This is a genomic window from Clostridium malenominatum, assembly GCF_039521365.1.
Lineage (GTDB): Bacteria > Bacillota > Clostridia > Clostridiales > Clostridiaceae > Clostridium_AW > Clostridium_AW malenominatum.
In genome coordinates, this window is record NZ_BAAACF010000001.1 from 865071 (window position 1) to 922741 (window position 57671).

Genomic DNA, 57671 nt, shown 5'->3' on the forward strand with positions numbered 1-57671 from the left:
GGATGATGAAGATGTTATCGAATAAGGAATTAATAAAAAAGTGGGATGAAATTCCATTTTATGGTGGTGGCTATAAGCGAATAGATAATACTCATCCAATTGAATGGTATATTGGTTATGAAGATATGAATCAAAAGACAATTCTTTTATTAACTAATAATGACCCAGGAAATATTTCTTCCTCTAAATCAATAATTGCTTCAACAGGTCAAAGAAAGGATGGTAGATGGGCAATTTCCTTTCGATTAATCAAGAAGGGGAATGAGGATGTATTTATTCATTTGTGTTGGGACATTATAGAATCTTCTCGTGATAAATCGTTAGGATGTGATACAGTTGACTACATTGTTGAAAGATATAATAAATGGCTAAAGTTAATGGAGCATCAGCGGCCAGAACTTATGGATGATACACACATAAAAGGGCTTATAGGAGAAATGTTATTCTTAGAAGAGAATATAAAAAATGGTATGGAACTACAAGTAGCTGTAGATGGATGGATTGGACCAGATGGTGCAGATCAAGATTTTGTATATGTTAATGGATGGACAGAAATTAAGTGTATAGGAATATCAACAAATAGCATATCAATATCTTCTATAGAGCAATTAGATGCAGAATTACCAGGTTGGATTTGTGTATATTTTTTAGATAAGACAGCACCGGAAAATACAAAAGGATTTACGTTAGTGGAAAAAATTGAGGAATTAAGAAGTGTATTTGCAAATAACGTAAGAGCTAGAGAAGTATTTGAAAATAAACTTTTTAAATATGGCTATAGTGATAGGAAAGAGTATAATGAACAGAGATATAAATTTGGTGGTAAAAAGAAGTATAAGGTTGATGATGACTTTCCAAGGCTTATTAAGTCAAATATTCCATTTGAAATAATATCAGCTAAATACAACATTAGTTTAGCAGGAATCGAAGGTTGGAGATTAAAATAGGAGTGAATGAATATGGACATGAAAGATTTTCGCAAAGATTTTTTAGAGGACATAAAATCAACAGCAGCTGCTGTTGGTGAAGGATCATCATCTGCTTTTGTACAGATTTCAACTGAATATTTAATTAGTGCAGAAGTTTTGCCAGATTTCATATTTTCTTTTTTTATTGGTACTGGAAAGAATAATAGAAAATATAGAGTAGATGGATATGTTCTGGATGAATTTGATTATACTATGAATCTCATAGTGGCAGATTATTCGGGGAGCGAAGGGGAAAGGGTAGTGACACGTTCGCAGGCAATTCAGATATTTGATAGGTTGCTTTACTTTATAGATGAAGCTTATGGTGATAGGTTGTATAAGGAAATAGAGATAAGCACACCATGTGCAGACTTGGTTGAGCTATTAAGATCTAATAAAAGCAGGATTAGAAAATATAGACTATTATTAATAACTGATGGGTATATGAGTGATCGAATTGATGTGTTACCATCAAAGCTTATCGGAGATATCGAAGCAGAATTGCAAATCTGGGATATCGAGAGATTGTTTAAAGTTTGTTTTTCTGATACGGGAAGGCAAAATATTGAGATTGACTTTAAAGCATATACAGGAAAAGGAATACCCTGTCTTGAAGCAAGCGGTACAGCAACAGATGAATATAGAAGTTTTTTATGCATAATACCTGGACATATATTAGCAGATATTTATGATTACTTTGGAAGTCAATTACTTGAAGGAAACGTAAGATCATTTTTATCAACTAAAGTAGCAGTAAATAAAAAAATTAGAGAAACTATATTAAAAGTACCAAATATGTTTTTCGCTTTTAATAATGGAGTTTCTGCAACAGCGATGGATTTAGTAATTGAAAATTTAGAGGATGGTAAATACATTACTCATGCAAAAGATTTTCAAATAATAAATGGTGGACAAACAACAGCTTCGTTATCTAACGCAAGACATAAAGATAAAGCAAATCTTGAAGATGTTTTTGTCCAAATGAAAATTACAGAGATAGATGCAGATGCCGATAAATCAGGAGAATTAATAAGAAATATTTCAAGATCTTCTAATAGTCAGAATAAAGTAAACGACGCAGATTTTTTTTCTACACACCCGTTTCATATAAGAATGGAGCAAATTTCACGAAGAATTTTTGCTCCAGCAATAGGAGGTACACAATACGATACAAGATGGTTTTATGAGAGAGCAAGAGGGCAATATTTGCAGGCTCAGATGCGTATGACAAAGTCTGAAAAAAATAAGTTTGTAGCACAACATCCCAAGAAACAATTGCTTACTAAGACTGATTTAGCAAAGGTAAGAAATTCATGGAGAGGGTTACCACATATAGTTAGCCGAGGAGCACAAACTAACTTTATGAATTTTGCAGAATGGATTGACACAGAGTGGTCAAGTTCTGACGTAAGATTTAATGAAAAATATTTTCAAGAATCTGTGGCACTGACAATATTATTTAAGCATACTGAAAATATTGTTACTCATCAGTTATGGTATGAACAGGGTTACAGGGCAAATATTGTCACATATTCTATTGCCCTGTTACATGAATTGGTAAAATCTCAGTTCCCAGACAAGGAAATTGATATGCAAATAATTTGGAATCGTCAGTCAGTGCCAGAAGTGATAACAAATGAGCTAGTAAATATTACGAAAGCTGTATTTGAAACAATAACTGATTCTAAGAGGGAAACAATAAATGTAACACAGTGGTGTAAACGAGAAGCTTGTTGGGCAAAAGTTAGAAATAATAAAATATTATTAAGTAATAAAATAGAAAAGGTCTTAGTTGATAAAACTCAAATTCAATCAGCAGAGAAAGAGGCCAGAAAAGATCAAAAGTTGATTTCAGGAGTTGAAGCACAAACAAAAGTTTTGGAGTATGGGGCTGAAAACTGGAAAAGAGTTAAGGAATTTGTATTAGTAAAGAAGTTAATCACACCAGAAGTATTTACAGCATTAAAGGTAGCAATACAAATACCTATAAAATTACCAAATTCATATCAAAGTCAAAAATTATTAGAGCTTCTTGATAAAGCTTACTCTGAAGGTTATAAAAATGAAAAATTGGTATAGTAAATTTATTGATTTAGATTAATAGGGTATTAAAGATAAGAAATTTAATATAGTAAAATCAATATGGCAGTATTTATTTACTAGTAAAGATATTTCTGCTATTATGTTAATGAGTTATAATAGGGGTTAGTATACTAATAATAACAATGTTTTATCTAATATAGTGATAATCTTCAAGACTATTCTTTACAATTGTTAGTTAGAGTATAGAAATAAGAGAACGTAAATACTAGAGAAAGGGTAATTTTATAGGGTAAGTATAGATGAAAAAATATACAACAATAGATTTGTTTGCTGGTGCTGGGGGCCTTAGTTATGGCTTTCAAGAGACCGGGAGATTCGACATAAAAGTTGCTGTTGAATACAATAAACATGCTCAAGAAACCTATAAAAAAAATCATCCAAGTGCTGAAATGGAGTCTGATATTACTCAAATTACAAATGATAAATATAGAGCAATAAAGGAAAAGTATGGTGATGTAGATGTAGTAATAGGTGGACCACCTTGTCAAGGATTTTCAAATGCTAATCGTCAAAAAAATGAGTTGATTTGTGGTAATAATCAATTAGTAAATGAATATATTAGGGCAATTGAACAACTTAAACCTAAAGCCTTTGTAATGGAAAATGTTAAAATGATTAATTCAAGTAAACATAAATTTTTTTGTAGTGAAGAAAATAAAAGAATTGTAGAAAAATTAGGTGTTAATATTAAAAAGGAAAAGGTATCCATTGCTGAGGCTACGATTTGTACAAGCGAATTTATAGATTTTTTGAAGCATGAATACTTTCTAAAAAAATATACACTAGAAAAACAGGATTACATTAAGTTAAATGCTTTATATCGCAACTCAAAATCTTTAGAGCAACTAAATAAATATATTAAAAAATCAGAGAAAGCTATAATTAAGATATTAGACAATTGGGGAAATTTTAAGATTAATTTTTGGAATGAGGAATTCAAGCAAATTTTCAATGAAGCTAAAGACATATTTAATACATTTTTAAAGACTGGCAATGAATATAATGCTCTTAAAAATTCATTAAAAGTAATAATAGAAACTCACAAGGCTATTTATAAAATGCAGGAAATTAGGGATTATAATATAATTTTAATAGATATGGCTATAGAAAAAAATAATATTTGTGTATTGGTTAATACATATAATATTATTGAATACGTTATAAAAAAATTCAAATCCATAGGATATGATGTAGAATCTGGTGTTTTAAATGCAGTTAATTATGGGGTACCACAGAATAGAGAGCGGTTTATTATCATAGGCATTAAAAATGAATATTTAAAAAAAGACAAAGTACAATTACCAACGGCAATACTTAAGTCATCTAATGAGTTTTATACTATACGAGATGCTATAGAGGAATTGGCACATTATGAAACAACAGTAAAAGTTGAATCAATTCCGATACAAAAGAATGATAAAAAAACAAGGGATTTAAATCCTTTGCAAAAATATCTGAATAAGGGAAAATTAATATTTAATCATATAGTGACAGATACCAGAGATACTGCATTAGAACGTTTTAAGAATTTACAGCCTGGGCAAAATTTTCATGATTTAAATGAAAATTTAAAAACAACTTATAGTGATCCTACAAGAACACAGAATACTATTTACTTACGTTTAAATTATGAAATGCCATCAGGGACAGTTCTAAATGCTAGAAAGTCTATGTGGATACATCCTGACAATGATAGGGCTATCAGTATAAGAGAAGCTGCCAGGCTCCAATCATTTCCAGACAACTTTGTATTTTATGGAACTAAAGATGCTCAATATCAGCAAATTGGCAATGCAGTTCCGCCATTACTTGGTAGAGCAATTGCAGAAAAATTGTTAGAGTTACTTGGTGATGAACCCAATGAAAAGTTAGAGAATATAATATTAAGAAAATAGTTGTTATTCTAAAGAACAACCGATTTATAGAGCAAGATGGTTATGTACCACCCAAAGTTTGTTGAGAAATGATGAATATATATAACAAAATGCGTTAGTAGATAGAATTGAAATTCTTAACCTAACGCATTTTCTATTTGATCCAAAATAACTTTTCTGCTAAGATCAGATCAATTATTTTAAAAAAGGGAGAAAATTTAATATGAATAACTATATATTTTTAACCCATGAAGGATGTACTTATCAGCCTAATTCAGAATCAGATGTACCAGACATAGAAAATCTACAAGTTATAGGTTTTTCTCATGGTATAAATCCTAAAGAAGCTTTCTGCAATTTAATTGGTAATAGAACATATTTGTTAAACACTAGTTTTGATATGATATTTTGCTATGAGCTATCTAAAAATTACAGAGAGTGCTATACAGAGTTTAGTATAAAAGATGATTATAATGCTGAGAATTATGAACAGGAAGAGGTTAATGATATACTAGATAAAATAAGCAAGGACATGGATTTGAATATAGATGAAAGTAATTGGATATTTAATGCTATTTTTAACATTGCCCAAAATAACCTTGCTACTGCTAAAGATATTATAATTAATGAGAGATATGGCAACTATTATTTAGGTATTAATAATTATTCTGAGTTATGTTCTAGTTTAATTAATGATGAAGCTTTATGGGACAACAAGTATTATTATAAAAATCTTTATGAGTTTTTACTGAAAGACCATAGTGAAAAAGATTTGAAAGAAAGGCTCCAGGGGGAAGGATGGTTTATTTCTGAAGGGTTTGCTATATGTTTGGATAGAGATGTTATTCTTTGATATATTTTCCTACTTTAAATGCACAAAATAACACTATGGACATATTATAATATGGAATAGTAATATTATAGAGGTTAAAGTAGCAATGAGTAAAAAAGTATCAATTAGCCTTCCTGACCATGTTTATACTCTAGCTAAAAAGAAATCTAAATTCACCCATGGAGATAATTTTTCAGGTTACATTAGAGATTTAATCTGTAAGCAGTTTACGGAAGAAGAGTTAAAGAATGAACTTAAACCTTTATGGACAGGACGAAAACAACTAGCTAAATTAGATACCATATGTGAATATTGTAAAAGACAGATTATCGCAGCAAATACAGTTATATACCAAACTGATTTAGGATTTACTGAGGAATGGAAAAATTGGGTTCATGAGGAGTGCTGTAGGAAAGAATAATTGAAATGCCTAAAAGTAATATTTAGGAAATTGCCTACTATCCGCCAATGGGAAGGTAGAATTAATTAAGAATTTAAAAGAAAAAATATCAAAAATATATGTTTATTTTTAATATTTACTTTGTTATAATATAATTAAGATATGAGCAAAATAAAAATAGGGTGCTCTAACACCCTATAGTATACAATTCTAGTTGCTTAGGCAACTGGCATCACTATTAAATTTAATATTTAAAAATAGTAGCTATCCAAATTGCAGTCTGGGGCTACTATTTTTTTGAGATTTTTTCTATAAGCAACACTATTAATGTTAATAGTGCAATTAAGAATAATCCACCTTCAAATAGTAACATTAAAACGTCGTTACTCATATGTATCACCTCCCTTCATAAAGAGATGAGTGATACCAGTAGCCCACATTCAACTATAATAAATTGTACTCGTCGATTATAGCATATTTTTAGTTATGATTCTACAGAGAATTCTATATTCCAGAGATTTTGCATCAAAATTCTAGAAGTAAGGATCATCCATTTTATGGAATGGCCTCTGGGGTAGGTAAACAAACTGTAAACACAATTTGTTTTACTAGTAATAATTATATAAAAGGTGAATTTGATGAAGGAAGTAACAGCAGCGATTATAGAAACAATTTTATTTTCAAGGGACAGTTACTAATTATTACTGAAGCAAACTTAGAGTTGCCTAAGGCAGGTGGGTATCTGTATTATATTATCAGCAAGTTTGGTAGATTGCCCCCTCGCAAGAGGGTCAGGCACCACCCGAAGTTTGTTAAGAAATATTATATAAGGTTAAAAAATAAATTAACATATTTAATAATCTAATGCATTTTTATATTTGATTAAAATAACTTTTGCTAAGATTAAATAAATCATTATAAAATTAAGATTCAAGGAGTTGATATCAATGACCGAAATAGGAAAAATGTTAAGAGAAGATGGGGTAAAAGAGGGAATAAAAGAGGGAATGAAAAAGGGTAAAGAGGAAGGCAAGGCTGAAATTCTCATAAAACAACTTATAAAAAAGTTTAAAGCTATTCCAGAAGAATATAAAGAAAACATAAAAAAATTAGATGAAGAGACTATTGATGTTATTGCTACGGATATTTTTGATATTGAAACGTTGGACGAATTGGAAAAATATTTTAAGTAATAATGCTATGGAACACCGTGAAAAAAGAGAGACTTTCCTAAAAAGGAGAAGCCTCTCTAAAGTTTTTTATATAATCAATCCCATTACTACATAACATACTACTGCAATACCGCCACTAAGCAGCGCATAAGGAAATTGTGTTTTAAAGTGTGAATAAAGATCTGTTCCAGAAGACATTGCAGATAAAATTGTAGTATCTGACATTGGTGAGCAGTGATCACCAAAAATTCCTCCTGAAACTACTGCCCCTATTGCTAACATTATGTTTGAATTCATGGAAACTGCCATTGGAATTGCAATAGGCATCATTATTGAAAAAGTACCCCAACTTGTACCTGTGCTAAATGACATAATTGCACCAAGTGCAAAGATGATTGCAGGGCCAAAAGCACCACTGATTTTTCCAGATACAAGGCTTGCTAAATACTTGCCTGTACCAAGCTTAGAAATAGTTCTACCAATTACGAAAGCAAGGGTAAGAAGTATTACTAGTGAAAGCATGTCTCCAATTCCCTTATAAACATATTCACTAAATTGCTTTGAGGTCATAATTTTCTGCTTAGTATAGTATACCCACATAACAATGAGTGTTATTATTATGGAATAAAGTATAGAAGTAGTGCCATCGCCTTTCGTTAGATTTCCGCCACCTGTTATTAGAAGTCCGCAAATTGTACCTATAATTAAAACAAATAGGGGAATGGTCATATTATTTTTGTTTTCTGAACCCTTTTGAATAATTCTTTCTTCGCCAGTCTCATCTGGTAATAATGGAGTAACTCCATCATCGTATAGCTTACCAGTTGTACGTACACGTTCTTCAGCTTTTTTCATAGGCCCCCAGTCTTTGCCTGTAAGGATATAGAACAGCACCATAATAAGAGAAACTATACAATAGAACTGAAAAGGTAAACTCCCTATTAATAGTTGGAGCGGATCGCCTGTAATAACACCTGCTGCCACTTGAGCACCTATTAGCCCCATTAGCATAGCACCCCAGGAGTTAAGTGGAATAATGGCATTAATTGGTGCTGATGTAGAGTCGCAAATATAAGCTAATTTTTCTCTTGAAACCTTAAATTTATCAGTTATTGGTCTTGTGACTACACCCGTAAACATAATGCTTAGTAAACCATCAACGAAAATAATAACACCAATCACATAAGCTAAAAGCATAGCCATTGTTTTATTTTTAATCTTATTATTTTGTTCAGTCAAGTAGTTAACAAAACCATCAACACCGCCCGTAACCTTGACTAATAGGACGAAAGCTCCCATAAGGGATGTGAATATGAAGATTTTTAGATTACCTGCATCAGTACAAACACCTATAATGCTATCTACTGTAACTGTTATAGCTGAAAGTGGATTCCAGTTGTTCATGATTAAATTTCCTACAAAAGCTCCTGCCAGCAATGCTAAAGGTACCTTTTTGAATTTAATAGCAATAAACATTGCCAGTATTGGTGTAATAATTGTTAAAATACCATATTCCATAGAGATTCCCCCTTATATTTTTAACATATTTATGGATGGTCGGTTTTAGATGATTAAAATTGGCTAAATAATGAACCAAAGCCTCCTGTATGCAGATAGCAAACGCCACCTGTTACTTCTGCATTTTTAATTGCAGCTTCCATGCCTACTAACACCTTACTGTTGTATATATTTTCAATAAAAATTCCCTCTTGTTGAGCAAATCGGAATACTGCATCAGTACTTTCTTCTGTGTTAACACCCCATCCTTCACCACGATATTTGTCTGTAATATTACATACATCTTCTAATTTAAAGTTAAAAGGAATTTGAGTTATTTCTACAAGTTCATCAATCGTTTTTAAAATATGTTCAGTGAGACAAGCCTTGTGGTCTTCTACGCTGATAATATTAATTTGAAAGGGAAGGCCAAGCAGAGCATTTCCATATATTAATCCTGCTGCTACACCGCCATTGCCGCCAGGTGCAAAGATTGTATTTATGGGCAGTTTTCCTTCAAGGCATTGTTTTTGCATTTCTATAGTTGCACTAACGTAGCCCAATGCACCCATTCCTGTAGTAGCACCATTTTCAATTACATAGGGACGATTACCTTCATCTTTATATTTTATGTAAAGATTTTTTACATAAAGGTCACGCTCCTCTTTTGTAGCAATTCCTATGCTATGAATTTCGGCATTTAAAATGTAGTTTAGCAGCATATTGCCTTGAAGCTTATCAGGCTCTTCGCCGTTGTTAACAATGACGCATTTAAGTCCCAATTTTGCGCAGGCTGAAGCTGTTAATGAACATAAATTTGATTGTGGGGGGCCTGATGCAATAATTAAATTGCAGTTTTTGTTAATTGCATCTCCTAAAATAAATTCAAGGCTTCTTATTTTATTTCCGCCAGCACCTAATCCTGTTAAATCATCTCTTTTAATGTAAATTCCTTCATAATCAAGTTCCTTTTCCATTCTTTCAAGTCTGTGAAGGGGAGTTGGAAATGTTCCCAACTTCACTTTGTTTGCATTTTTAATCCATTCAATTATATCTCTCATGTTGTTAATATAATTCACTCCTTTCCATATTGGTGCTGTACTTATACAAATAGCAATTTGTATGCCAATCCTAAAACTGTATGATTCGTGTATTTTAGATTGTAATAAAGGCTTAAAAGGGTTAAATAATTTTACTATTCAACCCTTTTAAGCCTTTTAATTTAAATACTATTGTATTTTTCACCGAGAAGCTCACATGCTTTAATTCCAAATTCAGTGATTTCTGTACCACTACGTCCTAAAAGTATGTTGACCATATTTAAGGATTCTAAGTTTTTTAGAATAGTGCGAACTTCTTGAGGAGAAATTATTAAACCTTCTTTTTGTAAAAGCTCAGAAATGCTTCTTCTACCAAGTTTTACACCGCTTTTTTTATTTATTTCAAGTAATTTTAATATACTATAATAATTTTTAAGATTAGTATGTTTCTGATTAATAAGACTTAGAAACAGTTTATTTTCTTCATCTTTAAGAGTAGGTTTAAAATATTCATTTTCATCGATAAATTGACGAACAATATCAATATCAACTTCGTCTACATCCAAACAGGTTAATCGTTCTACAAAATTACCTAGTTCACGGACATTGCCTTCCCACATACAATTTTTAATTAGTTCCATAGCCTCCTTGGTAATTTTAAAAGTTGAATGAAAGCGTTCTTTAAGCTGTTCAATAAGTAGAGGAATATCATCCTTTCGCTGACGCAGTGGAGGTATATTGATAGAAAGAACATTAAGTCTGTAATACAAATCTTGACGGAATTTACCTTGCTTTATTAAGGCTTTAAGATTTCTGTTTGTAGCGGAGATGATTCTAACATCAATATTAATTACACTATCGCCGCCAATACGAATAACTTCTTTTTCTTGTAAAACACGGAGTAATCTCGACTGTAAGTGCAAGTCCATTTCACTAATTTCATCTAAGAATAATGTACCCTTATGGGCTTGCTCAAAGTATCCTAGTTTTCCACCTTTTTTTGCCCCTGTAAATGCCCCTTCACTATAACCAAAAAGTTCACTTTCAAGAAGATTTTCAGGAATTGAAGCACAATTTATAGCTATGAATGGCTCATTTCTACGATTAGAACTGTTATGTATTGATTGTGCAAAAAGTTCTTTACCTGTACCACTTTCACCACAGATCAGTATTGATGAATCAGATAAAGCCATCTTTTTTGCCGTTTCCTTAAGCATTTCCATTTGCTTACTTTTGCCTGCAATATCATTAAAGGAGTATTTAGCAATATGGCCCTTTGCAATAATTTGCTTACGAATTTTATGTTGTTCTTTTTCCATATCTGTAAACTCTCTAATAAGAATAATTGTCCCTAACGCCTCGGCTCCATCAAATAGCGGGTAAAAAGACAGGCTTAAAAGCCGTGAGTTAAAGGTTATAATCTTATCCTTTTGCGCTATTTCCAAGGAAGCAACAAGCGAGTCATAAAATTCAGATAGCACATCTTTAAGTTTTGCACCTATGATAAGCTTCTTATCTATGCTTAACATTTTTTCTGCTGACTTATTTATAAAGCTTATATTACCACCATAATTTAGAAGCAAAATTCCCCCATCAAAAATTTGCATTATTAAATCAAGCTTTTTCTCAAGTACACTAACCTGTTCCCAAAGACGCTCTAAACCTACATCACTTTGAGCAAGAAGTCCAAAACAACTCTGAAACTCTTCGTTCTTAAGCATATCATCAAGATTTAAACGAACTGCAATATCAATAATAGTTCTCATGGAAAGCACCCTATTTCCAATGTCTATAATATTATTTACACTAGGAGGAGCAAGGGATGCTTCACCAGGAGTAATAGCTAAATCATATGGGGGAATTGTTGAAATTGTAGGGTAAACAGGGAACATATTGATATGAGTAATACCGGAGTTATAGATCAATGCAATAGTTTCTACAGCCATTTCAAGGGTAGTATTAACAAGCATAGCATTAGTTCCAGTAGGGATTTGTCTTAGCTTTTCAAGAGAGTCCTTAGTTAAAGTAATATCTGCTATGACTATGTCATCGTAATTACTGACATAAGTCTTAACAATTTCATATATTGAATAGGTGGATGCAATGATAAGGTCACAAACAATGCTAGTAAGATTGCTATCTTCTACAGAATAAACTTCTAGTGATATATTTTCTTTAAAAAGTTTTTTTAGCTGTGAGGCATAAAATTGTGCTGTCATTTTTGTATATGCAATAACTGCTACTTTACTAATTTTATTGTTCCAATTCAATAAAATCACCACTTTCAATTTAGCTTTATGACAATATTTTACTATAGTGACTATAATAATACAAGAAAAGGCTACTGGAGAATATCCAATAGCCCAATATTAAATTCAACCATTAATAATATTATTTATATGAAAAATTAGAATAGGAAGAAACAAAACTATGGCAGTATAGTACAGAAAAGTTATTTGAAATGTTTTTACAAGAAAAAAGCATTAATAGAATAGTGTATAATAAAAACAATTTTTAGCACTACATTTTTAAATTTATAAATATATGTCTATTTTTAATATTTACTTTGTTATAATATAATTAAGATATGAGCAAAATAAAAATAGGGTGTTAGAGCACTCTATAGTATACAATTCTAGTTGCTTAGGCAACTGGCATCACTAAAAATTTAAGTGTTTAAAAATAGTAGCTATCCAAATTGCGTCTGGGGCTACTATTTTTGAGATTTTTTCTATAAGCAACACTATTAGCAACCATAAAATGAATTTTCGACTAATACAATCCTTTCACTTTTAAATCTTCTTGCTCTCGTGATATTCGTGAATCCTTAGCCTTTAAATAATACCATTCTTTTCATAAGCCTTTTTCCATCTTTCCGAACCCTGATGAATTCGTTTTTTACCTAGTATATCTATATCAAATTCATATTGTATAAACATCTGACGTGGTAATTTCCTAGATAGATATTCTTCAATGAATTTCTTTTTAAAATCATCTGTATATGTAATTGCTAACTCACTTACATGTTTAACATTAGGATTTGCCTCTAATTTTTTTATGTCTTTTGATAAAATGTAATTTTGCTAGGCGGAATTTTACTATATGTTGATACTCCTTTTAGTACACCTATCATAATGCATGACAGGTGTATATTTGTGATAATAACAATATATACAAGCATTAGTAAGGTTTATCAAAAAACAACTTGACAATATAGCTGCTCTGACTTATTATAATATATAACAACTATTACGATTATATAAACGGATTACATAGTAAATAAAAGCAAACATATTATATATAATAATATGATATGTTTTATCACAAAAATGGAGGTAGCTATGATTAAGAAGGTTAAAACACAAACATTGTATGAACAAGTAGAAGAACAGATACGAAATATGATATTGAAAGGGATATATAAAAAGGGTGATTTACTGCCAAGTGAAAAGGAATTAATAGAAATGACAGGAGTGAGTCGTATAACCGTACGTGAAGCATTACGTGGATTATCAGAGGTTGGAATTATCGAAACTCACAAAGGAAAGGGAAGTATAGTTAGAATCGATGAAAATGAATTGATGACTTATATAGGAAAAGAAGAAGTGTTAAATTATAGAAGAAATTTTGAGCTTGCAACTGAAACTAGATTGTTAATAGAGCCTGAAATAGCAAAAAAAGCGGCATTATTAGCTACGGAGGAAGACATTGCATACCTTGAGGAGTGTTTATTACAACAAAATAGGAAAAAAGGAAAATCTAATGATGTTGAAGGGAGTTTAGAGAACTTTCATAGAGGAATATTAAAGATCTTAAATAACCCAATTCTAACGGACTTATTTGATTCCTTGACTAAGTTAGAATCTGATGAAAATTACATCAAATTGGTACCACCAGGGAGGCAGGATACCGTATCCCGTGAATTAGATACTCAACACTATAAGATATTACAATCAATAAAAGAAAGAAATGAAGAATTTGCTTATTTTTATATGAAAGAACATATGCAGTATCTAAAGAGTATTTACACCAAGTACTTTGACAATTTTTTCGATATAAGATAGGAGGCTTGAAAAATGGAATCTAAAAAGGAAACATTATATCCCATCGCACTAGTCATTACTTATTCTTTATTGGGAATATGCATGCCTGCTGCTGTCACTCAGTTTAGTATGCTCGTTGGTACCATGGCAAAAATCATGGAGGTAAGCGAAAGAATTGTACTTTTAGCAGATAGTTTAAGAGCAGTATGCTTAGTAATAGCTATGTTTTTATCAGGAATAGCATATAAACATTTAGGATTAAAGAAGACAATGGCTTTAGGGTTATTTTTTCAAATAGCACCACAGTTCTTAATACCTTTTGCAGTTAATAATAAGAGCATCTATCTTTTTTTTATATCGAAAGGGATGCAAGGATTAAATGCAGTGGCGTTTCCGCTTTATTTAACTACTATTAGTACTTGGACAAGTAATAGATATAGGGGATTAGCCACAGCAATTTTCAATGGTAGTTTTACTGCAGGTGCAGGTTTGGGAGCATGGATTTCGGGTTTGTTGATCCCAAGAATGGGGTGGAAGATGTCGTTTTATTTTGTTGGGATTGCGTGTCTTATTTTTGCGATTCCAGTGCTTGTTATAACTAAAGAGAACAAGAAGATTACTGATAAACCGGCTATAGAAAAAGATGTAATGCAATACAGAAGAATTATAAGCAATAAGAGTACTTGGATATTAGTAGTAGCGTTTTTAGCTAATACATGGATAACTCAGGCAGTAACTGTAGATATGTCAGTTTATGCAACACATCTAAACTATAATTATTCGCAGATAGGAAGTCTAATGCTGATTATCAGTATTGTTACAGTTGTTGCTTCCATATTAGCTGGTGGTATTTCAGATTTCCTTGCTTCAAGGGCAATAGATAAACTAAAGAGTAGGGCGTTAGTGCTATCCTTTGGATATCTGATAGCAGGAATTGCTGCATTAATACTACCACTTGGTAGAGAAGGTAATTTTGTATTTTTGACTATAACGGCATCCACCTTAATGGCTGCAACAGCATGGGCACAAGGGGTTTATTGGGCAATCCCTAGTGAACTATATGAAACTAAGGATCTTGTAATTGTAACTTCTATATGTTCGGGTGCATCAAACATTGTAAATCCTATTGCTCCTATGGTTGTTGGGGTAATGTTGGGTACAAGAGGGTTTTGGAAACTTGGTTGGTTTACTTGTAGCATCATGTCTTTGATTAGTTTGATAGCTGTTCTTATAATTCCAAAATTGGAATTAGATTTAGCTATTGATTAATAAATATAATATTAGGGGGAGGATAATTATGTATGATTTTGATCAGATACAAAATCGTAGAGGTACAGCATCTATAAAATGGGATAGACAATATTCTTTTGGAGTAGAGTCGGGGCTTTTACCATTTTGGATAGCAGATACTGATTTTGCATCTGTCCCTGAAGTACTAAATGCAATTAAAAAAAGATGTGACCATCCAATAATTGGATACAGTGATTTTGAAGAAAATTGCTTAATTTCAATTAATAAATGGTATACACGTAGGCATGGATGGGATATTCCTATTTCTTATATGCTTCCTAGCAGTGGTGTAGTAACTTCTTTGTATTTTTCCATACAGGCTCTCACTGAAGAAAGAGATAAGGTCTTAGTATTTACGCCGGTTTATGATCCTTTTTTCGCAATTATCAAGAATACAAAAAGGAAATTGGTGGATTGTCCGCTATTAGTTGAGGAGGGTAGATATTCAATTAATTGGGATTTGTTTGAGAATGAGTTAAAGATGGGTGTAAAAGCTATTATTTTATGTAATCCTCATAATCCCATAGGTCGTGTATGGGAACACGAGGAGTTAAGAAGGATTGCAGAGTTATCTAAGAAATACGAAGTTTTTATATTATCTGATGAAATCCATGGTGATATAGTATTGTCTGGAAACAAGTATACGACTATGGGAAGATTTCCTGAAATTTATGATAAACTAATCGTCTATACTGCTATAAGCAAGACTTTTAATATGGCGGGACTTATATCGTCTTGTATGATGATTCCAAATAGTGATATAAAGGATAAAATTGAAGGTGCGTTATCCGATGCATGGATCTTTGGACCTAGTGCTCTTGCATTTCCGGCAATTGAAGCAGCATATACCTATGGTGATGCTTGGGTAGATGAGCAAAATATATACTTAACAGAAAATGCTGAGATGGTTATTGATTTTATTGAAGAAAAGATGTCAAAGGTAAAATGTGCAAGACCAGAGGGGACATTTTTAATGTGGTTAGATTTTGGATGTTTTAATATGAGCAGTAATGAACTTACGAAGCTAATGGCAGAAAAATACGGCATTGCTTTAGGTAATGGAGCTCACTATGGAGAACAATCCGATGGTTTTATGAGACTAAACATTGGTACATCTCGCAAAGTTTTAATTGAAGGTCTAGAAAAGATGAAAGAACTATATCAAGAATTGGAGGGGAAAATTAATGAATAAGAAATTAGGATTTTGGGATTGTATGGGTTTTTGTATAGGCCAAATTATTGGATCTGGCATTATGGTATTAACGGGAATTGTTGTAGGTATTACAGGACATGGAACACCACTGGCATTTGTTGCGGCTGCAGGGTTAGCAATTATGACAATGCTACCTTTTACGGTATTAGCATCTACACTGCCAGCTAATGGTGCAGGGTATACATACATCAAAAGGTTGATAGGAGATAAAGCTGGATTCTTTTATTTGTGTTCTTTTGTACTGACACAAGTATTGATAGCTACGTATGCTATTGGATTTGCTAGTTATTTTGTGAGTATATTTCCTCAATTTAATCAAAAATTTGTAGCGTTGAGCATTTTAGCTGTTGCGGTATTGGTAAATATTGTCGGATTAAAGACTTCATCTATAGTTCAAAATATCATGGTTGCATTCTTATTATTATCTTTAGGGATGTTTATTGTGTTTGGATTGCCAAAGGTTGAGTGGAGTTCATTAACTATGACGAAATCTAATATCATGCCAAATGGAATAAAAGACTTTCTAATGGGAGTTGCTTTATTATCTTTTGCTACTGGCGGTGCTAAATTCGTAGCAGAGAATGGTGGTGAAGTTGAAAATCCTGAAAAAACTTTGCCAAAAGCAATGATTATATCTACATTGTTAGTAGCTAGTTTTTACGCACTTATAGGTATAGTTGCAAGTGGTGTTCTTCCTATTGATAAAGTTGCATTCCAAAATCTTACTGTTGTTGCTAAAGAGATTTTCCCTCCCCAATTATATATATTCTTTATAATTGGGGGTGCTATGTTTGCACTTGCTACTACACTTAATGGAACATTATCTTGGGTTACTAGAGGACTTCAAACGGCTGCTAAAGAAGGATGGTTACCTGAAGTTTTTGCTAAAGAAAACAAAGGTGGAACCCCAGTACTTTTATTACTACTATTTGCATTAGTAGGTGCAGTTCCAATACTTACAGGTATGGATACTACTTCTATTGCAAATATGGGTATAGGATTAGATATGCTTACAGAGGTTGCTATACTAGTAGCTTGCTTTAGACTTCCAAAGATGTTTCCTGAGGAGTTTGCAAAATCTACTTTAAAAATAAAAGAATCAACACTATATGTGCTTCTTGTTATAGTAGGGATTTTGATGATTGGTACATCCTATGTAAATCTATCTGATATGTCGACTCCTATCTATATAGCTATTGTAGCTTATCTAGTATTTGCATTTATATTGACACAAGTACGTCATAAGCAATACTTAGAAAAACAAGATAGTGTAAAAATTAAAGAAGGATTATCAAAATCTTATTAGAAATATAATCTTATGATCTAAATAAAAAAGGAGTATCACTATTAAAATGGTACCTTTGTCAATAGTTGGGGTGAGAATCTTTTGATCCCACCCCTTTGTTGGAATAATAATAGCCCAAACAATTAGTCCCCACACAATACCCAGGGGTAATGAATTTATTTTACCAATAGACTCTACTTTTCTCATAATAAATAAGAGTATATATCCAGCAATTTGACCAGCTAAAATATGAGTAATTAACTGAATATTATAATTTTAGCTTTACCTTTATGAGAAGAACTATGTAGTAAATCTTATACTATTTAAGCCATTCTGGTGAATCTTTAATATATGGACGTATATTATATTTATCTCTATACTCCTTTAGGCATCTTAAAATGGCTTCTTTATTATCTTTAAAAGTATTAATTTCAGCCATATTTATTCCTTGGCTAAAGGGGCAGCTGTTTATGCATATACCACAATCAGTACCAAGGCTTCTCCATCTATCGTAGCAGCTTTCTTGATTTATTTGCCATCTAAAGCTTCCATCAATATCTTTTTGCTGGCCTTTTGGTATGGACTTGCCAGGACAAGTTATGGCACAATTGCCACATAGGTTGCAAAAATCCTCTAAACCAAAATCAATAGGAGAATCCTCCAAAAGCTCTAAATCCGTAGTAACTATTCCAAGTCTTACTCTAGAGCCATATTCCTTTGTGGTTAATATGCCATTTCTACCTATTTGACCAAGACCTGCATCTTGAGCAACTAAGGGAGCTACAGTAAGATAATTTGCGTCCATGTGGTTTCTAGCATTATAGCCTAATTCTCTTATGTAATAGGATAATACCATCCCTATAATTGAAGCATTTACATAACCCTTAGAGGTTTCAATTATTTCAGATATTTGAGGGGCTCTATTTATCATTTCTTTATCCATTTCCACAGCAAAAACTAATCCATAAGGTAGCAGGTTATTTACTTCTTCTCCATAAACTTCTTTATGTCTTCCCCTATGACTGTAGTAGTGATAATCCTTCATTTTTAAAGTTCCAACTAGGCTTGCACCATAAAGGGTAGCGAGTCCCTTTAATCTTTTTGTAGCTATTTTCTTATCTAGTGGAGTCTTAACACCATTTGCCTCTCCTTCAGATAGGTGCATAATATCACCTAAGAATTTAAAAGAAGCCACTGCTATGGGAGAATTTATAGGATTATAAGACATGGTTCCAGGGCCGCAAAGATTGGGCTTTTGTCTTATTTCCTTATCAACTTCTAATTTGTCAGGATTTTTGCTATAGTAGTCTTCGTATGGGAATTCACCTTCTGCATAATTCATCCTAGAAAACATGGTATCCCTTTCGTCAATTCTTTTCATGAACATAATCCCCCTTTTCTAAAAAATATATATATATTTTACCACAGTAGGGAAGGGGAAATACTTTTAGAAAAGGAAACCCTTATTAAGGACAAAATATTAAATTTTATACAAGAATGTGGTAAAATAAGGGGTAATAATTTTGAGATAAGTAGGGATAAAAAGTGAGTAATAGTGAACATAATAAAGAAAAATTAGACCAGGTAATTAAAAATACGGGATTAAGTGAAAAAATATGTACCAAGTATTTAGAAAAAAATAATTATGATCTTGATAAAACATTTAAAGAAATATACGAGAAAATAAAAAATGGTCAGATTGAAATAGTATCAGCTGCTCCAGGAGTAATATATGGGAATATTAGCAATGCAAGTACCGTATATGGAATGGATAAATTCAATACACCTAGAGGACATGGGTTTGCTGCAGAAAATGTAAATCACCTATATGATAAAATTAATAATGCTGATTTTTTTGGAAAGGGTAAGGTTAAATTAACCGGTGAGGAAATTGATCCAAATACAGGGCGTATTATTAAAAATGGTGCTGATAGAGTAGTTAATGGTATTAATATTCAAACTAAATACTGTGCTACTGGTTCAAAGTGCATTTCAGAGTGTTTTGAGAATGGAAAGCTAAGGTATTTGAATGCTGATGGCACACCAATGCAAATCGAAGTTCCACTAGACAAGTACGATGCTGCTGTCCAAGCTATGGAAAATAGAATAAAAAATGGGGAGGTTCCAGGGGTTAGTGACCCTGCAAAAGCTAAAGAGATAGTTAGAAAAGGCAATTTTACATATGAACAAGCGAGGAACATAGCTAGATTTGGAACCGTTGAGTCCATCACTTTTGATGCTGTCAATGGTGCAATTATAGCAACAGGCGCAATGGGAATAAGTGCAACTTTAGCATTTGCAACAGCTATTTGGAGTGGAGAGAATTTTGATGCTGCTGTAAAAAAAGCTACTTATGCAGGCTTAAAAGTTGGGGGAACTACCTTTGTAACTGCAGTACTATCAAGCCAGTTATCAAGAGCGGGTTTAAACAGCGCATTAGTAGGAAGCTCAGATGCAATTGTTACCTTGATGGGACCCAAAGCATCAGCCATGTTAGTTAATGCATTTAGGAGTGGTGGAAATATATATGGTGCAGCTGCAATGAAAAGTGCAGCTAAAATGTTAAGAGGAAATGCAATAACTGGAGCAGTTTCTACAGTTGTATTATCCAGCTTTGATGTTGCTAATATTTTTAGAGGAAGGATTTCTGGAAGTCAGTTGTTTAAAAATGTTGCAAACACTGCCTCCACCGTTGCTGGTGGAACAGCAGGATGGGCAGGTGGAGCTACTGTAGGTGCAGCAATTGGATCAGCAATACCTATAGTTGGTACAGCAATTGGAGGAGTCGTAGGAGGAATACTTGGTTCTTTTGCTGGTGGAGCAGCAGCGGGAAAGGTATCAGGAGCTGTGCTAAATGAATTTATTGAAGATGATGCTAACAAAATGGTAAAGATAGTAGAAAAAGTGTTTACACAATTAGCTGAAGACTATTTACTAAATAAAAAAGAAGCTGAAAATATTATTGATGAATTAAAAGATGAATTAAAAGATGAATTAACAGGAAAATTACTTAAAGATATGTTTGCAAGTTCAAATAGAGAGATATTTGCAAAAGACATATTAGAACCCTTAGTTGAAGAAGAAGTTAAGAAGAGGAAGATGATAAAAGTTCCTTCAGTTATTGAAATGTCTAGTGGATTGCGTCAGGTATTAGAGGAGTTATCAGAAGAGGCTTGTTTACAATAAAATACCATGCACAAAATACTACTATGGCCATACTATAATACTAGTTAGTAATATTATAGAGGTTTAAAGTAATAATGAGTAAAAAAGTATCTATTAGCCTTCCAGAGCATGTTTATAGTTTAGCTAAAAAGAAATCTAAATTAACCCATGGAGATAATTTTTCAGGTTATATTAGAGACTTAGTATGTAGGCAATTTACAGAGGAAGAGTTGAAGAATGAACTGAAGCCTATATGGGCAGGGCGGGAAAAAGTGGCTGAATATGAAACTGACTGCAGATGTTGCACCAAGAAGATTATTAAAGGAAGTACAATTTACCTAACTAATTTAGGATACTGGGTTCATGAAGAGTGCTGTAGGAAAGAATAATTTTATGTTTAAGATAGTAGCTATCCAAATTGCGTCTGGAGCTACTATTTTTTTTAATATCATCGAACCATTTTATAAGTTTTTCCGTATAACATATTGATTGTACAATTAAGAATTAAAAAGTTAATTTAGAAAAGGAGAAAATTACTATGAAAAAATTACTTACAGTACTTATGGCACTGATGATGGTCCTCAGCTTAACAGCCTGCAAAGCATCAACGAGCACCAGCAATAAGAATAGCAACCTTGAAGGTACTCTTGAGGAGATTTTGGAGAAGATATATGAAACTGCCAAGTTAGATAATGATTTTAACCAATACGTTAAGCCAAGGCTACAAACGGAACAGATAACTGCGGAAAAAACCGAATATTACCTTGGAAAAGCAGGTATTGAGTTTGAAACTGCCATAGGCTCTGAGTCTATGATGAGGCCAAGTTCCTATTCATTGTGCTTGGTTAAGGTTAAGGAAGGGGCAGATATTGAAAAAATAAAGAAAGATATCAAAGAAAACGTAAACCCTGCTAAATGGATATGTACAGGTGTTGATCCTGAAAATGTAATCGTAGATAGCATTGGCGATGTTATATTCCTAGTTATGAGCGATGACTACGCAAAGCCGCTACATGATGCATTCCTTGCATTAAAGAAATAATTATGCTGTTTTCAAGTGTTACTTTCTTATATTATTTTTTACCCATAGTTTTGGGGCTATATTTTATAGCCCCAAAAAAATTAAGAAACCATGTTCTGCTACTGGCCAGTTTGTTTTTCTATTTCTATGGAGAACCTGTTTACTCCATTCTAATGATAGTATCCATAATTTCAGGATATCTTCATGGGTTATGGATATTCAGGGCAAGAAGTGGGAAGTATGCTAAAATCCCCCTTATCTCTTCTATTATTGTCCACATTGGGCTACTGGTATATTTCAAATATATTGATTTTTTAATTAAAAATATTAATGAAATATTTAACACAGGGGTGCCCCTTGTAAATTTGGCACTCCCCATTGGTATCAGTTTTTATACATTTCAGATTTTATCATATACAGTTGATGTATACTGGGGGAAAGCAAAGGTACAGAAAAATATTTTTAGCTTTGCCACCTATGTAGCGCTTTTTCCACAGCTAATAGCGGGGCCTATAGTGAGATACACAACAGTTGAAGAGGAGCTTGAGCAGCGTACTCATTCAATTGAGAATTTTTCCTATGGGATAAACCGCTTTATTATTGGATTGTCCAAAAAGGTGCTTTTAGCAAATACATTAGGAGAGCTAGGGAAAATATTTTCCAATACAAATGAGAAAACTGTATTGTTTTATTGGATTGCAGCGGTGGCCTTTACGCTACAGGTTTACTTTGACTTTTCAGGATACAGTGATATGGCAATAGGATTAGGGCGGATTTTTGGGTTTCATTTTCTTGAAAACTTCAACTACCCCTATATTTCTAAAAGCATAACGGAGTTTTGGAAAAGATGGCATATGTCCCTGGGAACCTGGTTTAGGGATTATTTATACATACCAATGGGCGGCAACCGTGTAAGTAGGGTAAAGTGGGTTCGCAACATAGTTGTTGTATGGTTTCTTACAGGATTCTGGCATGGTGCACAATGGAACTTCATTGTATGGGGATTATATTTTGCCCTATTTTTGATTCTTGAAAAACATTTCCTGAAAAGGCTACTGAACAGCTTACCTCCAGCAGCAAGCCATATGTATACGTTGTTTTTTATTACAGTTAGTTTTGTACTGTTCAATGCAAACAGCATGAGTGAGGCATTGGAAAATTTGCAAGGTATGTTTGGAATGCTCTATGTGCCTCTCTGTGGGCCTGAGAGCCTTTATTATTTAAAAAGCTATGGGCTTGTTTTAATAATGGCAGGTATTGGTGCAACGCCTTTAACTGTAAAAATAAAACAAAAGCTAGAAACATATAAAAGTGGAAGGGGAGCATTGAACATTATGGTGCCTGTGGTACATGTATTGCTTATGCTGTTAATAACAGGTTATCTAGTTGATGGCTCCTTTAATCCATTTTTATATTTCCGTTTTTAAAGGACAGGGAGGTCTGACAATGAAAAGTAAGGTTAAAAATATAGCGGTGACCCTATGCTTTATAATTATAACCTGTGGTTTTATGCTGACCAATATCATAATGCAGGATGGTGAATTCTCATATAGTGAAAGGCGCAGGCTGGCAGGGGTTCCATCTTATTCTTTTGAGAAGCTCATAAGTGGAGATCTATTTGAAGAATATGAAAAGTATTTCCTTGACCAGTTTGTTTTTCGCGACTCCTTCAGGAGTTTAAAGGCCATGACAAGCCGTTACATGTTTAAGCAAAAGGACAATAACGGTTTATATATCCTAGATGGTATCATCTACAAGATAGAATATCCATTAAATGAAAAAGCTATATTGAATGCAGCTCAAAAGCTTAATGAAGTTTATAGTAAATATCTAGAGGACAAGAATGTAAGTTATTCCATAATACCTGATAAGAATTACTTTACTGCATCACAAAAGGGGTATTTAACCATGGATTATGAAAGAATACTGGAGATTATTAAGGAAAATGTCTATAACATGAATTATATTGATTTGTTTAGCACTTTGAATATAAAAGACTTTTACAAAACCGATATTCACTGGAGTCAGGATAAAATAATAGATATAGCTGACAATATTCTAAAAGAGATGGGCAATGATATTAAGGCTTCGGATTTTAAATATGAGGAGAAAAGGCTATCCCCTTTTTATGGATCCTATTATGGGCAGGCTGCCCTTAAGTTGGACCCAGATACCTTGGTGTATCTCACCAATAGTATAATAGAAAATGCAGTGGTTTTTGACCCCATTGACAAGGAATATAGTAAAGTGTACATGACAGATAAGTTTAAGGGCATAGACTCATATAACCTGTTCCTTTCAGGGCCTAAACCAGTTATTTCTGTTACCAATCCATCCTATGACACCGGTAAGGAATTAATAATATTTCGGGATTCCTTTGCAAGCAGTATTGCACCCTTATTGATAAGAGGATACTCTAAAATAACTCTTGTTGACCTCCGTTATATAGATACAGATATACTGGGAGACTATGTTGATTTCTCCGAGGCAGAGGATATCCTATTCCTATACAATACTCAAGTTTTGAATAATAGTTATATGTTGAAATAAAAGTTAATAAATTTATACGAAAATATTTGATATGGGTACTCTAGATGAATTGAATAAATATCTTAAGTGATAAAAAGAGGCCACCTTGGAAAAAAGGTAGCCTCTTTTTTCTTTTAACTAAACTTCTTTTTTAGATTCTTTATTAAAATATTTATCTAATTCTTTTCTCATGTTATCTGGAATCTTTCGTTCAATTGGAAACACTACTGAGTTTACAATTGATTCGCTGAATTCTCTAGTTATTATGGTGGTCTTTTCCAAGGCCTCAGCACTTAAAAAATCAATAATATCATTTCGAGTGTGGATGAATGCTCCACCGTTAGGCGCAAAGCGGCAGAATGTAACTGAAGGAATTCCTGAATCAGCGAAGGCTGTGGAGTCACTTGAGTATATATCCTGTTCTACCTTAAGCGGGAAGCCTTTAATTTTAGCCATGTGATCAATATAATCAACTAAGCTTTGCTCAGCAGTAACTAGAGCCTTCTCCTTTCCAAGAATGGAGCCCCCAACATCTACATTAATCATTAGAAGGTGCTTTTTAAGTTCTTCACTATGAGCTTCTAAATAAGCTTTACTACCAAGAAGTCCAACTTCCTCAGAGCCATACCAAACAAATTTTAAGGTTCTTATTGGTGGATTTTCTTTAAAATATCTAAGTAGTTCCATTATAATAACTGAACCAGCACCATTATCATATACACCTGGACAGAAAGGAACACTGTCATAATGAGCACCGAAAGATATTATTTCATCTGGATATTTAGAACCTTCTAAGGTTACAACAACATTATGGGAAGTAAGTTCTATATCTTCAGTGATTAGTTCTACATGAACTTTGGAAGCTTTGTTTTTAACCATATGAAAGCAGTCTTTCATGCGCATATTTATAGCAGGTATTTTCCCGTATTGTGTATTCTTTTCACGCATTCTAGCTACAGTAATATCAGTTTTATCTTCTTCATCCATGGCAGTACCACACATGGTTATATAACCTGCAATACCAGCTTCTATAAGCTTTTTATAAAGTTTAGGGTTTGGACGCACATTTATAAGTACAAATTTACCTTTAAGATCCACTAAATTTGCATCAAGTCCATCTTCTATATACACAAAATCTGTAGTTATTCCACCTTCAGGTGTACTAATTGAGCAGTTATATGGTGTAATCTCATATTCTTTTTCATAGGGCTCAACTACTTTTAGTGAAGCTTTTTTTATTTTAGAAGTAGGAACTTTAAAATCTTCTAAGTGTCCCGTGCATCCTATTGAGGAGATTTCTTCTAATAAAATGTTTGCAGCATTTAATTCTTCTTCTGAACCGCTGGTTCGAATAAAACCAATTTTCTTTAAAAGTTCAAATTCTCTTTGACTATTGATTGACATAATTTTTCCCCCTATTTATGTAGTTATATATAGTATACAGAAATTAAAAGAAAATTTAAAATAAAAAATCTAGGCTATTGATTTTAAACCACCAAACGCCCACATTGTCGTTTCCTCTCACATTTTCAACCTTATTATCATATATTCCAACGAAGTGACGTTAGTTACGTAGTATTACGTATTTAACGTCACTTTGTATATAAAGGGGTGATAATTACTGAGAAAATAAGGGTTTTAATGGTAAATAGTGAATTTAAAGGGTAAATTGTTTGAATATACTATATATTCGTGATATAGTAATAATGGCAAATCAACAAACGAGTGTTCTTATATTTTAAAAGGAGGGGGCCATAATGGTTAAAAAAATAATTAGTGACTTACCTTGGAATGAAAAAATTAAAGTTTTAAGAACAGCTAGAGGGTGGACTCAAGCGGAGGCAGCAGAGATATGTTCGACTAATCAAAAGATGTATTGGAACTGGGAAAAGGGAAAAAATTATCCTAGAATACATAGTCAGAGAATAATTAGCAGAGCTTATAACGTTCATATAAGTGAAATATTTTCTCAAAGATCAAAGGAGTTATAGGAGGTTTTTTATATGAAGTTTTCAATAATTGGGTTTAGTCAAAAGGAGCTTATAAAGCATGGTATGGACGTTATAGATGCACTTATACTTAGATATTTTGTTGACTTTAAAGATAGTACTCGCATGGATAAAGAAGAAATAGGGGACAAGGTTTATTATTGGCTAAAATATGATGGCATAAGGGAAGAGCTACCTATATTGAATTTAAAGAAAGATACTATTTATAGACGGCTTAAAAACATGGTAAGAAGTGGGGTTTTGATTCATGAAACCATAAGGGAAAACGGAGTTTATTCTTACTATGGAATTGGGAGTAACTTTGTGAATTTAATATCGGATTTTAATTCTAAGCCATCGGAAAAAAGTACTGAACCTTATGAAAATAAATCCATAACCCTTACGGAAAAAAGTCCCGAACAAAAGATTAATCTACTAAAAGACCCTTCTACTAAAGACCTTAATAATATATATAATCTTGTTGTGGATTACCTCAATGAAAAAGCTAGTAAAAAATATAAGTGCAATAGTAAAAAAACTCAGCAGCTTATACGGGGAAGAATGAAAGAGGGTTTTAACATAGAGGATTTTTACAAAGTAATAGATAACAAAGTGGAGGAGTGGGCAGGTTCTGAGATGGAAAAATACTTAAGGCCTGAAACTTTATTTGGTAGCAAATTTGAGGGATATTTAAATCAAAAAAGCGTGGAAAAGGATTATGAGGAGGTGGAGGGAGATGGGCTGGGGTTTACCATCTAGGGAGGAAATTGAAAGATGTGAAATCTGCAAAGAGCCTATGGGAATAATTGTGGAATTGTATTTTGGAGCTAGATTATATCCTAGGGCTTGCAAATGCCAAAGGGATAAGTATTATAGGGAAAAAACTGAAGAAGAAAATAAGCAAAAACAAATAAGAGTAAAAAGAGTTATAGCAAATAGCATGATGGATGATAATTTCAAAAGGAGCACCTTGAAGAATTGGGATCATAGAGTTGGAAATGAAAAATTATATAAAATAGCTTTAGAATACATAGAGAAATTTCCTCAAATGAAAATGAGTAATCAAGGTATGCTAATATACGGAGAACCTGGCAATGGAAAAACTTATTTTTCTGCCTGCATAGCCAATGCATTACTATCAAAGCTAATTCCAGTGATCGCTGTAGGAGCTATTGGGCTAACAGAGAGGATAAGCCAAAGCAAGAGAACTTGGGGAGAAGAGGGCATATTTACGGTGTTAAATAGCTTAGAAAATGCGGATTTACTTATTATTGATGACTTAGGAACAGAAGAGGATAATAAATGGACAAGGGCTATGATGTATCAAGTTATAGAAAAGAGAAATAGCTCAGGGCTACCAGTTATAATAACTACCAACATAAGCATAAACGAGCTTAAGGATAGGTACAATGATAGAACCTATAGCAGACTTACCCAGATGTGTAGCTTCATTAGAAATACTGGACAAGATATAAGAAAAATAAAGGGGAAGGGAAAAACAGAAAAGTTTTTGGGGGAGGTGTTACTTAGTGGATAGATTTATAGGAGCTGCCAAAGAGGGGGACAAAGAGGCACTGGGCAAAATAATTGAAAACTTCATGCCTTTGATTTTAAAAGAATCCTCAAAATACATAATAAAATGCTACGATTATGAGGACTTAGTACAGCATGGCTACCTTTCTGTAATTAGGGCAGTTAACATGTTTAAGGAAGAAGATAAATTTTTTACTCCTTACTGCATAAGAGCTATTCAGCTAAATTATAAAGCTCTCTTGAAAAAGGAAATAAAACACCATAGAGAAATACCAGACGAATTTATGCAAATCAACAAGGGATATGAATTTACCATAGAAGATGAAATCCTAGCCTTTGAAAGAACTAAAGAGTTATATGAAGCTATGGACAAGCTAACAGAGGAAGAAAAGATGGTAATTAGTAGTTTCTACATAAATAAAAGTTCCTTAAGGGAAATAGCAGCAACCTCAGATAAAAGCTATAATAATGTAAGATATTTAAAGGATAGAGCAGTTAGAAAACTGCAAAAGATGCTTTGTGAGCATAATATATAGATAACAGATAACAAAGAACAGATTTGGATAAACTCCTGTGAAGTTTTATAATTATAGAAATTTCCTTGGAATTTCAGTATTATTTGCCATTTATTATTTGTTATCTATTATTTAGATAAAGGGGTGATTCTATGTATGACGAAATAGTTAAACTTATAAGTAACGTAGGATTCCCAGTAGCGGTTAGCGTATTTTTACTCGTAAAGCTTGATAAAAGGCTGGAGCAAATAATAATATTGCTTTCTGCTATGGAACACCGTGAAAGGGAGAGGCGCTCTTGAAAAAAGAGAGGGGCCTCTCTTTTTTATATAACAGATAACAAAGAATAGAGTACAGATGAGGATAAAACTCCTGCGGAGTTTTAAATTATAGAAATTCCCTTGGAATTTCATCAATATCTGTTATTTGTTATTATTCTCTATTATTTATTTTGCAGTTTCTCCGCAAAAGCATATATATAGGTGAAAATAAAAAAAGGAGGTTTTGCAAATGGCAGTAACAGCTATAAGATATGCTTCTACTTTAGGGATAGAGGTATCACTAGGATTTGATGAGGAGACTAACAAGGAAAGGAAAAAAATCAAAACTATTTCCAAAATAAGCACAGTGGCTACCGATGAACAGCTACATAACATAGGCATGGCAATTGCAGATGTCTTGAAGTATGAGCTTATCGGCTTTCACAGAACTAATAAAAATGAATTAGCAGGTTAAGAAGGAGGGGTAATTTATGGATAAAACATTAGTTATGAGATTTGTAGATTCAGAACTTAAGAAATTTTCTTATTCGATTTCAGAGGTTAGAGAAGATTTAACTTCTGAAGAAATTGAAACTCTCATGGATGTTATACTAGCCAATCAGGAAGCTTTTGAGCTAAAGAATCCTTTAGTCTCAAAGGACTCAGCCAATATTGTTGGAAAAACTGTTACAGAAGTATATAAAGCGTAAAGGAGAATAAAGATTGTAAAATTATAGACTGTTTCATTTCACAAGGCATTCTAAACTTTTGCAACATTTCTAGGCTCTAAAATTTTTAAACTCACTGCGTTCAAACATAAAAATTTCCGAGCGAACCTTTTATGATGCAAAAGAAGAATGCCAATTGCTTATTCAAATGACATATAATTTTACAATCCTTTATATTGGTTTAAATAAGGAAGAAAGTATAAAAATATACTTTCCTAATATTAGAAGGCTCTCACTTTTGTGGGAGCTTTTTATATTTTATAATAAATTGTAGAAATTAATATAGCAACAAGTTTCTTTTGGAGACATAAAATTCTTGATTGTATAAGCACATTTTTAGGCAAGGGATACGTTGATGGTGTTATTGAAGCAGATGAAGTATTCTTTGCTGAAAGTTTTAAAGGCACAAAACCTTCTAATATGCCAAGACGCTCTCGTAAAAGAGGGAAACAAGTTAAGAAAAGGAGTATTTCAAAGGAACAAGTTTGCATTGCTACTGCTATTGACAGACACAGTTCAAAGCAATGTAGCACATTGGTATATCAAAATAAAAGACTTAAAAAATAGAGAGCCAATGTATATATGACATGTGTGATATATTGTAAATTATGTTATAATAAGTGTTATTAAAAAACTATAATTTAATGAAAAATAGTAAATTTTTGTGTACTAATATTTAAGAGTAAGATAAAATAACCAATTTAAAAGGGGGGGATAAAAGTGTATATTGGGATTTTAAGCATTTTTGTTGCAATTATATGTTTAGTAATACATAAGAAAAAATCTACAATTATTAATAAAATTGAAGTGATAAGACAGATATTGTGGCTTGAAGCAGGTTTTTTTCTTATAGTTTATTTTATCACTGATAGTCATTGGTATAGAGCAACTTGGCAAATATTTTTATTGTTAGCATCATTATCTAATCTTTATAAAAGGAAATAATAGCAAAATAAATATAAACTAATTATGAATAATATTCATATATTAATAATTATAGGTGGACAATCCCATCTATAATTATTAGGCTATATTTCAACATTATAGTAAAACATAGCCTAATAAAAATATAAAAAAATTTATTTATATTCCATTTTAGAGGATTACTGCGTTTATATATAATATAGTAAGTTTTTAATATATAAGGGGTTTTAACTCAGCAAATAATCCTTAAGTTTTGTGGCTAGCAGGGTTAAATATGAAAGATATTATTTTTTATTATCCTTATTCTTTTTATCAAAGAAACCCATAATTAACAATGTCATGAATAACGCTGTTAATATATATAACGATTGTTCCAAAAATTTCACCTCTTAAGATAGTAGATTATTTTAATATTCTATATTTTTATTATATATAATATATTAATTTAATAAAACTCCCATAGGAATTTTTATTAAAATTTTACGAAGGTTTTTACTTATAATTATTCTTCATACTCTTCTTCTAATTGCTTTCGTTTTTTAATTACATAGTTTCCCATAAGGTACAGTGTAATAAATACAAGAATAAAAATAAATACACTATATATGCCTACAGATATTATTAAATACTTCATGTTATTTTTAAAATAATCCATTGTTATATATTTAATTACTCCAAAGATGCCACCGAAAATAATAGTGGACACAATACTATAAAGTAGATATGTCTTAACACAGGGTTTAGTATAATAATCCCATGCTCCTTTGCGTAGGTAAGATATTAATGACAATATACATGCAACCATAAACACACCAAACTCAAATCCAAACTCTTTAAAGGATGCCCCCATGCCAGTTTGAATCATAATAGAAGCAAATAATAGCCAAAACATAAGCCAAAATCCAAAATGCTCAACCCTTAGCATTTCTAGTTCTTGCCTTTCATCTACAACTTTTTTAAATTTCTTCATTTTTTTCTTCCTCCCAAAATATGTCATTCAAAGTTTTACCTAATGCTTTACATATGGCTATACATAATTGCAACGAGGGGTTAAATTTACCAGATTCAATCATACCTATAGTTTGTCTTGTAACATCAACTTTTTTAGCTAGATCTTCTTGAGATAAATCCAATGATGCACGAGCTGCTTTTAATTTTAAATTTTTCACTATCTCTCCCTCCTTATATTTACATTGTATTATATTTCATTCTTTATGTAAAGTATATATTGCATTTTGAATACAATATTATTCCTAATGAATAGTCGTAACTCAATAGTAACACAAGAAGATGCCACTTTGTAAATTGAAAAGCAATCTTTGTAACTGACAACTGAATATTTGTAAACGAAACGCCACTTTTGTATCCGAAATGCATGTTTTGTAAATGAGATGCAGTTTTTGTAACCAAAATGCAGTTTGATTTTTCACATTTATTGAAGTATTATATTAAAAATAAGCATGCTAAATGGAGGTCAACTCCCTCTCGATTTTTTGTAATCGGAGAATCCACCCCTTAATTCCTTAGATAGATTAGTGGTTGGCGGCACGCATTTTTATTATTTTTTTAGAAGAGTAGGTTTTAATATGATGTCACTGGCGGCAACCAGTGTGCATCCAAGTTTATGCAAAACTTCCTCTCCGTGATAAAAGCTGAATGTTTCGTATGGACTGCGATTATTCAGCTTTTTTCTTTTGTATGAATTAATATGATTCATCATTAGGTTGATATCTTCCTGGGTAAGGTTATTAAAACTTGTTCCTTTAGGAAGTACTCTTCGTATTAATTCATGATTTACTTCAATAGCTCCTTTTTGATAAGGGCTACCTGCATCACAGTAAAATACATTAGTACGCCAAAATGGTGCAGATTCCCTATGTTCAATTGCTTTAGGATTCGAGAACTCACTCCCATTATCCGTAAGGATGACAGGAAACAGTCTGTTGAATATATCTTTTCCGAGATCCTTATCAAGTTGGTTAAAAATATCAGTTACAGACTTTGAGGTGTTTGCATCTCTTAAGAATGCCAGCATTAAACTGCAATCCACGAAGTGAATGGTCAAGAGGCATTTACCACCTTTGTTGCCAATCACCGAATCCATTTGTACCACTGCAGTATCAGGGTTCTTTTCAATAAACGCACCAAACGCTTCGTAATTACGACCAATGCGACAGCCTTTATCCACTTTGAATTCAGGCTTCTTATAACGCTCACGAAACTTGACTTTCCTTGGAAGATCAATGTTTCTGACATCAAAAAGACACGCATCGATGTAATTATAAATGGTCTTTTCACTACACATAAGTTCGTCCTTATGGTTAATGTAAATCTGATTTACAGACTGGCCATTTTGAACAAGTGGCGAAATAATCTTATTCAATCTGGCGATTTCATCTTCAGATACACACAAGCCACTTCGTGATTGTGATATAGATTCATGTGCCTTGATGTGGGCACGCTCTGCATCATATATATTTTTTAAAAGTGTACATTTATAAATGCTTCTACAGCCGTTGCAAACATAAGGAACTCTGAATCTGGCAGTGCAAACTTCTTCAATAAACTCTAGACAGTTTGAATTACAAGAAGTACACAGCTTACAGTAGATAGCCGACTTTCTGGTGCATTCTTTGCCACAGACGTTCTTATTTCTACAGTTAATGCGATTCTTACAAGCATTGAATGGAAATCCAGGGTAACCTGTAGCAATTTCGGAACTATACTTTCGGACTTCTCTGGAAATGGTAGTTGGATTTTTTCCCAGCCTGCGGCTAATTTCTTTAAAGGAAAGACTCTCTTTTAAGTATTTTTGCAATTCAAGTCTTTCTTCATAAGTAAAAAATTTAGACATATATGTCCTCCGTTCTGCCGCCAACAATCATAGAATATATAAAACAAAACTAATGAGCAAACAAAAAGACTGGTAGCTAACCAATCTTTTGTAAGCTAGGATGCAACCACCTAGCGGATAAATATTTATTATTATTAATACAACCTAGTTGATATCGGAAGGGTTACATTTCGATTTGCAATTAAGGACTCTTTAATTATCCAGCAGTAGGTCAGGTACTACTCGAAATTTATTATTAAATATAGAATATATGATAAAGGGGTTGAACTATTAAGGCTTGTCCATGTAGTCACTCTATTAAAAATTTAATTACAAAAAAGTGTTGACCAATAGGAAATGGTATAATATACTATCACTAGACCGACTGTCGGTCGAGTACATAGAATGGAGTGAAATTATGAGAATTACTAAAGAATATAATGAAAGAAAGAATGAAATTCTTGATGCTGCTGAAAGGCTGTTTCGCTTGAATGGATATGATAAGTGTACTATTAATGACATACTTAAAGAGGTTAGTATTGCAAAGGGTACTTTTTATCATTATTTCAAATCTAAAGAAGAAGTTTTAGATGGGATTGTATTGCGATATAAAGATATGGTAGTTAATAGAGCCAATGAAATACTTAAGATAGACGATATTAGGCCAGAAGAAAAGTTGATGGGTGCATTTATGTCAATGAGTATTATAAACCAGATTGACGGTGATATGCTAGATGACATGCATAAAATTGAAAATGCCTTATTACATCAGAAAATGTTGAATCAGATTGTTATAGCTATGGCTCCTATTCTAGTAAAGATTATTGAAGAAGGAACTGAAAAAGCTGGATGGAACTGCAGATATCCTTTGCAATATATGCAGATTTTTCTAGCATCATCATTATCCTTAACGGATGAAGGTATTTTTGAATTAGATGATGATTCACAGATGAAGGTAATGGCAGCATTGATTTCCATGCTTGAAAAAATGCTGGATGTTCCTGAAGATTCTTTTATGAGATTATTTATGCAGAATCAAGGATAGATATAAAAAATGAGAAGGGGATAGAAGGGGAAATATTATGAAGAAATTTATGACTATATGGATTGGGGAACTGATTTCAAGTATTGGCAGTGGGATGACTGCCTTTGCTGTTTCAGTTTATGTTTATCAACTTACCGGAAGTGCAACATTGGTATCTGTTGCAGCACTTGTAGCATTTTTACCAACAATTTTACTGAGTCCTGTTGGAGGAATTCTTGCTGATCGTTATGACAGAAGGCTTATGATGATAATTGGTGATTCTTTTTCAATGATAGGTCTTCTTTATATATTTATTTGTATACAAACAGGTAATGGGGGAGTTATGCCTATATTTATTGGCGTTGCCATAAGTTCAGTTTTTGTATCACTGCTTGAACCTGCCTATAGGGCTACTGTTACTGATTTGCTTTCCGAGGAGGAATATGCCAGGGCAAGCGGTTTAGTTCAAATTGCGGCGAATTCTAAGTATTTGATATCTCCAGTTATAGCTGGACTAATCCTTTCTGTTGCAGATATCAGGGTAATTTTAATAATTGATATGGCAACATTTTTTGTAACGGTTTTTACTATAGCGGCAGTTAGAAAGAGTATCCAAACAGTTAAGCCTAACAAGGATAATTTTAACTTTTTAAAGGAGTTCAAAGAAGGAACTAAAAGCATTACCTCTAATAAAGGGGTAATGAGTTTAGTAGTTCTGATGGCATTTATGTGTTTTTTTATTGCTTTTATACAGACTTTGATGACGCCTATGGTTCTTTCCTTTGCTGATGAGAGAACACTTGGAATTATGGAGTCCGTAAGTGCTGTTGGTATGTTAGTTGGAAGTGTTGCTATTGGTATTTTAAACATCAAGAAAAATTATTCCAGGATTCTTGGGGTTTCATTAATAGCAGCAGGTATTTTTATGGCATTGACTGGTACAACAACTAGCATATGGTTGATTGTAGTTTTCTGCATTTTATTTTTTACAGCGCTACCCTTTATTAACACCTGCGCAGATGTTTTAATTCGTATCAGTATACCCAATGATGTGCAGGGAAGGGCATGGGGAATGATAAGTATTCTTACACAAATAGGTTTTGTTTTAGCATACGCGGTCTGCGGTGTGCTAGCTGATTATGTGTTTGGACCCATGCTGATGCAGGATGGCATTCTTGCAGGGAGCATAGGTCGTATTATTGGCACCGGAGAAGGACGTGGAATTGGTTTGATGCTTATTATTGCTGGTATAGTAATGGTTACATTTGCTTTTATATTTGGATTTAGTAAAAGTATTAGGGAGATGGAAAGGAGTGATTTAAATGAATTGGTTAATAGTTAAAAATGATTTTATAAAAAATAAAATGATTAATTTGGCATTATTTTTATTCATGATGTTTTCGGCAAGCCTTGCAGTTTTGTCAGTGCTAATGGGTGTACAGACCTTTACATCTATTTCTAAATTATATAAGACGGCAGAGCCCCCTCATTTTGTTCAGATGCATAAAGGAGAAATCAATGAGGAAAAGATAAATAAGTTTATGTCAGAAAATGAATTAGTAATTTACAATCAAACCCTTACAATGATTGATGTCTATGGGGAAAATCTTACTATTGTTGGTAAGGATAATACTTACGACCTTTCTGACTGCCGTCTTGACATAGGTCTTGTAAAGCAGAATGAATTAAAGGATTTACTCTTAAATTCTCAACATGAAAAAGTAACTATTTATGAAGGCGAAATTGGGATTCCTGTACTATTGAAGGAAATGTATGATATGAAAATTGGTGATCATGTTATTTTGACAAGCAATAATGTGAAAAAGGAGTTTGTAATCAAGGAATTTATTTTGGATTCAATGATGAATTCTCCAATGGTCTCTTCTACAAGATTACTGTTAAGCCATAAAGATTTTAATAACCTTCAAGGCAAGGTTGGAGAAAAGGAATATCTTATAGAAGCATATTTTGCCAATACAAAAGAGGCTTCAAATTTTAAAACTGTTTATGAGAATGCAGGACTTCCTCAAAGCGGTCAGGCAGTAACCTATTCAATTATTTTTCTACTCAGTGCACTAACGGATATTACAACTGTATTTGTTTTGCTTTTGGTGAGCTTGCTTTTAATTATTGTTTCTTTTATATGTGTTAGGTTCACAATCATGGCTGCTTTGGAGGAGGAAATTCAAGAAATTGGTACTATGAAGGCTATTGGGCTTCCCTTTAGGGATATTAGGGATATTTATATTTATAAGTATAGAGCACTAGCTTTTATAGGTATAATAACAGGATATATTCTAGCGTTATTACTTAGTAGCGTAGTTACAAAGCATATCACCTCTACCTTTGGAGATATAGGTATGTCAACTTTGGCGGTGGTATTATCCCTTGTTGCTGGTTACTTAATTTTTCTTCTTATTAATTATTACTGTAAAAGGATATTAAAGAAAATAAAAAAGGTTACCGTTGTTGACGCTCTGGTTAGGGGAAAGGGCTTTGGAAAAAATAAGGGAGGTATAAAGGACGGACTATATAAATCAAATAGGCTTCCTGTTAACTTGCTCCTAGGAATACGTGAGGTTTTTTATAAGTTTAAAAACTGGGTAATAGTATTTGCAGTTGTGTTAATTACTGTAATGATGATTATGGTTCCTGTCAATTTGTTGAATACCTTTGAAGCACCTGAATTCATCACTTATATGGGAAGTTCTCTTGAGGATATCCTAATTGAAGTGGAGAATGGGGAGAACCTTGAAACTAGATATGCTAATGTAAAACAGCTTTTACAAAAGGATAATACTATTGAAAACTATTATGAATACCGAAGTGTACGTGTTCAGACTATTGATGCTGAAAATAAGCTTATGAATCTTAATATAGACTGTGGGTCTAGTGCAGGAAACGAATTGCAATATCTTAGTGGGAAGGCTCCAGAAGGTGAAGATGCACTTGCTCTTTCCTACCTTTACGCCAATGAAAAAGGAAAAGAGTCTGGGGACAAGATTGAGATTTTAATTAATGACAAGAAAAAGGAATTTGTAATTTCGGGAATCTATCAGGACGTTACCAGCGGTGGATATACAGCAAAGTCAAAATATAATTTTTCAGAAGTTGATGCTGAAAAATATTCATTTTCAGTTAATCTCAAAGATAATGTAGAAGTGGGAAAAAAGGCTGATGAATGGTCTAAAAGCTTTGGAGCAGGAGTAACGGTAGACCCAATGGAGGAATTTATTAATCAGACCTTGGGTGGAGTTTCAAAACAACTTGCCACTATAGTATTTGCAATTGTCATCATAGGCATTGCCTTAACAATGCTTATAGCTATTTTGTTTTTAAAGCTCCGTTTAGTAAAGGATTTATCGGAAATAGCAGTTCTAAAAGCTATAGGATTTTCTGAACAGGATATAAATAAGCAGTATATGATAAAAATGGGATGCGTTTCAATACTAGGAGTTTTGGTTGGAATTATATTAACGGATCTCTTAGGGGAAAAGATTGTCAACGCTGCCTTAGGTGTTGCAGGAATTGGCATTAAGAAAGTCAACCTCATTACCAATCCTATAATGGAATATATCATTTGCCCGTTGTTATTGATAATGCTTATACTGGTGGTAACATGGATTATTATGAGAACAATTAAAAAATATAATATTATTTCTATTATTAAAGAATAGAGAGTCTGGAGGTGCAATGTGAAAACAATATTGGAAGCAAAGAATTTATGTAAAAGCTTTGAAGGTACAGTGGTATTAAATGATATAAATTTTAGGGTTGATGAAGGCGAGTTTATAGCAATTATGGGACGGTCTGGATCTGGAAAGTCTACATTGCTTTATAGTATAAGTGGAATGGACAGACCAACTTCAGGTAATGTGCTGTTTTGTGGGAAAGATATTTCTAAGTTAGATGATGGGAAGATGAGCGAGGTAAGGCTAAAGCATATGGGATTTATTTTTCAGCACTCACACCTTCTAAAAAATTTATCTATCCGAGATAATATTGTACTCCCTGGATTTAAAGCAGGTGCTTTGTCTAGGGAAGAGGTAAATAAATATGCTAATAGTTTAATGCTTAAAACAGGAATTGACAGTGTAGCGGGTCATGATGTTAAAAAAGTTTCGGGTGGTCAGTTGCAGCGTGCAGCAATTTGTAGGGCACTGATTAATAAACCTGATGTTTTGTTTGGGGACGAACCTACTGGAGCATTAAATAGTAGTACCACGAGAGAAGTGATGGATATAATCAATTCTATAAATGGCGAAGGTACAACAGTCATCATTGTTACTCATGATGCTAAAGTGGCAGCCAGAGCAAGTAGAGTGATATATCTTATGGATGGAAACATCCATGATGAACTAACATTGGGAAAATATGAGGGAGACGAAAAGGTAAAATTATCTCGTGAGAAAAGGTTAGCAGAATGGTTAGAAAAGCAGGGATTTTAGCTCTCTATATAGTTACCTATTATATTTACTGTTATAAGTTTAATATAGAAATGGAATAAAGTTTATGCTAAACTGACATTAGAAAAATATGAGGTTTGTGAATAGGTTGTCTAGATGACTAAAAAGCGGAGACATTAGGTATGACAACATAAGAATGGAGAGAAGAAATATATGTCAAAAGGTATAAAAAAGAGTTTAATGCCCATAGTCATAACCATAATTGCGGGAATCATAATTTACTATGTAGCTTTGCCTGCTATAAATTTTAAATCCATGGCATTTTGGTTGTATGTTCTTGTACTAGCTTTGTTGCTTGAAACATCCTTAGTTATAGCTGGTTTCATGGCTACAGGGAAATCTCAAAATAGCGCTGGGTCTCACGTAAAAGCCCTCGGCATAGGAATAACTTTATTTGTGGCAGCTTTTATTATTTCTATTTTTTCAAGTAATAGATTCTTTAATTCATCACGCTATGTGGGTTTAATGAAAGACAATATAAAGGAAGGGGATTTTTCAACTTATAAGGCAACCTTAGAAAATGTTCCTCTGCTTGATAAAGATTCAGCTATTCAAATAAGCAATAGAGAGCTTGGAAGTCTGGTTGATGTAGTGTCGCAGTTTGAACTTGGAGAAAATGAGCAAATAACTTTGAAGGGGAAGTCAGTGCGTGTTTCTCCTTTATATTATGGAGGCTTTTTTAAGTGGAATAATAACAAACGTGAAGGAACTCCTGGGTATATAAAAATTGATATGATGACTCAGGAAGCAGAGCTTATAAGGTTAAAAGAGGGTATAAAATACAGTCCCAGTGAGTTTTTTGGAAGGGACTTAAAAAGGTATTTAAGAATGAAATATCCTTTTTCTATGTTTAGTTCATTTAATTTTGAATTAAATGAGAATGGAGAGCCCTTTTGGGTAGTTCCCGTTGAAAAGCATACAATTGGTATGTTTGGTGGCGTTGATGTAGATTATGTTTTATTGGTTAACGCTGCAACAGGTGATACTTACAAATACTCTTTAGATGAAGTGCCAGAATGGGTAGATAATGTGTATAATTCGAATTTAATTATTTCACAGTATGACTATTATGGAAGCTTACAAAATGGATATTGGAACTCTGTATTTGGTCAAAAGGGAGTTAAAGTAACAACTGAGGGTTATAATTATATTCCCCAAGGAAATGACAATTGGATATATACGGGAGTAACTTCTGTAGGGCGGGATGAAAGCAATATAGGTTTTATTCTGGCAAACAAGAGAACGAAAGAAACCATTTATTATCCAGTTTCTGGTGCTGAAGAGTATTCTGCCATGAGTAGTTCGGAAGGGGTCGTACAGCACTTAGGTTATAAAGCCACATTCCCCCTATTATTGAATGTTGAAGGTCAGCCAACTTATATGATGGCATTAAAAGATGCTGGCGGATTGGTTAAAATGTACGGAATGGTTAATGTTGAAAAATACCAGATTGTTGCCACAGGAGAGACCATACAAAGCTGTCAGCAAAAGTACAGAGAGCTTCTAAAAAATAACAGCATATCCGTAACAGAAACGGAAACAGAGCGTGTGTCAGGTGTAATAGAAAACATTAAAACAGCTGCAATAGATGGAACTACCTACTATTATGTAAAGCTTATATCTAAGGAGTCGTATTTTGCATTAAGTGTGAAGGATAATCAGCTTATACTTTTAAAGGAAATTGGAGATACAATTAGCCTAGATGTAAATAAGAAAAACACTGGAAAAATAAGAGATGCATTACTTATAGAATAAGATAGTTAGAATCATCAGGAGCAAGCAATTCGCTTGCTCTAAAAGACTATTACGCGTAATCCTTATTTTTTTTATGAATTATATATGCTAACATAATTAAAAATATTAATAAACATAAAAACTTAAAATAAGGTTCAATTATTGTGCCAATTATAAATTTATCCTTAATCAGAGTTAATGGATCAGAACCGAAAATAGATGCAAATAAAAGTATAAATGCTATTGCTGATAAAAACCCCAGTATTCCCCATTTAATTCTATTTTTAAAATTCATTATTTCATACCTCCAATAATTTTTGAATTATATATAGCCTACCATAAATGTAACTAATTGTATATATAACTTTAAATATAGTAATGTTGAAAATTTGGAGGAAGGTTTGTCAACCTGAGGAAACTATGATAATATATAAGCCTATAAAGAAACCCATATGTGTTTTGTAAAAAGGAAATTAAAAATAATTTTTATATATTATAATTAACAATAACCAATGGAGGAAATGAAATATGCATGATTTGCCAAATTGCCCAAAATGTAATTCAGAATATACTTACGAAGATAGAGGTTTTTTTATTTGTCCAGAATGTAGTCATGAGTGGAATTCAGAATCACAAACTGAAAATAATGAAGATAAAAAGATTATTAAAGATGCAAATGGAAATGTCTTAAACGATGGTGATTCTGTAACAGTAATTAAAGATCTTAAAGTAAAGGGAAGTTCATTAGTGGTAAAGATTGGTACAAGGGTAAAAAATATTCGTTTGGTTGATGGTGACCATGATATTGATTGCAAAATCGATGGTTTTGGAGCTATGAAACTAAAATCTGAATTTGTTAAAAAGATATAAATAGCTTAACAGAAAATATAATATTTAATTAACAGTGGAGCACACACATACTATATAAAATCTATGTGTGCTCCATTAGCAAATAACCAGTAGAGGTTATTTAGAATAATTAAACGAAAGAAGTGTATTCTATGAAAGAAGTAACAGCAGCGATTATTACAAAAGATGATTTAATTCTAATAGCTCAAAGAGGAAAAGATGAAAATTTAGCAGGAAAGTGGGAGTTCCCAGGAGGGAAAATAGAATCAGGTGAAACACCACAAGAGTGTTTGAAAAGAGAGATTAAAGAAGAATTAAATATAGAAATTCAAGTGGGAGAATTTTTAGGGGAAAGCATTTATACTTATCCTAATGGACAAATAAAGTTAATGGGATACTTTGCTACAATAGTTAAGGGGAATTTTGAATTATCCGTTCATGATGAAGTTAAGTGGGTAAGCATTGATGAAATTGATAATTTCGATTTTGCACCAGCAGATATTCCGTTAGTTAAAAAGTTGAAATTCTCACGGTAATATATGAACTTCCGGTTTAAGCCAAAAGGCATTATTAGTATAATAGGTAAGTAAAAGATTTATTTTTCTTTGCAATAATTCTTCAAAGGATGTATTATAGTTATATTAAAATTTATGATTTATAAAGGAGTTACTATGAAAGCAATACATAAAGATCCTAAAGAACTAGGGTATAAAATTAAGGATTTAGTAGACACATATAATGACGGATTAATTTCTTATGAAAAGTTTGAGGAAATAATTATTGAAATGATAGAAAAGAATGAAGATAGAGTTTATAAAAATGGATTTATGCCATCAAAATTAATTAGTATTATAGGTGAAGATAGAAAATCAATAATAGATGAAATAAAAAATAAAATGAAGAATCAGTAGTTTATTATGAAACAAAATTCGTTAGTATATAAAAATAGGATTGTAGCTAGATAAGTTACAATCCTATTTTATAATTACTTTCCTTCTTTTTTCATAAATTCTTCATGTTTTTTCTTTTGAGTTGAATTTCCTTTTTTTGCATCAAAGTTAATTGGGAGATATTTTTTATCAATTATTTTTTCATAGTCTATATCAGTAAAATAATCACAAAAACTAATTTCCGCATAAATTAATCTATTATTTTCTTTGTCAGTCAAGGCATAAATATAACCACTATCGTCGGCATAAACTGCACTTACTGGATAATTAAATCCAGTTGCACCATATACAAGATAATCTTTAGAAGAATTTAAATTTGATAATCTCTCACCCTCTTTAATAAAATCTTCATCATTGGAAGTATATACAAGGTATGATACAAAATGTGGGTCAAATGAATTATAATAATAATAACAAAAATCTTCAACTTTTGCTGAATCTGGGATACTTTTGGGGAATATATCATTGATATGTGTACCGTTACATAAAACCTATTAAAAGCTATAAATTTAATTAAATCCACACTTTTATGTTTATTTCTCTATTCATTGTATCCCATTTCACCTTAGCTACTTTGGTTTTTATGACACTCCAAGAGCGTAATTTCGGGTGTAACTCACCCTACATGTATTAGGATACTTTGTATCTTGACAAATTAATAGCTGCATTCAAATCTCTATCTATAGAAATTCCACATTCTTCACAGTTAAACTCTCTTTCAGAAAGGGATAGTTTCTGTTTTATATAGCCACATTCTGAACAAGTTTTACTGGAAGGGTACCATTTATCTGCTCTTATAAATTCTATGCCATACTTTTTACATTTATATTCCAGCATAGTGTGAAATTCATGCAATCCCTGCTGTGATATAGACTTAGACAAATGTCTATTTTTCATCATACCACTAACATTTAAATCTTCAACAACTATCCTCCATGGCTTGGTTTTCACTATTTCGGTAGTTGTTTTATGCCTGTAATCTGTTCGAGTGTTAGTTAGTTTTTTATGCAACTTATTAATTTTAGCTTCAAGCTTTATGATATTTTTAGTTTTGGCATATTTTTTACCATCTCTATTCATTTCATATTTTCTTGAAACTCTTCTTTGTAGTCTTTTTAATCGCTTTTCTAATTTCTTTATTTTAGGTGTTTTATTGATGTTGTCATATTTTTCGCCATTTGAACATACAGCTAAATCTTTTATACCAACATCAATACCTAAAGGTTCAGGAATTAATTTTACTTTTTCCTCTTTCTGAACTTTAACATTTACACTAATATACCAATATAAACCATCAAAACTTATTCTTGGATTTAAGTATTCTACTCCTTCGCCGAAGGGGACTTTCTCTTTTTCTGATAGCTTAATCCAATTGAATTTTTGTTTATTTTTCTTTTTGCTTTCAGTAAGTTTTTCTAGCTTTACATGGGTTTCGGTAAACTTAATTTTTACTGTATCAACATAAAAGCTAGGCTTAGATTTTTTTCTGCTTTTGAATTTAGGAAATTTACTTTTACCGCTAAAAAACTTCGTATAAGCATCACAAGCATCTTTTGTAGCCTGCTTTGTTATATTGTTGCTATAATAATTTAGCCATTTATACTCATCAAGTTTTTTTAGCTGAGTAAATTCCTTTCTTAAATCCTTATCATTAATAAATCTTCCACCATTTTTACCTGTACCCTTTAGGGTGTAGTTTTCTTGTTGCCTACCTAAAGTCCAGTTATAAGCAAATCTTCTAACTCCTGCACATTGAAACAATTTAGTAATTTGCTTATTATTAGGTTCAAGCCTTATTTTAAATCCCTGCATTCCTTCTTCACCTCATCTCTTATGGTATAGTTTTCCCAATTGAGGTGATTTCATACGATTAAATCGAACTTTTGTTTCCATTGTGAATTTAACTAAATTTACACTTTTATAGGTTTTATGATATTTATCTATAAACGCTACTTTATAGATGCAATTTTGCTTACGCTAATTGCCACTTCCTTTCGGAACGTGCGTAGACTATTTCTTCACCTTCACCATTATGTGTTAAGGGCGACCCATTTCCACCGCCAATAGCTTGCAGTGTACTCCCTCGCGGGATAGTCGTTTGACCTTTCTCTATTCGAGACTTGGCGACCAAAGATCCATTGTACTGATACTTAGGTTTTAACCATATATCAATCCTTACACTTGTTTCAGCTTTCGCAACCTTCATAAGACCATATTTCACATCTTATTGTGGTAGTAAGGCTTTAGGAATTACTGGTTTTAAGGTCGTGTCCTATGCAGATTTCTCTACATACGAGGCTAAACAGTGCTAAAGTTATAAGTATTACTATATTTTTATACATTTTTATAACTTTTAGGCAACTGTTATATTACCCTCATTTCCGAAATATTTATTATAATTTCGTACGTTAGTAGTTTTATCTCTTTCTATCCACATTGCACAAAAACCAAGCGTTAACGTAATTAGCATAATAGAAAAAATTAATAATATTTTTTCTATCTTTTTCATTTAGTTCATCTCCTTTCAATTCTAAAAGTTGTTTTAATATGGAAAGTCCCACTATATATATTAAATATACCATAAATTTCAATTTTTGAACTAACGCATTTTATATTTATCCTAAAAAGTTTTAACCCCAAAAAAATTTATATAAACAATAACCATGATATAATGTAAATATAATACAAATAAAAGATGAAGGTAGAAAGGGTAAATTATTTTTTATTAAGGAGACGATGATATGTTAGTAAACCGTATTGGATTTATAGTTTTCACTTTTTTATTGATGATTATATCCTCAGTTTTAATTAAGAATGTTATTATAGCAGGAATCATTACATTTACTATTGTAATGATTTGTTACATAATTATTGGCTATATGAGAAATAAAAAAAGAATGGACTTATTAGAAGAAGAGTGTGATCCTGAAAGGTTTTTAGAGGCTATAGAGAAGCAAAGGGACATTGTGGGTAAAAAAATTAAATATAATACTTATTTAAACATTGATAAAGCAGCAGGACTTATTGTTATGGGAGAATTCCAAAAGGCAAAGGAACTTTTGCTGTCCATTGACAAAACTTATTTGTCAGCAAAAAATGGCACATTACTTATATATACATTAAATTTATTATCTTGCTTATATGAACTTGGAGAAGTTTCTTATGCAGAAGAAATATTCGAGAATGAAGTTCCCTTATTATCACCTGTGAATCAAAGAATGACTTTAGCTATGAAATTGCTAGTGGCAGAAAGGTTTTTGTTTTTAAATAGATATGAGGAAAGTAGAGAAAAATTTCAAGAGTTATTAAATGATAAGTTAAGTAAACGTGTAAGGATAAGTGTGTTATATAATCTAGCAATAATAGATGAGGAGACTGGGGATATGGACTCTGCACAGAAAAGATATAGAGAAGTGGTGGACAAGGGTAATAAATTGTGGATAGTAACAGAAGCTAAAAAACGTTTGAAGTAATAACCTTAAAAAAAACCTGAAGGACTTGTCTAAAATGGTAATAAGTGATAAACTATGAACGGTTATTATTTTATGCAACAAAGGAGTAAATCATAGAATGGAACAGATTGAATCTATAAATAGCTATTCCAAGGGTTTTAAGGAGGGCATGCCTATTGCTCTGGGATATCTGCCAATATCTTTTACCTTTGGCATGATGGCAGTAAATATGAAGCTTCCTATCTGGGTGGCTGTATTTATTTCAATGACAAACCTTACCTCCGCGGGACAGTTTGCCGGGATTGGTTTGATTTCTGCCGGTGCCCCTTGTTTAGAAATGGCACTGACACAGTTTATAATAAATATGCGATATGCTTTAATGTCTTTGTCTCTTTCCCAAAAAGCAGACAAGTCTATGAGCAGATTTCACAGAATTTTAATATCTTTTGGCATTACGGATGAAGTTTTTGCGGTGGCAAGTGGACAACCATATGAGATTGGAAGACGTTATATGTACGGCTTAATAACTGCTCCGTACTTTGGGTGGGCTTTAGGTACTTTCATGGGAGCGGCAGCAGGTAGCATTTTGCCTGAAACATTACGTTCGGCTTTAAGTATTGCAATCTACGGAATGTTTATTGCAATTATTATTCCCCCTGCAAAGCGTTATCGTCCTGTACTAAAGGTAATGGTGGCATCTATGATTATTAGCTGCATTTTGCGCTTTACCCCTGTACTCAATAGACTTTCAGGTGGCTTTGTAATTATTATATGTGCTGTGGTAGCTTCAGCCTTGGGAGCTAAATTATTTCCTATTAGGGAGGCGGATTAATGAGTACTTATAGAATTTTAATATATATTTTTGTAATGGCAGGGGTTACATATCTTATTAGAATGCTTCCTATGGTTATATTTAAACAAAAAATAGAAAGCCCTTTTTTAAAGTCCTTTTTATTTTACGTTCCTTATGCTGTCCTTGGTGCAATGACGTTTCCAGAAATTTTAACCTCCACATCTTCTATATGGTCTGCCATTGCAGGAGGAGTTATTGCAGTTTTTTTAGCTTTTAGAGAGAAAGGGCTGCTTACGGTAGCATTATCTGCTTGTTTTACAGTTTATGTAACGGAATTGGCATTAGGTATCATGAGGAATTTATTATTTTGAAAGTCGTAAATATATAGTCATAATTTATAAATCATGCTATAATTTATAGTGAATAAAATTTTAAGTGAGGTAAAAGATGAGTACGTTTGGTTATTCATACATTCGAGATTATTTGAGTGTAATATGCAATATAACATTCATTTTTGGATACTGTGGGAAAAGTGCGTCCAAAATTGAATATATTGTGAAGTAACCAGTAGTAGAATCTTTCAAACTTAGATTTAAAATAAAGAAATTATAATATAGTTAAAAATATAAGCCTAAGTAGAAACCTATCTATTTAGGCTTTTTTGCGCGCATTTTGGTGGGAGGGTAAAAAGCAAAGACTTATAGAACCCAGTAAATATAACGGAGGAAATTATTATGGAAGCTAATAAATATAAATTAAAATCTAATATAGTTAAAAATTATATATTTATCTTTTTAAATAGACTTGATTTAACTCAAGGGGTGTGGATGATATACCTTGCTGTAAAGGGAATGAGCCTAACACAATTAGGAATTTTAGAGGGGATATTTCATTTAACCTCCTTTTGTATGGAAGTACCTACGGGAGTTGTTGCGGATTTGTGGGGAAGAAAGATTAGTAGAATACTTGGAAGAGCATTTTCTTTCATAGGCACTATAGTATTAATATTTTCAAATAATTTTTATATGTTTGCCTTATCTTTTGCTATTTCAGCCATATCTTATAATTTAGAATCGGGAGCAGGGGATGCTTTGATTTATGATTCCTTAAAGGAGATAGGAAAAGAAGAAGAGTATATGAAGGTTAACGGTAATAAGGAGATGTTTATGCAAATTGGTACTCTTGTTGCATTACCTTTAGGAGGATATTTAGCTGCTAAGAATTACTTACTCCCTTTTGTTTTAAGTGCTGTAATAGCATGTATAACTTTGGTACAAGCAGTTTCCTTTGTTGAACCTGATATTCATAGGGAAAAGGGGGGAAATAAAAAAGTTTTAAATTTATTGAAAACACAGGTAGTAGATAGTGTAAAAGTAATTAAAAATAATAAAAAAGTGGGATTTTTTATTGTGTTTATCAATGTTATATCTTTATTTATTACCACATTATTTTATTATCTTCAAAATTACTGGAAGGTTCAAGGGCATTCTGAGTTTAAAATAGGGATTTATTTATCCATATCCTCATTACTTGCAGGAATCATGGCAACAAAAGTTTATAAATTAGAAAGGATATTAAAGGAAAAAGGAATACTTGTTTTTATGCCCTTTATAATTATTTTAGCCCTGTGGGGAATTGCTTTAACGGATTATTCACCAATATTTTATGTTGTCATTGGCATAGCAGATTCAATTGCTTATGTTACCATAAGTGATTATATTAATAAGCTGATACCTAGCGAAAATAGAGCTACTATATTATCTTTTGAAAGTATGGTGTTCAGCTTCTTGATGATATTTATATTTCCTTTGATTGGTAAGATAGGGGATGCTATTTCTTTAAATTTTGCTTTTAAAGTTATGGCAGGTATTGGAACCATAATGGTTTTGTGGAATACCTATGTTTTGAAAACTACAGATAGATAATGAGTAAATACGCTAAATAAAAAAGAAGGTAAATAGTTTTTTAAAATTTAAAGCTATTTACCTTGTCTATTAACTTTTCTGCTCTAAAATTACTCTCTTTTTATAAAAACCATACCTTTTATAAAATTCTAATACATTTTCATTTCCTTCTGTTACCCCGATTATCTTTGTTTTTACTTGATTGCTATTTAGCCATTCTAATGCTCTATTCATTAATTTGTCCCCTAAACCATATTTACGATATTCTTTTTCAACAAAAAGAGATTCAATTTCTCCGATTAATTCTTTATTAATTATACTAATACAATAACCAATATATAAGTCTCTCTCTACATCTTTAATTAAATCCACTTTAACTTCCAAACTGTTATCATTAACAAATTTCTTTTTTCTAATCTCAAATTTAAGATTCATGAAGCTATCTGAAAAATGGTCTGAGTTAGCTTCGTGATGTTTATTCAACTTTTCCCATAAAGGTTTTATAAAATCAAGTAACTCTCTACTTCCAGCTACAAATTCAAAATTATTCATGCTTAATTCTCCTTTTATATTTACAATATTATAACATTAATTTTCTATATAATTAAGCAAATTTTGGTTTGATTTCTTTCACATTTTAATCCTACTATTCGAGCACATATTAATGATCTAAATAGATGAAAATTATTTGCGTATCTCCACATAGCTAAAGCTTCAGAAATATCCTCGTCGCCACTTTAGTATATAAATCAAAGGGTCACATACACCTGAAGTTTTAGATCCAATTGTAGGTATCATGGGTATAAATGGAAAAATAATTGGGAAAAACCTTCAGCATTATTTGGAAAAATCGATAATATTATAGAGTACATAGACATTTAGACATAAAAGGGTTAAAGAGGAGGATTTTATTAATGAACCAATCATACTTTATGTATACTTATAGGAGAAGATGGGCTTATAGAATTATGGCACTGATATTTTGTGCGCTGATTGTTTTGGGAATTATAGGTATTGGAATATATACATATTATGATAAGACAAACAATGCAACTGTGGTTAAGACTTTTGAAGATTATAATAAAGCCCTTGACGATGATAGTTATATAGAAATTTCATCAGATGAGTTATATGATTTAGATATTGTAATAACAGAAACCATTAGCAAATTAGGAATAAAAATATCAGAGGATGTTAAAGCAAAATTTGTAGCTATAAGATTAGCTCCATATACATTAGCAGTATCTGTTCCAAAGGATGAATATAAAAAACTTATGAAACAAGAAAAGGGACCTTATATATTAAAGGGAAGATTAGTAGAACTTGAAGATGATGAACTGGAAGATATAAAAAAAGCAATGAAAGATAACCACTCACTTTCAGGGGGATTTCAATTAGTACCATATCTTCAATATTTAGAATACCAAAGTCCAATGAATTCAGCTTCAACTTATTTTGTATATGCAGCTTTATGTGTTATATTCGTTTTAGTTCTATATATAGGTGTTATGAGAAGAAATACTATGGCATTAAAAAGTCTTAAGAATTTTTCAAATGGAGATATTGAAATGGCCTGTACACAAATTGATAATGAGCTTAATCTACCTGATGTATACAGAAATGTGCCTATTACTATAACTAAAAATTATATTATTGTGGAAACTCAGCAGATTGTATTTGCTCTTCCCCTTAGAGAGTTAATGTGGGTATATAAAGAAACTATACAGAAAAAGATATATGGTTTTGTTCCAGCTGGTAAAACAAATAGCTTAGTTTTTGTTTTTTCTGATAAAAAAACTTATAAAGTTGATTTATTTAAAGGTGAGGAAACAATTGATGAAGTTGTTGAATATATGTGTAACAATTGTAAAACATCCTTTGTAGGACATTCAGAGGAGCTTGAAAATTTATTTAAAAAAGATTCTGATGATTTTATAGTTAAGTGGAGAATAAATAAGGAAAAATACAATTAAAACTAAGTAAAAAAGCAACTTTTGCATTGCCATTGGTTGCTTTTTTCTATATTTTATTACTATGTCGTTTTCCATTATATATTCAAGGTTATTATTATTTCCATATCATGGGAAAGCCGATTACAGTAATATGTAAAATATGTTATAATTTCTATGTGAGCTAATTCATATATAGTAAGAAATTACTTAGTAAGGATTATTTGTATTTTGATGGGGTGATTTTATGAAAAATAAATTTTTACATGAATTGCAGGAAGATATCTTAGATGGAAAGGGATATATTACATTATATAAATTTCTTTTCATTCCAGCCTTTATTATTACAATTGAAAATCCCGAATTTAAAAATCCTAAATTATATTCTGAAATATTTAGAGTTGCTTTATCTAGCATAGCTTTATTATTTTCATTCTTAGTTTACTTAAAATGTAAAGCCACTAGAGATGAAAAAGAAAATAAAGAAATTATTAACTATACATTTTTATTTCTTTTATTAACCTTTTTCTCTGTATATCAGCTTATAAAGAATTAACTTAATTTAGGGAAGGATGTTGTATATTAAATGAAAGCAAAATTTTTAAAGAAAGAATTTATTCTTGTTGTTTTATCCTTATTCCTTTCAAATATATTAATTGGTTGCTCTATGAATACATCTAAAACTGATTCTTACAATAAAGAGAACTCTTCAATATCACAGGACGAAAAAAAAGAAGTAAACCCAACTGAAAAATTAGAGAAAGATGAAGAAGATAAAGTAAGGGGTAAAGTTAAATTATATGAAGGCACTTATTTCGATGACAGGAATTTTGGAGACAATATCTTGGAAACCTATTGTCAAGTTGTCATTTCCAATGTGACGGATACTTCTTTTGATTTTACCGTATATGAATTAGATGGGAAAACAGAAGAAAAAAAGGTTATTTTCCTTACTAATACAGCAGTTTTTACAGGAGATGGAACAGAAGCTGCTTTTTATGGAAAGAATCATACCCTTCATTTTACATTTCCAGACGATCGTGGTGCGTATCCTGTTGTAATAGAAATGAAGATATCTGGATTTGAGCCATTGGAAGGTAAAGTTTACGTTAATAATGGAATACCAGGGCATGAATTTAGTAAAAATAATATGAAGCGTTTATAAATTAAGGCTTTTTATTGGATTTTATATACTTCAAATTCGTTGGCAGCACCGATTATCCGATTTCATAGAGTTTGTCTAGAAAGTACTGTTTATCAGCTGCCTGGCAAATGACCTTGAATGTTCAATTTTATCATCTGTTATAAAGACAGATTTATACCCAAAATCTCTTTCAGCAAGCATTCCAATATATTTTAGTTGAGAATGCTTACAATACCGTTTAATGCCTTCCTCAAATAAATCAGCTCCATTTTCTGGTCTATACCCACAAGTGCTTATGACAGCTAACTTTTTGTCCTTCCAAAGAGAAGGACCTTTTTCATCTCCATAGTACTTATTCATTCCATACACCAAACGGTCTAGCAGTGATTTCATTGGTGGTGTACAATACCATGAATAAATAGGTGTAGCTAAAATAATCACATCACAATCATATATTTTATCAAAAATTTCCTGAGTATCATCGCTATGTCTACATCCAAAAATTGTCCAGTCTTTTTGACAGTTCCGACAGGCAGTACAAGGTTCAATATGCTTATCATAAAGCCAAATCAAATCATGCTGAACTTGATGAAGTTCAAGTTCCTCAATAAACGGCTTTAATAATTTAGATGTATTTCCACTTTTTCGTGGGCTTCCCATAAGAATACAATATTTCATTTTATACCTCCATTTGTTGATAAATACTCTTCAAAACTAGCTGGATAGCAATTGTAATATTCAAAGATCTTGTTGTCTGATATCATAATTTATATTAACATAAAAATATAGTTATTAATAAGTATTATAGGAAGTAATTTATATTTTTATTAAAGCAAAGGGGAGAGTTATAATGGAGAGGGTTTATTTAAAGAGAGAAAATTGCTGTGGATGCAGCGCTTGTTATAATATTTGTCCTACAAAAGCAATTACTATGAAGCCAGATGAAGAAGGATTTTTGTATCCTGTTATTGATGAGAGTCTATGCATAGACTGTTATAGCTGTGTAAATGTTTGTCCTTTAATTACTGAAGGAAATAATAAAGAAAAGACTACACCAGACTTTTATGTAGCCAAGCATAAATCAGAAGAAGTTTTAATGAATTCTACATCTGGAGGAGCTTTTACTGCAATATCTGATGCCATACTAGGACTAGGCGGAGTAATTTATGGTGTGGACTACGACGATGAATTCAAGGTACTTCATAGAAGAGCAGAAACATACCAAGAAAGAAATAGATTTAGAATATCAAAATATGTACAAAGCAATCTAGGAGACATCTTCAAGGAAATTAACAAAGACTTAGAAGAGGGAAGAAAAGTACTATTTACAGGAACCCCTTGTCAGGCTGCTGGACTTAGAGGATTTATAGGGGATTCTAAATTAACTGAAAATCTATATGTATGTGATTTAATTTGTCATAGCATTCCTAGCCCTATAATTTGGGAGGATTACAAAAAGCTATTAGAAAAAGAACATGGTGGAAAGCTAACCAATGTTCAATTTAGATCTAAGATAATTGACTGGACTCGCGAAAATAGCAACAAATCCTTCTTATATACTACTTCAGGAAGTGAAGAAATCCTTAACGATGAAAGATTCTATAAACTTTTCTTTGGATTAAAAACTATTACTCGTCCTTCCTGTAGCGAATGTCCATTTACAGATATTCACCGTGCATCGGATATTACCATTGCAGATTATTGGGGGATTGAAAAATACGCTCCTGAGTGGATGGATACAAAAGGTGTTTCTGTAATTTTAGTTAACAACGAAAAAGGTGCAGACCTTCTCCAAAAATGTAGCGAAGGATTATTTTACGAAAAACGTGCAAAGGAAGAATCTCTTGCAGAACAGCAACGTTTAAGAGAACCTGTACAGTTCCCAGAAAACCGCAGTGAGTTCTGGGAAGATTATAGAAAACATGGTTTTGAGTATATAATTGAACAGCTAGATAAATAATATTTAAAGCATAACTTAGCAACAGTTGTTAAGTTATGCTCATTTTCTTTGGGTTAACAGTTGAACTCGTGAAGTCAAAGCATACTTATTTTCCACAGACTTTACATCAACGGTTATTTTGTCACCTACTACTAAATCCTCGAATTGTATATCAGCCACTTCCGAGGAAGTGTTATCAACATATATAAAATATACATCTGGCCCTTCACAATTTACGTAGCATTCTTCTCCTAAAATACTATTGTTATCTAAGCCCTTAACAACGATTCCTTTAATAACATTACTAATTTCTAGAATCTCTGCATTTACCCCAACATAAGTGATATCTTTATTATTGCTGCAGGCAGTTATGGAAAATAAAAGAATAATCAACATAATCATAAGTAATACTCTTTTCAATTATAATCCCTCCCCAAAATATAGGTAAATTTTACTTCGCATAAAATTACAATTATAAAATATTATATAAATTTAATAATGTGTATTATTCTAAATTGATGTTTCTAAAACTAATTGGAACACTATCTAAAGGATATTTCTTAAGAAAGTAATCTCCACTAAATTCTATAATTTTCTTTTCTGTACCACAGGTGTACTCATAGATTTGTTTTTCGTTAGCTTTATTCATCCCATATACCATTAAATACGTGTTAACTTCTGTTTTTTGATTGATGCCTAAATGTTTCACGTTAAATGCTGAAGAATTCCACCCAAAACCATCACGTTTAAATCTATTATTGTGTCTAATTTCATATATAGCATAACCGGTATGTCTATATCCAACTAAAGGATTATTAAAGGAATACAGGACAAATCTTTTGTTTAGTACATCCTCATATAACTCCGTTTTAACATCAGTATGTTGAGAATTGATTTCATGAGTTTTCTTTAATGTTCTAATTATTTGTTTTTCGATATCTAAAGTTATTTTTTCTTCTGATATATTTCTATTTATATATAATAAAAATACCATCAATATAACAAAGAATATTAGTATACACTTCTTTCTGCTCACTAAAGCGATTCCCCCCTGTTAAATCTATAGTATCAGTATGTTTTTAAGCCTGAAATAGATTCTCACTATTACGAAATAATTGATATATATATATTATACCACTATTTACCATGTGGTTATATATTAAACTATTCAAAATAAAGATGCTTAACTATATTTCAGAATATGAAAATTAATGTAATAAAGTGATAAATATGATACACTTTTCCTATGAGTTAAGATATATTTGTATAAAAATATGTAATAGTAAACTTAATTACTCTACAAGATAAATTGGAATTTGAGGTGAAATGCTATGGACAAATACACAAAAGAAGAATTGATAGAAGCACTACGAGTTGTATCTTCAACTATCAGTAAATGTGAAAAAATACAGCTAAAATTTGCAGAGGGTACCTCTCAACACACACTCCTTAGGAACAGGATAAAAGCAATGTATATTTCAAAATCATTAATAACAGATGAAAATGTTATGGACAAATATACTAAAGAAGAATTGATAGAAGCACTACGCCCCGTATCTTCAATTATCAGCAAATGTGAAAAAGCACAGCTAAAATTTGCGGAGGGTACCTCTCATCACACCCGCTTTAAGAACATAATAATAGCGATGTATATTTCAAAATCATTAATAACAGATGAAATTAGTAAAAGAGGCTAATTCACAATCTTCTTATTTAATGACTAAAATTAAAAACCGAATATTTTATATAAATACCGTCTTATTCGGAAATAGAAATGCAGTAGGCTTTTAGGCTTACTGCATTATCGAATAAAAATGAATTATTACTTTATATATTTTGAAGGTAAAATACTATTAATTTCTATAGTTTTAATTTTTTCATTGGCTATAAATTCTAGCAAATGTCTTGCCTCGGCATAAACTAAAACTCCATAAATATTTATTCCATTTTTCTCAACATAGCTTAAAGCGTTTTTATAGTATTCTATCTCGAAGCTGCTTATAGATTTAACGAACTGTTGTCTATCATTCATATAGGTTAATAATGAAATAAAATGTTTGGTATATGCCTCTTCTATTGAATCCCTTGCCTTGCCTACAGGATCGGGATCCTTTATATAGTCTGTTAATTGTAAATAAGGGTATTTATCTTTATCTGCGCTATCTTGATAGTTTGTTGGGACATCACTAAAAAAGTTGTAAAATCCAGATATATAGTAAGTACGTTCACCCTGGGGAACAGTTCGCACTCCAGACCATTTAAAATTAACTTGCCAGAAATATTTTTGTAGTAAGTCATCAAATTCCTCTATACTCAAATCCTCTTGAAATGTTATATTAGCAGAAACATAACATCATAATATTTACCAACCCTACCAACTGTCTTTTGAGAGGGGTTATAATAAAAACTGCTTACAACAGGGGAAACTACATAATAAGTAGCAAATAATATTAAAAATATAATAGAAACGGAAGCTAATATTACTTTCTTTAGTTTCTTATTTACCTTTCTTTTAATAACAGGGGTTTCATCATTAATATTTTCAGACAGGCCATCTTTTTCAAAATCTAAATTATACTTTTCAGATAAGTATTCTTCAATTGATTCATACTTATCAAGTTCTTCTTCTACTATTTTTATTTCTTCAGCAGAGGCTGTTCCGTCTTTATACTTATATAATAAATCTTTAAAACTCATTTAAAATCCTCCTCCAAACCCTCTTTTATTTTGCTTCTTTTGCAATGCTATTTAATAATATGTCCGCTCTTATCATAAAAGTTATATTTAGCTTTAATATCTCCATCTGAATCTTCAAAAAAACTAATAGATGGATTTGTAATAACTTCTTTTGCTTGAATTTCTCCGTTATCCATCATTCGTTCTATTTTAGCAAGCTTGGGATTATTACTGATAACAAATAAATTTGTAGTAATTGAAAAATCCCCCACTTTTAACTGAGAAAATTCGTATACAGTAATATCATGTGCTTTTTTAGTAGTTTTGTCTGCATCTATAACATTAATAAGTTCATAATTGCCATTCCTATTTATTCTAAATTGTGCATAGCCAACATCCTGATACTCCTGTGGATCTTTTAGTATATAACTAACAAGTCTATAATCATCAATCACAGTCCCATTATATACCATAACTGTTTTGTTAGTTTTAATCCGTTTTGAAATCATTTTTTCCATTGAAGCAATATCACTTTTAGGACGAGAAATAATTACTATGGATATACACACTATCAAAATAAAAATCATAGACATTGAAAAAACCCACCTCTTGTTCTTCATGTAGTCACCCCCACAAATTATAAATTTTATTTACTACGCTTTTATCTACAAATACAAAACAACTGATATATGCATTATACCACTATTTACCATGTGGTTATATATGAAACTATTTAATGAATTAAATAACACAATATACATAAATATTAATGATGTAAGTGGAAAATATGTTATAATTTACATATGAGATAAGTGGGAATTGTAAGATAATGTGAAGCAAAGAGAATTTATATTTTAGGAGATGAAGTATTGTGAAAAAATTTAAGAATTCATTTATTATGATTAGTTTATTATTAATATTATTAGTTTTAGCATCTTGCCAAAATAGGATGATACAAGAGCCAGCCATTAAAATATCATATGATTCTAAAGAATTAAAGCCAATTTATTATGGAAATAGAAATAATAAAGATGAAGAGGATATTGAAGAATCGATAAAAAGTGTTATGGTTGGGAAAAGGTTTATTGATTTGCCAACAATTTATTTTGGAGAAAAAATTGAAATTGAAGCAATAAATTTTAAAACAAATGAATTTGAAATCTATGATTATATAGTAGATGAAAGTGGTAATATTGTTTCTGATTATGACATAAACCCACTTATATTAACTTCAGTAGAAGACAGAAATACAGAATTTATATTTGAGAAAAGCGAAGACTTGGAAAGATATTATGATTATATGGTGGAAGGCAAATCCATACATTGCTTATTGATTAGAAGTAAGATAAACAAATCTTCTTTTGCATTCGCAACACTTGTATTAGGTCAGAGTAAATAATAATTATTTTTAGTCAATTAATTTTATAATTAAGACATATTCTTCTTAAATTGTGTCGTAGTAGTTGATTTATCTGAATTAACGATTATTTATTTTTTATTGAGGAGGGATTTTATGAAAAGGCTATTTAAGTCTTTTGTCTTTTGGTTTCTTATAATATCCATATTGGAAATATACAT

The 57671-nt window shown here is 31.8% G+C and carries 63 protein-coding genes and 1 pseudogene (1 of these 64 only partly in view); 43 read left to right on the top strand and 21 right to left on the bottom strand.

Annotation, left to right across the window (positions count from 1 at the left end):
- The 6 genes from ABDZ69_RS04290 to ABDZ69_RS04315 all read left to right on the top strand — a co-directional run.
- On the top strand, positions 1-25 hold the end of the coding sequence (locus ABDZ69_RS04290; protein ID WP_343766979.1) for a Z1 domain-containing protein. The gene continues 2723 nt to the left of window position 1, outside the view; 25 of the gene's 2748 nt are visible here — the last part of the coding sequence; its start codon lies beyond the left edge, outside the window; its stop codon occupies positions 23-25.
- Positions 12-947, top strand: a complete 936-nt coding sequence (locus tag ABDZ69_RS04295; protein WP_343766981.1) for a PD-(D/E)XK motif protein — start codon at positions 12-14, stop codon at positions 945-947. Before ABDZ69_RS04290 ends, ABDZ69_RS04295 begins: the two co-directional genes overlap by 14 nt.
- Positions 948-959: 12 nt before the next feature.
- Entirely contained in the window at positions 960-3047 is a 2088-nt protein-coding gene (locus ABDZ69_RS04300; protein WP_343766983.1) for an AIPR family protein, read from the top strand.
- Between the two features lie 263 nt (positions 3048-3310).
- Entirely contained in the window at positions 3311-4966 is a 1656-nt protein-coding gene (locus ABDZ69_RS04305; protein WP_343766985.1) for a DNA cytosine methyltransferase, read from the top strand.
- Positions 4967-5168: 202 nt separating this feature from the next.
- Positions 5169-5798 (top strand): hypothetical protein, encoded by a 630-nt coding sequence (locus tag ABDZ69_RS04310; RefSeq protein ID WP_343766988.1) that lies wholly within the window; start codon positions 5169-5171, stop codon positions 5796-5798.
- 85 nt (positions 5799-5883) lie between these two features.
- A complete protein-coding gene (locus ABDZ69_RS04315; protein WP_343766990.1) occupies positions 5884-6198 on the top strand; it encodes a hypothetical protein in 315 nt (104 codons plus the stop codon).
- Between the two features lie 268 nt (positions 6199-6466).
- Here ABDZ69_RS04315 and ABDZ69_RS04320 read toward each other — a convergent pair whose 3' ends face one another.
- Positions 6467-6568, bottom strand: coding sequence for a putative holin-like toxin (locus tag ABDZ69_RS04320; RefSeq protein ID WP_343766992.1), 102 nt, complete (start codon positions 6566-6568; stop codon positions 6467-6469).
- Positions 6569-7124: 556 nt separating this feature from the next.
- Here ABDZ69_RS04320 and ABDZ69_RS04325 point away from each other — a divergent pair.
- Positions 7125-7370 carry a DUF4351 domain-containing protein gene (locus ABDZ69_RS04325; protein ID WP_343766995.1) on the top strand — a complete coding sequence of 82 codons (246 nt, stop codon included), beginning with the start codon at positions 7125-7127 and terminating at the stop codon, positions 7368-7370.
- Positions 7371-7436: 66 nt separating this feature from the next.
- Here the strand turns inward: ABDZ69_RS04325 and ABDZ69_RS04330 are convergent, their stop codons facing one another.
- The 4 genes from ABDZ69_RS04330 to ABDZ69_RS17100 all read right to left on the bottom strand — a co-directional run bounded on the left by ABDZ69_RS04330 (position 7437) and on the right by ABDZ69_RS17100 (position 12960).
- Positions 7437-8867: a Na+/H+ antiporter NhaC family protein gene (locus tag ABDZ69_RS04330; RefSeq protein WP_343766996.1), complete on the bottom strand. Its 1431-nt coding sequence runs from the start codon at positions 8865-8867 to the stop codon at positions 7437-7439.
- Between the two features lie 53 nt (positions 8868-8920).
- Positions 8921-9907 (bottom strand): 1-aminocyclopropane-1-carboxylate deaminase/D-cysteine desulfhydrase, encoded by a 987-nt coding sequence (locus ABDZ69_RS04335; protein WP_343766999.1) that lies wholly within the window; start codon positions 9905-9907, stop codon positions 8921-8923.
- A gap of 161 nt (positions 9908-10068) precedes the next feature.
- The gene (locus tag ABDZ69_RS04340; RefSeq protein WP_343767002.1) at positions 10069-12156 is read right to left on the bottom strand and encodes a sigma 54-interacting transcriptional regulator; all 2088 of its coding nucleotides are present in this window, start codon (positions 12154-12156) and stop codon (positions 10069-10071) included.
- Between the two features lie 564 nt (positions 12157-12720).
- Entirely contained in the window at positions 12721-12960 is a 240-nt protein-coding gene (locus tag ABDZ69_RS17100; RefSeq protein WP_425544640.1) for an HTH domain-containing protein, read from the bottom strand.
- A 267-nt stretch (positions 12961-13227) separates the two neighbouring features.
- On the opposite strand from ABDZ69_RS17100, the gene ABDZ69_RS04345 reads away from it, so the two are divergent.
- From ABDZ69_RS04345 to ABDZ69_RS04360, 4 genes are read left to right on the top strand one after another with little or no spacing between them, the layout of a single operon-like run.
- Entirely contained in the window at positions 13228-13950 is a 723-nt protein-coding gene (locus ABDZ69_RS04345; protein WP_343767004.1) for a FadR/GntR family transcriptional regulator, read from the top strand.
- Positions 13951-13962: 12 nt separating this feature from the next.
- Positions 13963-15198 carry an MFS transporter gene (locus ABDZ69_RS04350; RefSeq protein ID WP_343767006.1) on the top strand — a complete coding sequence of 412 codons (1236 nt, stop codon included), beginning with the start codon at positions 13963-13965 and terminating at the stop codon, positions 15196-15198.
- Positions 15199-15226: 28 nt separating this feature from the next.
- A complete protein-coding gene (locus ABDZ69_RS04355; RefSeq protein ID WP_343767008.1) occupies positions 15227-16411 on the top strand; it encodes a MalY/PatB family protein in 1185 nt (394 codons plus the stop codon).
- On the top strand, positions 16404-17738 hold the full coding sequence (locus ABDZ69_RS04360) for an APC family permease (protein ID WP_343767011.1): 1335 nt from the start codon (positions 16404-16406) through the stop codon (positions 17736-17738). The genes ABDZ69_RS04355 and ABDZ69_RS04360 overlap by 8 nt, the downstream gene beginning before the upstream one ends.
- Positions 17739-18036: 298 nt before the next feature.
- On the opposite strand, the gene ABDZ69_RS04365 is transcribed toward ABDZ69_RS04360, so the two are convergent.
- Positions 18037-19098 carry a 4Fe-4S dicluster domain-containing protein gene (locus tag ABDZ69_RS04365; protein WP_343767013.1) on the bottom strand — a complete coding sequence of 354 codons (1062 nt, stop codon included), beginning with the start codon at positions 19096-19098 and terminating at the stop codon, positions 18037-18039.
- Between the two features lie 164 nt (positions 19099-19262).
- Between ABDZ69_RS04365 and ABDZ69_RS04370 the strand changes: the two genes are divergently transcribed.
- The 5 genes from ABDZ69_RS04370 to ABDZ69_RS04390 all read left to right on the top strand — a co-directional run bounded on the left by ABDZ69_RS04370 (position 19263) and on the right by ABDZ69_RS04390 (position 24453).
- The gene (locus ABDZ69_RS04370; RefSeq protein ID WP_343767016.1) at positions 19263-20903 is read left to right on the top strand and encodes a hypothetical protein; all 1641 of its coding nucleotides are present in this window, start codon (positions 19263-19265) and stop codon (positions 20901-20903) included.
- Positions 20904-20977: 74 nt separating this feature from the next.
- A complete protein-coding gene (locus ABDZ69_RS04375) occupies positions 20978-21271 on the top strand; it encodes a hypothetical protein (protein WP_343767018.1) in 294 nt (97 codons plus the stop codon).
- Positions 21272-21420: 149 nt separating this feature from the next.
- Complete coding sequence (locus tag ABDZ69_RS04380) at positions 21421-21924, top strand: hypothetical protein (RefSeq protein ID WP_343767021.1); 504 nt, start codon at positions 21421-21423, stop codon at positions 21922-21924.
- Between the two features lie 152 nt (positions 21925-22076).
- Positions 22077-23330: an MBOAT family O-acyltransferase gene (locus ABDZ69_RS04385; protein WP_343767022.1), complete on the top strand. Its 1254-nt coding sequence runs from the start codon at positions 22077-22079 to the stop codon at positions 23328-23330.
- Between the two features lie 19 nt (positions 23331-23349).
- Positions 23350-24453 carry a DHHW family protein gene (locus ABDZ69_RS04390; RefSeq protein ID WP_343767025.1) on the top strand — a complete coding sequence of 368 codons (1104 nt, stop codon included), beginning with the start codon at positions 23350-23352 and terminating at the stop codon, positions 24451-24453.
- Between the two features lie 117 nt (positions 24454-24570).
- Here the strand turns inward: ABDZ69_RS04390 and ABDZ69_RS04395 are convergent, their stop codons facing one another.
- Positions 24571-25836 (bottom strand): M28 family peptidase, encoded by a 1266-nt coding sequence (locus ABDZ69_RS04395; RefSeq protein ID WP_343767027.1) that lies wholly within the window; start codon positions 25834-25836, stop codon positions 24571-24573.
- Positions 25837-26189: 353 nt separating this feature from the next.
- Here ABDZ69_RS04395 and ABDZ69_RS04400 point away from each other — a divergent pair, with 353 nt between their 5' ends.
- From ABDZ69_RS04400 to ABDZ69_RS04440, 9 genes and pseudogenes are all read left to right on the top strand, one after another.
- On the top strand, positions 26190-26423 hold the full coding sequence (locus ABDZ69_RS04400; protein WP_343767029.1) for a helix-turn-helix transcriptional regulator: 234 nt from the start codon (positions 26190-26192) through the stop codon (positions 26421-26423).
- Between the two features lie 12 nt (positions 26424-26435).
- Complete coding sequence (locus ABDZ69_RS04405; RefSeq protein WP_343767032.1) at positions 26436-27179, top strand: conserved phage C-terminal domain-containing protein; 744 nt, start codon at positions 26436-26438, stop codon at positions 27177-27179.
- The gene (locus tag ABDZ69_RS04410) at positions 27157-27957 is read left to right on the top strand and encodes an ATP-binding protein (protein ID WP_343767034.1); all 801 of its coding nucleotides are present in this window, start codon (positions 27157-27159) and stop codon (positions 27955-27957) included. The genes ABDZ69_RS04405 and ABDZ69_RS04410 overlap by 23 nt, the downstream gene beginning before the upstream one ends.
- Entirely contained in the window at positions 27950-28489 is a 540-nt protein-coding gene (locus tag ABDZ69_RS04415; protein ID WP_343767037.1) for a sigma-70 family RNA polymerase sigma factor, read from the top strand. The genes ABDZ69_RS04410 and ABDZ69_RS04415 overlap by 8 nt, the downstream gene beginning before the upstream one ends.
- Before the next feature lie 131 nt (positions 28490-28620).
- Positions 28621-28770: a YvrJ family protein gene (locus ABDZ69_RS04420; protein WP_343767040.1), complete on the top strand. Its 150-nt coding sequence runs from the start codon at positions 28621-28623 to the stop codon at positions 28768-28770.
- 208 nt (positions 28771-28978) lie between these two features.
- A complete protein-coding gene (locus ABDZ69_RS04425; RefSeq protein WP_343767043.1) occupies positions 28979-29203 on the top strand; it encodes a DUF1659 domain-containing protein in 225 nt (74 codons plus the stop codon).
- Between the two features lie 16 nt (positions 29204-29219).
- Entirely contained in the window at positions 29220-29438 is a 219-nt protein-coding gene (locus ABDZ69_RS04430) for a DUF2922 domain-containing protein (RefSeq protein WP_343767045.1), read from the top strand.
- A 285-nt stretch (positions 29439-29723) separates the two neighbouring features.
- A pseudogene (locus ABDZ69_RS04435) lies at positions 29724-29975 on the top strand (IS1595 family transposase); the annotation flags it as partial.
- A gap of 201 nt (positions 29976-30176) precedes the next feature.
- Entirely contained in the window at positions 30177-30401 is a 225-nt protein-coding gene (locus ABDZ69_RS04440; RefSeq protein WP_343767047.1) for a hypothetical protein, read from the top strand.
- A gap of 481 nt (positions 30402-30882) precedes the next feature.
- Here the strand turns inward: ABDZ69_RS04440 and ABDZ69_RS04445 are convergent, their stop codons facing one another.
- The 3 genes from ABDZ69_RS04445 to ABDZ69_RS04455 all read right to left on the bottom strand — a co-directional run bounded on the left by ABDZ69_RS04445 (position 30883) and on the right by ABDZ69_RS04455 (position 33234).
- Positions 30883-31350, bottom strand: a complete 468-nt coding sequence (locus ABDZ69_RS04445) for a DUF6773 family protein (RefSeq protein WP_343767050.1) — start codon at positions 31348-31350, stop codon at positions 30883-30885.
- Positions 31337-31549 (bottom strand): helix-turn-helix transcriptional regulator, encoded by a 213-nt coding sequence (locus tag ABDZ69_RS04450; protein WP_343767053.1) that lies wholly within the window; start codon positions 31547-31549, stop codon positions 31337-31339. Before ABDZ69_RS04450 ends, ABDZ69_RS04445 begins: the two co-directional genes overlap by 14 nt.
- Before the next feature lie 389 nt (positions 31550-31938).
- Positions 31939-33234 (bottom strand): IS30 family transposase, encoded by a 1296-nt coding sequence (locus ABDZ69_RS04455; protein ID WP_343767056.1) that lies wholly within the window; start codon positions 33232-33234, stop codon positions 31939-31941.
- A 397-nt stretch (positions 33235-33631) separates the two neighbouring features.
- Between ABDZ69_RS04455 and ABDZ69_RS04460 the strand changes: the two genes are divergently transcribed.
- The 5 genes from ABDZ69_RS04460 (at position 33632) to ABDZ69_RS04480 (ending at position 40458) form a co-directional block, all read left to right on the top strand.
- Complete coding sequence (locus ABDZ69_RS04460) at positions 33632-34258, top strand: TetR/AcrR family transcriptional regulator (RefSeq protein ID WP_343767058.1); 627 nt, start codon at positions 33632-33634, stop codon at positions 34256-34258.
- A 49-nt stretch (positions 34259-34307) separates the two neighbouring features.
- Positions 34308-35579, top strand: coding sequence for an MFS transporter (locus ABDZ69_RS04465; RefSeq protein WP_343769587.1), 1272 nt, complete (start codon positions 34308-34310; stop codon positions 35577-35579).
- Complete coding sequence (locus ABDZ69_RS04470) at positions 35560-37914, top strand: ABC transporter permease (protein WP_343767060.1); 2355 nt, start codon at positions 35560-35562, stop codon at positions 37912-37914. Before ABDZ69_RS04465 ends, ABDZ69_RS04470 begins: the two co-directional genes overlap by 20 nt.
- 18 nt (positions 37915-37932) lie before the next feature.
- Positions 37933-38685: an ABC transporter ATP-binding protein gene (locus ABDZ69_RS04475; protein ID WP_343767062.1), complete on the top strand. Its 753-nt coding sequence runs from the start codon at positions 37933-37935 to the stop codon at positions 38683-38685.
- Positions 38686-38856: 171 nt separating this feature from the next.
- The gene (locus tag ABDZ69_RS04480) at positions 38857-40458 is read left to right on the top strand and encodes a CvpA family protein (protein WP_343767064.1); all 1602 of its coding nucleotides are present in this window, start codon (positions 38857-38859) and stop codon (positions 40456-40458) included.
- 49 nt (positions 40459-40507) lie between these two features.
- On the opposite strand, the gene ABDZ69_RS04485 is transcribed toward ABDZ69_RS04480, so the two are convergent.
- Entirely contained in the window at positions 40508-40732 is a 225-nt protein-coding gene (locus tag ABDZ69_RS04485) for a hypothetical protein (RefSeq protein WP_343767066.1), read from the bottom strand.
- 233 nt (positions 40733-40965) lie between these two features.
- Between ABDZ69_RS04485 and ABDZ69_RS04490 the strand changes: the two genes are divergently transcribed.
- The 3 genes from ABDZ69_RS04490 (at position 40966) to ABDZ69_RS04500 (ending at position 42197) form a co-directional block, all read left to right on the top strand.
- Entirely contained in the window at positions 40966-41307 is a 342-nt protein-coding gene (locus ABDZ69_RS04490) for a zinc ribbon domain-containing protein YjdM (protein WP_343767069.1), read from the top strand.
- A 131-nt stretch (positions 41308-41438) separates the two neighbouring features.
- A complete protein-coding gene (gene mutT, locus ABDZ69_RS04495) occupies positions 41439-41822 on the top strand; it encodes an 8-oxo-dGTP diphosphatase MutT (RefSeq protein WP_343767072.1) in 384 nt (127 codons plus the stop codon).
- 135 nt (positions 41823-41957) lie between these two features.
- Complete coding sequence (locus ABDZ69_RS04500; protein WP_343767074.1) at positions 41958-42197, top strand: TIGR04540 family protein; 240 nt, start codon at positions 41958-41960, stop codon at positions 42195-42197.
- Positions 42198-42271: 74 nt separating this feature from the next.
- Here ABDZ69_RS04500 and ABDZ69_RS04505 read toward each other — a convergent pair whose 3' ends face one another.
- From ABDZ69_RS04505 to ABDZ69_RS04515, 3 genes are all read right to left on the bottom strand, one after another.
- Positions 42272-42454, bottom strand: a complete 183-nt coding sequence (locus ABDZ69_RS04505) for a hypothetical protein (protein ID WP_343767076.1) — start codon at positions 42452-42454, stop codon at positions 42272-42274.
- 412 nt (positions 42455-42866) lie between these two features.
- Positions 42867-44048, bottom strand: coding sequence for an RNA-guided endonuclease InsQ/TnpB family protein (locus tag ABDZ69_RS04510; RefSeq protein WP_343767078.1), 1182 nt, complete (start codon positions 44046-44048; stop codon positions 42867-42869).
- 541 nt (positions 44049-44589) lie between these two features.
- Complete coding sequence (locus tag ABDZ69_RS04515; protein WP_343767080.1) at positions 44590-44745, bottom strand: hypothetical protein; 156 nt, start codon at positions 44743-44745, stop codon at positions 44590-44592.
- Positions 44746-44977: 232 nt separating this feature from the next.
- On the opposite strand from ABDZ69_RS04515, the gene ABDZ69_RS04520 reads away from it, so the two are divergent.
- The 4 genes from ABDZ69_RS04520 to ABDZ69_RS04535 all read left to right on the top strand — a co-directional run bounded on the left by ABDZ69_RS04520 (position 44978) and on the right by ABDZ69_RS04535 (position 48406).
- Positions 44978-45709: a tetratricopeptide repeat protein gene (locus tag ABDZ69_RS04520; protein ID WP_343767082.1), complete on the top strand. Its 732-nt coding sequence runs from the start codon at positions 44978-44980 to the stop codon at positions 45707-45709.
- A gap of 97 nt (positions 45710-45806) precedes the next feature.
- The gene (locus ABDZ69_RS04525) at positions 45807-46520 is read left to right on the top strand and encodes an AzlC family ABC transporter permease (protein ID WP_343767083.1); all 714 of its coding nucleotides are present in this window, start codon (positions 45807-45809) and stop codon (positions 46518-46520) included.
- On the top strand, positions 46520-46852 hold the full coding sequence (locus ABDZ69_RS04530) for an AzlD domain-containing protein (protein ID WP_343767085.1): 333 nt from the start codon (positions 46520-46522) through the stop codon (positions 46850-46852). The genes ABDZ69_RS04525 and ABDZ69_RS04530 overlap by 1 nt, the downstream gene beginning before the upstream one ends.
- Positions 46853-47215: 363 nt before the next feature.
- Positions 47216-48406 (top strand): MFS transporter, encoded by a 1191-nt coding sequence (locus tag ABDZ69_RS04535; RefSeq protein WP_343767087.1) that lies wholly within the window; start codon positions 47216-47218, stop codon positions 48404-48406.
- 69 nt (positions 48407-48475) lie between these two features.
- Here ABDZ69_RS04535 and ABDZ69_RS04540 read toward each other — a convergent pair whose 3' ends face one another.
- On the bottom strand, positions 48476-48937 hold the full coding sequence (locus ABDZ69_RS04540) for a GNAT family N-acetyltransferase (protein ID WP_343767089.1): 462 nt from the start codon (positions 48935-48937) through the stop codon (positions 48476-48478).
- A gap of 380 nt (positions 48938-49317) precedes the next feature.
- On the opposite strand from ABDZ69_RS04540, the gene ABDZ69_RS04545 reads away from it, so the two are divergent.
- From ABDZ69_RS04545 to ABDZ69_RS04555, 3 genes are all read left to right on the top strand, one after another.
- Entirely contained in the window at positions 49318-50358 is a 1041-nt protein-coding gene (locus ABDZ69_RS04545) for a DUF6709 family protein (protein WP_343767091.1), read from the top strand.
- A gap of 223 nt (positions 50359-50581) precedes the next feature.
- Positions 50582-50890, top strand: a complete 309-nt coding sequence (locus tag ABDZ69_RS04550; RefSeq protein WP_343767093.1) for a hypothetical protein — start codon at positions 50582-50584, stop codon at positions 50888-50890.
- Positions 50891-50920: 30 nt separating this feature from the next.
- A complete protein-coding gene (locus tag ABDZ69_RS04555) occupies positions 50921-51499 on the top strand; it encodes a hypothetical protein (protein WP_343767094.1) in 579 nt (192 codons plus the stop codon).
- 75 nt (positions 51500-51574) lie between these two features.
- On the opposite strand, the gene ABDZ69_RS04560 is transcribed toward ABDZ69_RS04555, so the two are convergent.
- Positions 51575-52156 carry a flavodoxin family protein gene (locus ABDZ69_RS04560; protein WP_343767097.1) on the bottom strand — a complete coding sequence of 194 codons (582 nt, stop codon included), beginning with the start codon at positions 52154-52156 and terminating at the stop codon, positions 51575-51577.
- Positions 52157-52328: 172 nt separating this feature from the next.
- On the opposite strand from ABDZ69_RS04560, the gene ABDZ69_RS04565 reads away from it, so the two are divergent.
- A complete protein-coding gene (locus tag ABDZ69_RS04565) occupies positions 52329-53438 on the top strand; it encodes a Coenzyme F420 hydrogenase/dehydrogenase, beta subunit C-terminal domain (RefSeq protein ID WP_343767099.1) in 1110 nt (369 codons plus the stop codon).
- Between the two features lie 39 nt (positions 53439-53477).
- Here ABDZ69_RS04565 and ABDZ69_RS04570 read toward each other — a convergent pair whose 3' ends face one another.
- Positions 53478-53837 (bottom strand): hypothetical protein, encoded by a 360-nt coding sequence (locus ABDZ69_RS04570; RefSeq protein WP_343767100.1) that lies wholly within the window; start codon positions 53835-53837, stop codon positions 53478-53480.
- Between the two features lie 85 nt (positions 53838-53922).
- The gene (locus ABDZ69_RS04575) at positions 53923-54453 is read right to left on the bottom strand and encodes a hypothetical protein (protein ID WP_343767103.1); all 531 of its coding nucleotides are present in this window, start codon (positions 54451-54453) and stop codon (positions 53923-53925) included.
- A 295-nt stretch (positions 54454-54748) separates the two neighbouring features.
- Between ABDZ69_RS04575 and ABDZ69_RS04580 the strand changes: the two genes are divergently transcribed.
- Entirely contained in the window at positions 54749-55114 is a 366-nt protein-coding gene (locus ABDZ69_RS04580) for a hypothetical protein (protein ID WP_343767104.1), read from the top strand.
- A gap of 125 nt (positions 55115-55239) precedes the next feature.
- On the opposite strand, the gene ABDZ69_RS04585 is transcribed toward ABDZ69_RS04580, so the two are convergent.
- The 3 genes from ABDZ69_RS04585 to ABDZ69_RS04595 are packed head-to-tail and all read right to left on the bottom strand — an operon-like array spanning position 55240 to position 56713.
- Positions 55240-55734, bottom strand: a complete 495-nt coding sequence (locus ABDZ69_RS04585; RefSeq protein ID WP_343767106.1) for an anti sigma factor C-terminal domain-containing protein — start codon at positions 55732-55734, stop codon at positions 55240-55242.
- Positions 55735-55748: 14 nt separating this feature from the next.
- Complete coding sequence (locus ABDZ69_RS04590) at positions 55749-56114, bottom strand: hypothetical protein (RefSeq protein ID WP_343767107.1); 366 nt, start codon at positions 56112-56114, stop codon at positions 55749-55751.
- 47 nt (positions 56115-56161) lie between these two features.
- On the bottom strand, positions 56162-56713 hold the full coding sequence (locus tag ABDZ69_RS04595; protein ID WP_343767110.1) for a hypothetical protein: 552 nt from the start codon (positions 56711-56713) through the stop codon (positions 56162-56164).
- Between the two features lie 251 nt (positions 56714-56964).
- On the opposite strand from ABDZ69_RS04595, the gene ABDZ69_RS04600 reads away from it, so the two are divergent.
- On the top strand, positions 56965-57492 hold the full coding sequence (locus tag ABDZ69_RS04600) for a hypothetical protein (RefSeq protein ID WP_343767111.1): 528 nt from the start codon (positions 56965-56967) through the stop codon (positions 57490-57492).
- Positions 57493-57671 lie beyond the last annotated feature (179 nt).

Coding starts and splice junctions, on each gene's coding strand:
- ABDZ69_RS04300 (WP_343766983.1), top strand. CDS start 960: ATGGACATGAAAGATTTTCGCAAAGATTTTTTAGAGGACATAAAATCA.
- ABDZ69_RS04315 (WP_343766990.1), top strand. CDS start 5,884: ATGAGTAAAAAAGTATCAATTAGCCTTCCTGACCATGTTTATACTCTA.
- ABDZ69_RS04530 (WP_343767085.1), top strand. CDS start 46,520: ATGAGTACTTATAGAATTTTAATATATATTTTTGTAATGGCAGGGGTT.
- ABDZ69_RS04580 (WP_343767104.1), top strand. CDS start 54,749: ATGGACAAATACACAAAAGAAGAATTGATAGAAGCACTACGAGTTGTA.
- ABDZ69_RS04305 (WP_343766985.1), top strand. CDS start 3,311: ATGAAAAAATATACAACAATAGATTTGTTTGCTGGTGCTGGGGGCCTT.
- ABDZ69_RS04395 (WP_343767027.1), bottom strand. CDS start 25,836: ATGTCAATCAATAGTCAAAGAGAATTTGAACTTTTAAAGAAAATTGGT.
- ABDZ69_RS04565 (WP_343767099.1), top strand. CDS start 52,329: ATGGAGAGGGTTTATTTAAAGAGAGAAAATTGCTGTGGATGCAGCGCT.
- ABDZ69_RS04325 (WP_343766995.1), top strand. CDS start 7,125: ATGACCGAAATAGGAAAAATGTTAAGAGAAGATGGGGTAAAAGAGGGA.
- ABDZ69_RS04320 (WP_343766992.1), bottom strand. CDS start 6,568: ATGAGTAACGACGTTTTAATGTTACTATTTGAAGGTGGATTATTCTTA.
- ABDZ69_RS04520 (WP_343767082.1), top strand. CDS start 44,978: ATGTTAGTAAACCGTATTGGATTTATAGTTTTCACTTTTTTATTGATG.
- ABDZ69_RS04535 (WP_343767087.1), top strand. CDS start 47,216: ATGGAAGCTAATAAATATAAATTAAAATCTAATATAGTTAAAAATTAT.
- ABDZ69_RS04360 (WP_343767011.1), top strand. CDS start 16,404: ATGAATAAGAAATTAGGATTTTGGGATTGTATGGGTTTTTGTATAGGC.
- ABDZ69_RS04485 (WP_343767066.1), bottom strand. CDS start 40,732: ATGAATTTTAAAAATAGAATTAAATGGGGAATACTGGGGTTTTTATCA.
- ABDZ69_RS04295 (WP_343766981.1), top strand. CDS start 12: ATGTTATCGAATAAGGAATTAATAAAAAAGTGGGATGAAATTCCATTT.
- ABDZ69_RS04490 (WP_343767069.1), top strand. CDS start 40,966: ATGCATGATTTGCCAAATTGCCCAAAATGTAATTCAGAATATACTTAC.
- ABDZ69_RS04515 (WP_343767080.1), bottom strand. CDS start 44,745: ATGAAAAAGATAGAAAAAATATTATTAATTTTTTCTATTATGCTAATT.
- ABDZ69_RS04540 (WP_343767089.1), bottom strand. CDS start 48,937: ATGAATAATTTTGAATTTGTAGCTGGAAGTAGAGAGTTACTTGATTTT.
- ABDZ69_RS04465 (WP_343769587.1), top strand. CDS start 34,308: ATGACTATATGGATTGGGGAACTGATTTCAAGTATTGGCAGTGGGATG.
- ABDZ69_RS04410 (WP_343767034.1), top strand. CDS start 27,157: ATGGGCTGGGGTTTACCATCTAGGGAGGAAATTGAAAGATGTGAAATC.
- ABDZ69_RS04405 (WP_343767032.1), top strand. CDS start 26,436: ATGAAGTTTTCAATAATTGGGTTTAGTCAAAAGGAGCTTATAAAGCAT.
- ABDZ69_RS04425 (WP_343767043.1), top strand. CDS start 28,979: ATGGCAGTAACAGCTATAAGATATGCTTCTACTTTAGGGATAGAGGTA.
- ABDZ69_RS04375 (WP_343767018.1), top strand. CDS start 20,978: ATGAGTAAAAAAGTATCTATTAGCCTTCCAGAGCATGTTTATAGTTTA.
- ABDZ69_RS04460 (WP_343767058.1), top strand. CDS start 33,632: ATGAGAATTACTAAAGAATATAATGAAAGAAAGAATGAAATTCTTGAT.
- ABDZ69_RS04420 (WP_343767040.1), top strand. CDS start 28,621: ATGTATGACGAAATAGTTAAACTTATAAGTAACGTAGGATTCCCAGTA.
- ABDZ69_RS04390 (WP_343767025.1), top strand. CDS start 23,350: ATGAAAAGTAAGGTTAAAAATATAGCGGTGACCCTATGCTTTATAATT.
- ABDZ69_RS04385 (WP_343767022.1), top strand. CDS start 22,077: ATGATAGTATCCATAATTTCAGGATATCTTCATGGGTTATGGATATTC.
- ABDZ69_RS04470 (WP_343767060.1), top strand. CDS start 35,560: ATGAATTGGTTAATAGTTAAAAATGATTTTATAAAAAATAAAATGATT.
- ABDZ69_RS04345 (WP_343767004.1), top strand. CDS start 13,228: ATGATTAAGAAGGTTAAAACACAAACATTGTATGAACAAGTAGAAGAA.
- ABDZ69_RS04330 (WP_343766996.1), bottom strand. CDS start 8,867: ATGGAATATGGTATTTTAACAATTATTACACCAATACTGGCAATGTTT.
- ABDZ69_RS04335 (WP_343766999.1), bottom strand. CDS start 9,907: ATGAGAGATATAATTGAATGGATTAAAAATGCAAACAAAGTGAAGTTG.
- ABDZ69_RS04430 (WP_343767045.1), top strand. CDS start 29,220: ATGGATAAAACATTAGTTATGAGATTTGTAGATTCAGAACTTAAGAAA.
- ABDZ69_RS04500 (WP_343767074.1), top strand. CDS start 41,958: ATGAAAGCAATACATAAAGATCCTAAAGAACTAGGGTATAAAATTAAG.
- ABDZ69_RS04510 (WP_343767078.1), bottom strand. CDS start 44,048: ATGCAGGGATTTAAAATAAGGCTTGAACCTAATAATAAGCAAATTACT.
- ABDZ69_RS04545 (WP_343767091.1), top strand. CDS start 49,318: ATGTATACTTATAGGAGAAGATGGGCTTATAGAATTATGGCACTGATA.
- ABDZ69_RS04560 (WP_343767097.1), bottom strand. CDS start 52,156: ATGAAATATTGTATTCTTATGGGAAGCCCACGAAAAAGTGGAAATACA.
- ABDZ69_RS04355 (WP_343767008.1), top strand. CDS start 15,227: ATGTATGATTTTGATCAGATACAAAATCGTAGAGGTACAGCATCTATA.
- ABDZ69_RS04590 (WP_343767107.1), bottom strand. CDS start 56,114: ATGAGTTTTAAAGATTTATTATATAAGTATAAAGACGGAACAGCCTCT.
- ABDZ69_RS04380 (WP_343767021.1), top strand. CDS start 21,421: ATGAAAAAATTACTTACAGTACTTATGGCACTGATGATGGTCCTCAGC.
- ABDZ69_RS04595 (WP_343767110.1), bottom strand. CDS start 56,713: ATGAAGAACAAGAGGTGGGTTTTTTCAATGTCTATGATTTTTATTTTG.
- mutT (WP_343767072.1), top strand. CDS start 41,439: ATGAAAGAAGTAACAGCAGCGATTATTACAAAAGATGATTTAATTCTA.
- ABDZ69_RS04480 (WP_343767064.1), top strand. CDS start 38,857: ATGTCAAAAGGTATAAAAAAGAGTTTAATGCCCATAGTCATAACCATA.
- ABDZ69_RS04455 (WP_343767056.1), bottom strand. CDS start 33,234: ATGTCTAAATTTTTTACTTATGAAGAAAGACTTGAATTGCAAAAATAC.
- ABDZ69_RS04550 (WP_343767093.1), top strand. CDS start 50,582: ATGAAAAATAAATTTTTACATGAATTGCAGGAAGATATCTTAGATGGA.
- ABDZ69_RS04350 (WP_343767006.1), top strand. CDS start 13,963: ATGGAATCTAAAAAGGAAACATTATATCCCATCGCACTAGTCATTACT.
- ABDZ69_RS04525 (WP_343767083.1), top strand. CDS start 45,807: ATGGAACAGATTGAATCTATAAATAGCTATTCCAAGGGTTTTAAGGAG.
- ABDZ69_RS04365 (WP_343767013.1), bottom strand. CDS start 19,098: ATGAAAAGAATTGACGAAAGGGATACCATGTTTTCTAGGATGAATTAT.
- ABDZ69_RS04400 (WP_343767029.1), top strand. CDS start 26,190: ATGGTTAAAAAAATAATTAGTGACTTACCTTGGAATGAAAAAATTAAA.
- ABDZ69_RS04555 (WP_343767094.1), top strand. CDS start 50,921: ATGAAAGCAAAATTTTTAAAGAAAGAATTTATTCTTGTTGTTTTATCC.
- ABDZ69_RS04310 (WP_343766988.1), top strand. CDS start 5,169: ATGAATAACTATATATTTTTAACCCATGAAGGATGTACTTATCAGCCT.
- ABDZ69_RS04445 (WP_343767050.1), bottom strand. CDS start 31,350: ATGAAGAAATTTAAAAAAGTTGTAGATGAAAGGCAAGAACTAGAAATG.